Origin of the sequence: Lysinibacillus sp. RC46 (assembly GCF_041262385.1) — a bacterium.
GTDB lineage: Bacteria > Bacillota > Bacilli > Bacillales_A > Planococcaceae > Lysinibacillus.
The window spans coordinates 1-57671 of the sequence record NZ_JBGCCF010000013.1 but is presented as its reverse complement, the minus strand read 5'-3'; the positions used below and the strand labels follow the sequence as shown (position 1 = coordinate 57671).

The following is a 57671-nucleotide window of genomic DNA, read 5'->3' as shown; positions in this document are numbered from 1 at the left end:
TAAATACCATCTCAGGTAATTTAAATAAAGTCGCTCAAAATTCCGAGTCTATCAACGTCTCTGTTGATGAAATGGCTTCTATTTCTCAAGAGTCTGCGGCTGGTGTAGAACAAACAACAGCAACTGTAGAGGAAACTGCCGCTACTATGGAGGAAATTTCAAGGAGTGCAAATCAACTCGCTGGTATGGCTGAAGAGCTAAATATCCAATTACAGCAGTTTAAAATTTAAAGTTCGGTTCGGATTCTTAATTTGGAGAACGTGGCGTGTTGGGTCTCTAACGGAGATTTCTTTGGTACCCCGAGTACTTTGGAGCGGTACCTGATTACTTCTTTGGCTCACCCGAGCACTTTGGAGTGTTACCTGACCACTGCTCTGGCTCACCAGAGCAGTTCGGAGTGATACCAGATTACTTCTTTCGCTCACCCGAGCACTTCGAGACGATACCTGATCACTTCTCACGCTCACCCGATCACTTTAAGATGATACCTGATCATTACTCTAGATTATCCTAAAAGCTAAAAAGCTATCTCGACATTACGTTCGAGATAGCTTTCTTTACTACATATTAGTTTATTGCCACTGTCTAATTGGTACCCTTTCAAGCTCATAACGTTTGATAATAACACTGATCTTCTGAAACCATTCCTCACATAACTCTAACGCTTCTTGATACTCATCCTCTTCTCTTGAAATAGGCTCACCGTTATCTAGAAAAACATATTCTAGAATAGGATCAGATAAGTTATCAGCTACAATCTTCAACGTCAATTGAGTCACAGTGTTATCCTCATGGTCCTCTTCATCAGATTCCTCTTCTTCTATATCCAGATCTTCACCAAGTAATGAACCACTTATTAAACTATTGCTAGTCCTAGCAATAAACATTTCGTCCTCTACTATAGCAACTTCATATATTTTATTGAATGAGATTTCTTTTTTAATCAAATCTTCTTCTAAATCCTCTCTACTTACGAGAAAAAGTGTATTTGTAGGTTCATTTAGTAATAAAGCATTTAAACAATCATTTGAGATGATGCAATGCGTATGAGGGATAGCCATAAGCTCCTCCTCACTTGCCTCTTTCATTTCATTTAATCTATCGTTATAGATATATTGTTCTTTTACATAACGAATAATTCCTGCTATTAATAGCCCTAAACCAATTAAAAAATAGACGTTACTAAAGATAGCCGCTTCGACTAACTTTGCTATTAATAAATAGATCATTCCTAGAATTACAAGAAAAAAGGTTTTCATCCATATCCCACCCTCAAAAAGATAATCGATAGGTTTATTTCATCCATGTTAATAGAAATTTTATTCTAACGATTATCTTTTCATTCTTAATTTCTGTGGGAAATATCTGTGTTTTTAGCGTCTACATCAAACTTTGAAACGGATTTTTCCAGTTCTTCTGCCATTTTGTTCAGTTTTAAAATAGAATGGAGAATATCTTGATTGTAGCTTTCTTGCTCCATCGTACGCTCTACAACACTTTCTGTTGCCTTTGCAGCCTTATTAGCTAGCATCGTTGTTTCCATAACGCCTGCTGTAATCTCCTCAGAAAATGCGGACATTTCTTCTGAGGTTACAGAAACTTGTTTGGTATGAGATACTACACCCTGAATAGATTGGAGAATACTTTCAAATGATTTTCCAGCTTCTTCAACAGCTTGTAAACCATCTTCTACATTTCCTGTTACAACATTCATCGTTTGCACAGTTTAGCTCGTATCCTCATTTATTTTGGAAATCAAATTTGATATACTATTCGCCGATTTTTCTGATTGCTCCGCGAGTTTTCTAACTTCTTCAGCTACTACGGCAAAGCCCTTTCCAGATTCACCAGCTCTAGCTGCTTCAATCGCAGCATTTAATGCAAGTAGATTAGTTTGTGAAGCAATATCACAGAAGTGAGCTTCAGGAAGCCCACTTCTCCAAAGGTGGGAGGAATGAAGTGCTCTTTTCTTTTTAGAACATATGTTTATATTGTATATTGTAAATGTTTCTATTTTTATTTATAAATAATTATTAATTTGAATGTTCCTTTAATTCCTCTTTACTGCCTACATTGTCTAAAGTCTTATCTTTTTCAATTTTATGCATCTCGAGAACATGTTGCGAAGGTGGAATAATCAAACTTACAATAACAATTGTAATACCTGTAATCACAACGCCTGAGAAAACAGGTGCTTGCCACAGTTCATTTAACAAACCTAAAAATCCTTTTGATTGGATTGTAAGACTAGGCACATGTGTTAAAGATGTAATAGTGTAATAAACTAACCCGACAGTTATACTAGCCCAAACTGCAGGTGTACTTACTCGCTTCCAAAACGGCCCTAAAACGATTGGCCAGAAAATTGTCACGAATATAATATCCCATGCCAAATATGCTAAATCAATTACTTTCTGGAAGCTGACCGCTAGAAATAAACCTAGCAAAGCGCTTAAAATAATAATCAGTCTTGAAAATCTTAATAGTTTTTTAGGATCTGGGTTACGATTAATAAAGTCTAAATAAATGTTTTTGGTGATAATTCCTGAAGTCGCAACATAACACGCGGCTACAGTAGACATCCCCATCGCTGCCATTGCTGTTAAAAAGATGGCTGCTAATAACGGTGGGAAATATCCTTGAGCAAAGGCAAGCATCAATGTCTCTGGATTTGTACTACCAGGATAAATCGTTTTGAACGCTTCTCCTAACATACCTGGAATCCAGCTGATCGCGATAATAATAGTTCCAGCTATAATCATACTGCGCTGTGCTACTTTTGGACTTTTAGCCGCGGCTACCCTTTGTCCTAAGTCCACTGCCGGAATATCACCAAGTGCTAACACAAGATATAGCGTCCAAAACTCTGCTCCAGCCTTATTGAAGAGTTCACTAATATTCCACCACTCCGGGTTAAATGTTACATCAGGGTAATAGAATAAGATAAAAATTGTGATCCCTACTATCCCCGCTACTGCAAGTGCTCCCTGAACAATTTCCGTATAGGCTACAGCCCATAAGCCACCAATAACAGAATATAGGGCTGTTAATGATACAAAGAGTAATGCTGCTGGAACGAAATCAATTTGCAACAGCTGCTGAATGATATACGTGCCTCCAACTGTTAACGCCGCTGCATTAAAGACACCGAAGGCAATCGCCATGACGACGCCTGTATAAGCACCTAGCTTTTTGCTACCATATCTTATTCCATAGTAGTCTGCTAATGTCCAGCCTTTTAATCTACGTAAAGGCTTCGTCCAAATGAGTGCTCCAAGAATCATACAAGTCCCTAAACCGCCCATTGTCGCTGAACCTTCAAAGCCGCCACTTGTGTAGCCAGAGCCTACTGCTGCAAAGAAGAATGGGGCTGCTAATAAGGCCGCCACTAGACTTCCTGTAACAACAGATAAAGGCATGCTCCACCCAGCAACAATTAAATCCTCTGCAGTATTAACTCGTTTGTATCCTTTATATCCAATGTAATAAATAAAAATTAAGTATAAGCTAAAGATGATTATATTTAACATTGTATTGCTCCTTAGTTTTTCACATTAACCGTTCATAACGACTCCGCCATTAGGCGTTAACACTTGACCTGTATAGAAATTCGCATTTTCTGAAGCTAAAAATAACACAGTCTTTGCGATTTCCTCTGGTTGAGCTAATCGTTTTAACGGATATTTAGCAGACTCTTCCTCTACATAATTCTCTCCGAATTCCTTTAGGATGTCTGTAAATGTACCACTAGGAGCTACTGCATTGACTAGTATTGAAGGTGCTAACTCTCGTGCCAAAGCCTTCGTAAATGCATTAATGCCACCCTTTGCAGCAGAATAATGCGTAAATTCCTCACAACCTAAACTACCAATATCAGAAGAAATATTAATAATTTTTCCTTTGTTTCGTTCTTTCATTCTTTTTGCTGCTTCTCGGCAATTGTAGAAGCAACCGTATAAATGAACTTTAATCATTTTATCCCATTGCTCATCTGTTAAATCCGTTATGCTTGAAGCCTGTGCAAATCCAGCGTTATTGACAAGAATATCAATAGCGCCTAACTGTTTGTCCATAGATTGATACATAGCTTGAACTTGCTGTGAATTCGATACATCTGCATTAAATTTTATAGCCTGTACACCAAACTTTTCTGCTTGTGCACGAACCTCTTCTGCCTCGTTATCATCACCAATATAATTGATACATACATTGGCTCCTTGCTCGGCAAAGCCTAAAGCAATGGCTTTGCCGATTCCTTTACTTGAACCCGTAATTAGTACATTTTTTCCTTTAAAATTAATTTCCATTATTGACCGTTCTCCAATTTGAATTTTGCTACAAGTACCTGTAATTCTTCTGCTGTTTTTCCTAATGAAGAAGATGCCTCTTTCACCTCTTGCATGGTCGTCAATTGCTCTTGTGTTGCATTTGACACATTCGCTGAGAATTCAGATGACTGCCCCGCAGATTGCTTAATATTATTAACAGATGCTGCTACTTCCTCCGAAGAAGCTGAAATTTGTTGAGATGCAGCTGAAATTTCACGTATCTGACTTGCAACTTCTTCTGATGAAGTGAGAATTTCTTTAAAGATTTCTCCTACTTCGTTTGTAAACTCCATACCAGCCTTTACATCTTCTTTCCCTTTTTCCATAACCGTGATAGAGGCGTTAGAATCAGCTTGAATAGTACTAATTAAATTGTATATTTCCGTTGCAGATTGAGATGATTGTTCCGCTAATCGTCTAACCTCATCAGCGACAACCGCGAAGCCTTTCCCATGCTCTCCAGCTCTAGCAGCTTCGATTGCCGCATTCAATGCTAGTAGATTTGTTTGATCTGCTATGGCTGTAATAAGATTTACGATATCGCTAATTTTTTTCGTATTGATATGTAATCCGTTTATTGTTGTACCGATTTGTTCAACAGAATCATTAATCAACTCCATTTGTGCAATGACTTGCTGAACAACATGATTTCCACGTTCTGAAGCTTGCGAAGCAGAAATAGATGATTCAGCGGCCGTATTAGCAGAGTCAGCAATTTGCTGGATGCCTGTCGCTGTTTCTTCCATAGCAGCAGCTGTTTCCTCAGTCATTACCATTGAAGCCTCAGCGTTTTGCGTGATTTGTCCCATGTCTTGAGCAATAGTTGTTGAGCTGTTATATGTTTCCGCTGCATTAACAGTTAGCTGATTAGCAGCAGAAGAAACGTTGTCAGATGTATTTCTAATATTTAAAATGATATGTTGTAAATTCGAAACCATCGTATTAATAGATTTAGATAAATTTCCGATTTCGTCCTTCGTTATTTCTAAATCTACATTTACTAATTCCCCATTCGCTACTTGATTTGCAGCGTTCACTACTTTCTTAAGTGGTTTTAATAGACGATCAATAATTATGTAGAGTAAAACTAATAGAAGTAAAATTCCAATAACAGCTATAACAATTTGTTTTATGACACTTGTTTTAATGATGGTATTTATGTAGTCCGCGGAATAATCGATACCTAATAACGCAATAAGCTTGCCATTGTCATCTTTAATAGGGGTAAACACAGTTCGCCATGAACCATAAGGATCTTCGAAAATATCAGTTACAGCAGTGCTATTATTTTTAATTGCCAATTTAGCTGTTTTTACATGTTCATCTGCTAAATCAGTAAAGATTTCACCCGCTTCATAGACATCATTCAAATTAGATGTATAGCCGATCGGGTTAACGCCACCTGCGTCCTTCACATCCCAAATATAGCTCCAACTCATAATACCTTGTTCTTCTTGGATCTTATCGAGTTGCTTTTGAATTTTCTTAAATTCAGCATTAGTCTCTCCCTTTTCAGTCAATAAATCTTTAACCTCATTACTATCAAGATTCATAGCTGTCAATAAACCAACACTTTTCAACTCTTGTTCTAAATCAACAGACATTCGATTGTTTAATTCTCTAATACTTTGCGTAGTAATAATAGCAATTAGAAGCAAAACAATAATAGAAACCGTTAGTAAAAGTTTGTTTTTTAATGAAACATTTTTAAACAACTTCATGATTATTACTTCCTCCTTTATCGTATTTTTGGCAAAAAAAAGAACCTATTTCAAAAGAAACAGGCATCAAAGAATATGACTAGCAATATATGTACTTAACTAGTACTCCTTTGCAGCTCAGCCATCCTAGTATTTATTACCTTAGATCTGTAGCTTTGCGTCTCTACCTTTCAGTAGATTTGCCCATCTTTTTCCTCCTCAAATTAACACAATGGGTAAAAGTAGTCAATGTTACCAGTTGAAAAACCACATAATATTTACTATTTTACTATTACAATAAAATGAACAATATTACATAATTTTCTCGGCTCATCCGCAATTCTCTTCAGAGAAATTAAAAACAGCTACAACGCAATATTGTAGCTGCTACTATAATTTTAAATAATCAATTACCCCTAAATGATTATTCAAATTAAAGATATATCTATTTTAGTGTCATGTATAAGACTGACGGTATAAATGATAAAGCAAACATACAGGAATACCACATAGATGTACGGCGTAATGAAAAACGAACTTGTTTCTTTTCTGCATAAAAAATGTCTAACATCACTGAAGCAACAACAAGTGGGATCGTAACACATGCGAAAGCAACTAATAAAATGTTTAAACCAAACATAAAAGCACCCCTCTGTTCGTGAACATTTATTTTTCCTCTTTGTGACAACTTTATGTCAATTTCAGTGTACACAATTTCGTCACAAACTGTCAACTACATTCAACTAAGAAAAACGTGCTTTTTGCAGAATATTTTTATCGTAATAGAGATTTTATGTAAAACCTTTCACAAAAAAAGCAACTGCAAAATTGCGGTTGCTTTTTTAATCATTAATTCATTGATTCTTTATCAAATTTTACACTTGACAATTCACAGGAGACGTTTTTAATCTCTATATTTATCTGTAAGCCCTCTTAAGAAATTTCTCACAAAGCGATCGCCACATTCTTTATAGTTACGATGACTTGGATTTCTTAAAATGGCACCTAATTCACCTTTTGAAACGCTAACGCCCCCATCATATAAAATATCGAGCATCTCCTCACTCGTTAAGGCTAACGCAATCTTCACTTTCTTTAATAGCATATTATTAGGGCTTTCTTTTCCTGAAACAGGTAGTGGGCCTTCTGGTTGACCAGACTTAGACTTTTGCGGACCTCGTTTAAATGTAATAAATCCATTTAAAAAAGCCTCTACCATTTTATTATTACATTTAATGTATTCTTCTGGTGCTTCTTCCTCATCATAAACTTTAATAAGCATGTTCAATACTTCTTCCTTCGTATAGTCCATGCCACCTAGCTGAAAAATTTTAACCATATCTGTATTTTTGATATCTAATGCATATCTTAAACGGATTAAAATATCATTGTTCGTCATTTTTAAAAAACCTCCATTTTAACTGTAAAAGCGCTTCTAATAATCCTATCCAAATTGAAGCATTACTTTATTATAGCAGAGACATTCACAATTTTAGTTAGCTTTCCAAAAGTTACTTTACTATAGTATTTAGAATGTGCATTTTATTTTTTAACATGTATGATTAGCTAACTCTCGACCATTCTAATCACAAGGAGGTGAGATAAATGGCTAATCGTAGTTCAAATAAGCTTCTAGTTCCCGGTGTACATGAAGCCGTTAATCAATTGAAATATGAAATCGCACAAGAATTTAATGTACAATTAGGGCCAGAAGCCTCTTCTCGTGCAAACGGTTCAGTCGGAGGAGAAATAACAAAACGCCTCGTAGAAATGGCTGAAAAACGTTCAAAAGGTTTATTATAATAATAATTCAAAAAGAACGAATCCCTTTTTTAAAATTGGAATTCGTTCTTTCAATTTTAATTATTAAATTTCAACCGATTGTAAAGCCTCTCTTGCCCCTTTTTTAAGAGTTAGCATCACGATAAAGGAAATGCAATATAAGGCTGCTAAATAGATCATTACGACCGTCATATCATAACTTTGAAGAATATAGCCGACAAAGATCGGTGAAAATCCTCCAATTGCTCTACCGAAGTTAAAAATCGTGTTTGTTGCTGTACTTCGAATTTGCACCGGATAGAAGCTACTAATTAAAGCTCCATACCCTGCGAACATGCCGTTTGAGAAAAAGCCAACAATTGCACCACCGATTAAAATTGCGACACTTCCTGTGGCATAGGAGTATAAAAACACAGCACATGCTGAAGCAAGTAAAAAGAAACCAAAAGCACGCTTTGCTCCAAATCGGTCCATAAATCGTCCGAATGTTAGCATCCCGATAATCATGCCAACTGCTGTACTAATTGTCCAAAGTGCCGAGCTTGAAACGGATAGACCTTGAGATTTTTGCAACATAGATGGCAACCAAATCATTAAGCCATTGTAACCAGCAATTTGAACAGTTGCCATAACGATTAATGAGATTGTCGTCATCGAAGTTCGAGGCGTTTCAAATAGCTGCACCAACTTACCTTTTTCATGTTGCTTATCGATTTTTTTATTTCTCTGAGCAGCTACCCACTCTGGTGATTCCTCAAGATTTTTTCGCACAATGAATGCGAAGATGACAGGTAACACACCAACAAAGAATAAAGCTCTCCATCCTAAAGTCGGAAGTATAACGGCACTTAGTAACGCTGCTAAAATAACTCCGTATTGAGCGCCTACACTAACATATGAAGAAGCTCTTCCTTGCTTATTCTTCGGCCAAGCCTCGGCAACAAGCGCTATACCAATGCCGTATTCACCCCCTGCACCAAGACCAGCAATAAATCTATACATATAAATTTGTTCAATATTTGTTGCTAATCCAGTTAAAGCTGTACCAAGCGCAAACAACAAGACGGTATAAGTAAACACTTTTACTCGCCCATACTTATCAGCTAAAACTCCAAAAATAATGCCGCCTAACAGCATGCCAATATTCGTTACGGAAGAAATCAGTCCACCCGTTGCAAAATCAATGTTAAATTCCGAAATAATCATTGTCATCGCAAAGGAAATAAACATAATGTCCATCCCTTCCAACGTTAAACCAGCTACTGACGCTACCACTGTTTTCTTACGATAATCCATTCTTACAATCCTCCAGTTTTTTAAAATCTCTTTTAGCCTATTTGAGGGAATGGATTACACAATTCTTGTCCATTCTCTTTTGAAGCCTCACGGGACTTCCTTTAAAAGAGGTATAATTGGCAAAATAAAAAGCCCTTCTGTCACAGAGGACAAAAAGGGCATGCGAAAACAAAGATATTGTTAGCTTAAAAAATATCATGTAGCCCTTTTCAGCCTCTCTGGACCGTATTAAAGGAAATTTATTTCGTTCATTTATATCGTTCTACATTCTATAAGATTATTATCGAAAAAGCAATGTTTTATAGTAGAAAAAATCACCTTATCCCTTAGAAAGTAGCGATAAAATGATTTTTTTATGCTTCATTTTCCCTGTGATAGATGAGAAAACATCTTCCTCCTTGTATATAGATAAAATCCTATTTGAATGATAAGGTAAATTCCTGAAATGCTAAAGAACTGCCATAGTATTTCTGGATTCCTTATGACACCGCCAACATCATTTGCCATAGAAATAACATATAGAAAGGCTAAGCCCATGCCTGCTAGTGTTGGGATAAAGAATATGATCTTCATCTCCCTTGATATCATTCGCTTTACTTCTGTTGCAGTAATCCCTATATTATAAAGTTTTTGATACTTTACTTGTTCTTTATCGATCTCTGAAAAAAGATTTAAATACACTAAAATAAAGGACCCAAAAAAGAAGATAATACTCAAAAAAGTCATGACAAAGAATAACATACCATTAGAATGGATATTACGATAATGGCCTCCTATTTTAGAGGCAATTTTGAATGGGTTCTCTTGTGATACATTCTTTCCTCTAACATCTACAATTGATGGGGTCTTTTCATTATTATATCTTTCCTCTAAGCCTTTAACAGCCTTTGTTGTCTCTTTCCAGCTGACAACGTTAATTAAATGGAGATTCGATGCGAAACCATGTACATTCGCTTTAAGAAACTCGAATTCGGAATTACTGACAATGATAAAATCGGAAACACCCAAAAGAGAATTAATATTACTTTCAATAATAGATTTTTTTAGTGAATAAGTGATATTGCCTTTTCTACTTGGGATTGTCCACTCTAGAATATCTTCATTCGCATCCCCTGCATACTCTGGTTCTACATTCAAATAGTGAAGATATTCTCGTCCTTGTAATATTACCTCTCTAGAAGTTAATGCATTAAAATGATCCACTGACATTATGTTATAAAGGTTATACCAACCATCGTACGTTTTATCATAGTAAGAATATAATGGAATCACTATATGCTTTTGAACAGGATTTTCTTTATTATTTAATACTGCATCGAATTCTCCTATAGACAAATTATCTTTCGTTTCCGGTTGGAGAAATGCTATATCAAAAGGATTTTGATTCAACACTTCCTTTTCATTTAACGTATACGTGGTTAATATGATAGTACTGTACAGAATGGTTATCATAATCATCATTGTCACCATCATTAAAATAGAGGTGAACTGCTTAAATTTATAGTCTATACTCGTCAATAACAATAATTGTCGATAAAAAAATTCATTATTTTGTTTCGCTAGCTCTATAAAAAAACTCATAAACTGAGAAAGACAAAGATATAAACCTACAGTTGTTATGGTAAACCAAATATATAGAAATTCACCAGCATGTGGACCAATATACGTGATAAAAAGCCCCAGAACTGATCCAATAATCAATATAAGTCCAAACACTCCAAGCTTCGGACTTTTTAATTTAATTGATTCTGCAACCTTATTGCTTTTTAAGCTTTGTATAAGATTTCGATTCAAAATAAGATAAAGTGATTTACCAATCGCAAAAAAGTAGATGATGATGAAAGTGATAATAGGAAAGTAAAGCATCTTGCTATTTAACTGAAAAGCAATTTCCTCTAAGCCTACACTATTCATAAGAAGTAAAAAGAATAGCCGCGAAAATACGCCCCCTGACAGAAGCCCGATAACTATAGAAAGAAAAGCAATAATGGCATTCTCTAATAGTAATAGTTTGCTAATATCGCGATTGGTCATCCCTAACGTTATGAATAGCCCAAACTCGCTTTTTCTTCTTTTGATAAAAGTACCATGTGCATATGTAATGAAAAATATCATAAAAACGATCAAAGCAATTGCAGGTACATTCAACACATAATCCAGAGATTCTAGCTTTTTAACTTGTTCGATTTGCTTATTGAAATAGAGGGTGGAAAACATAAAGAAAAACATAACGACAAAGCTATTACAGACCAAGTATAAAAGATATTTTTTATAATGTACCTTTGCCATTTTCCATACAACTTGCTTAAATGTCATGGGCTCTTCCCCCTAAGACAGCTAGATTATCAATGATTTGATTGAGAAATTCTTTCTTATTGCCCTTTTTCACAATGTAAGAATGAATAAAGCCATCTTTTATAAAGACTACTTTTTGACAATAACTAGCTGCAAAGACATCATGGGTCACAAGAAGAATGGTTGCCTCAAGCTCTTGGACGATCTTTTCAAAGCATTCCATAATTATTTCTGATGTTTTCGAATCCAAATTTCCTGTTGGTTCATCGGCAAATATAATACTAGGCTCGTTAACTAGTGCTCTACTAACAGCCGTACGCTGCCCCTGTCCACCCGATATGTTATAGGGATATTTATTCAAGATCGTATCAATACCAAAAAGCTTAGATAGGTTTTGTACCTTCTCCTCCATTTCAGCCGCGCCTTTCTTTTCCAGAATCATTGGCAACATAATGTTTTCTTTTACCGTTAAGCTATCTAAAAGGTTAAACTCTTGGAAGACGAATCCTAATTGTTGTCGGCGAAATAAAGCTAATTCATCAGCGCTCATTTCACTTATAGCTTTGCCTTCGATTGTAACTTCACCAGAGGTTGGCTTATCTATCCCACTTAATATGTTAAGTAATGTTGTTTTTCCGCTCCCGGAAGGTCCCATAATGGCAACAAACTCACCTTTCTTCATTGATAAGCTTATTCCTCCCAGTGCTGTCGTGGAACCTTCTTCTAGTGATTCTCCGTATATTTTAACTATATTTCTCGCATCTAAAATAACCATTGTTCTTCCCCCTAGGAAATCGTTATTAAATACCATTCTAAGTCTCAAGTGGACGTACAAAAATTCGATTCACTAAAAAAACCTTACAACTCTGTAAGGTTTGGTTATGCTTGAGACAAATGATTTTCTGCTGCTTGCCATCGAATCGTTACAGTTGTACCTCTCGACACTTCAGATTGTATGGCAATCGTTTGTCCAAGCTTGTCTGCTATTTTTTTACTAATATAAAGTCCTATACCTGTGGAATTGGGCATTTTCCTTCCATTTTCTCCTGTAAAAAATGGTTGAAATACTCTATCCACATCATAAGAAGGCATACCAATCCCTTCATCAATAATGGATAATGTGATGTACTCCCCGAGACGTTCAATCTTGAAAATAAGCTGTTTCTTCCCGCTTTTTAAGCTAGAATATTTAATAGCATTGGAAACAATCTGGTCCAATAAAATTTCGTTCCATTTTACATCAGTAACTACAAAGGCTTCTTCTTCATCAAATTCAATTACCGGAAATATAGAATGGGAAATACATTCCCTTTTTCGCCCATTAATGACTTTTCGCAAAGTAGTAAGTAAATCAACTGCATTTATGTCCAAATCCGTTTCAAAGCTTTCCATTCTCACCATCGTTAACGCTTGCTCTATTGAAGTATGTATTCGTTTGTTTTCTCGCTGAATTTTTTCAAAAAGGACAGTAGCATCCTCTGTTTTTTCTTTACTAATGATCAGTTCTATTATAGAAACAGGCGTTTTTAAAAAGTGCATCCAATGGGATAAAAAATATAGACTTTCATTTTTCTGTTCCTTCATTGTATTGTATTTGCGAGTGTGTTCACTTATATTTTTCTGTAGCAATTGATAAAACGCCTTCTGTTCCTCTGAATGTGGTTGTAATTCAACAAATTGCCCCCTCAACATAAGCTCAATGGCTTTGTTCGTTTGATAGTAGTTAAGCCAATCTATTACTAAATACACAGTTAATAAAAATAATCCTATCGATAATGGATAAAAAATTTCATCATTTGCCGGCTCATTTAGATGAAAAAAGGTCATAACGCAAACCATATTTATTAAATAAAATATGATTAGTCGGAACCTATCTTTTAAAAATTTTATTAAAATATGCTTTAACATTGCGAACCCCTCGTAGAATTAGAATGGTGAAACATATACCCTACTCCTCTTTTGCTCTTGATTACTTCAGCATATCCTAATTCAGATAGTATATGCTTTATTCTCGTCATATTAACAGTTAATGTATTGTCCTCTACGAATGTAATTGAGTCCCACACTTCCTCAATTAGCTCTTCTCTTGAAACAAATGAATTCCTATTATCTATTAATTTTTTCATTAATTTATATTCATTTTTACTAAGGTTAATCTTTTTCTCACGGAAAGTTAAAACAAGTGTATCGGCATTAATACATAGCTGACCAACACACGTAAGTTTTTGTTCTTTTGCTGCATATTCTCCATAAACTCTTCTAGTCGTCGCTTTCACCTTTGATTGCAACATGTCAAACGTAAATGGTTTCGTAATATAGTCATCAGCCCCAAGTTCAATAGCCATAATCTGATCTAGTTCTTGATTACGAGCAGAAATAATTAAGATTGGTACATTCGACTGCTTACGAAAAGCTCTACATAAATAATAGCCATCATAATAAGGTAAATTAATATCTAATAAAACTAAATCAGGATTAATTTTCGTAAACTCATCCTCTATATTCAAAAAGTCTTCAGGCTGTACAACAGTATACCCATAGCGCTCCAAGTTTTCTTGAATAAGCGCACTTAATTCATTATCGTCTTCAATAAGCATAAGTTTGTACATAGTTAATTCTCCTTTTGGGAAGTGGGTAACAGCTATTTTAGAAAGAGTTATTTAAAGAATCATGCTTAGGAGCACTAAACACCATGTTACATATAATACCATTTTATAATATATAATGTATAAATGTATCGATACGGGGAACTCGCATAGCTAACCTTCTAAACTGCAAAATCCCAACTACTGAAAGGGGGGGTTATTTTGAGCCATTCATCAACAGAAAATTTCATACGTAACTTTGAAAATGGAGACATGCCTTTACTTGGCGAGTTGTACCGATCCGTAACAGCAAAAGAAAATGCAACATTTTGGTGGGTCGGGGATGAAGATAATTGGAGTAACGTTTATTGTGCATTTGAAGATGGGGAAATGGTCGCTAAGGGGCAAGTGAGCATCATTAACGTTGTACCTCCTGGTCGTTCAAAAGAGAATAATCACTCCATATACGTTAATCTTAAAACCATTTCTGAAAGAGAACATGACATTGCTCTGCTCGACAAAGTCTATCAATATCTTTTCACAAGAGCAAAGCAATTAAAGGAAACTTTGCCTAAAGAATATGGAACAATACTTTGTGTTGGTAACGATTCGGAAGAAACAGCAAACAATCAGTTTTTTATCCAAAAAGGATACCTCCCTCTGAATAGTTTGTATAGTATGAATCGAGATTTGAATGAACCGATTCCTGAGTTCAAACTTCAGGAGGAGTTTCAATTCTCACACTGGAACATGGAGACATCTAGCGAGGAAAGAGATTACCTTGATATAGAAGCTGAAATTTGGCCTGACGCTCCACTTGGTCTTAATAGGTTACCTGAATACAAGAATAACAAGCTATGGACATCCATGGTCATACGTCAAACAGACACTATTGTTGGCGGACTGATGGCATGGCAAGAAGAAGACTACGGTGTAATAGAGGACGTTTTTGTCCGTGTACCATGGAGGAAGCGCGGCATTGCCCAGTATTTGCTTACACAAGCTTTGAAATATCTTAAGTCACATCAGCTACAAAAAGCTACTCTCATGGTACTAACTACAAATAAATCCGCCTTATCTCTATACGAATCAGTTGGCTTTTATACGGATACAGAAGAGATAAGATACTTTACAAAACTGAATTAGGCAACAAAAAAGAGGGGTTCATTGCCCCTCTTTTGTCTCATACTTTCCTCTGCTCATCTGCGACTTCAATATAAACGCTATAATAATCGCAAGGATGACTCCAATCATGCCGAACCATGTAATTGATGATAAAGACACTTGATTAACTATGATGCCCCCAATTCCTGCACCAGCAGCCATTGACAATTGCATCATTGATTGGTTAAGACTTAACATTATTCCCGAATAATTCGGTTCAATCTGAACTAGATTAAATTGCTGTGTCGGCCCAGTAGACCATGCTGCAAATGACCATAAAATCAGGAAGCATATAATAATTAGCCACGAATCAGTTAAGGAAACGGAAATGGAAAGGGCGATGAGAGCTACAACATGTAAAAACATTCCCCCGGTCAACGTTGGAAAGACCCCCCATTTATCCGTACTAAACCCTCCAAATTTAGATCCGACTAAGCTAGCGATTCCGAACGCCAATAAAGCTACTCTCAACAGCTCCTCATTTAAACCAGCGACATTAAGTAGATAAGGTAAAATATAAGTATAGGCTATCGAGTATCCACCCAGCCAGAAAAAGGTAATAGCGAGCCCTAGCGTTACTTTTCTATTTTTCAAGAAGGCAAGCTGCTTGGACAAAGGAACGGGTTCATCCCCTTTTATTTTAGGTATTGCCGTGTAGAGAATAAACATCGCAAGTAATCCTGTTAGTGCCAGGAAACCAAATACAGACTTCCATCCGAATTCGACTGCTAAAATTCGTCCAAGAGGAACACCAATAATTAAGGAAGCTGTAAATCCCATAATCACGGTGGCAATGGCGCTTGCTTGTTTACCTGGAGCGGCAATTTTGGCAGCAATATCTAGGGCGGTTACAACAACCATTCCCGCGCCTAAAGCCATGATTACACGAGCTAAAACAAAAAGCTCATATCCAGGCAGGACAAAAGATAAACCATTGGCTAAAACGAAGATACCCATTGCTGAAACCAACAATTTTTGCCTTTCAACTTTTGCCGTCAACGCCATCAGCACAGGTGTGCAGATTGCATATACTAAAGAAAAAATCGTAACAAGTTGCCCGGCCGAAGTAACGGAGATGCCCAATGTATCCGAGATTTGATCTAAGATACCCGAAATAACATACTCAGATGTGCCGACTAAAAAACTAACGAGTGCCAATAAGTAAATTTTCCATGTGCCTGTCATTAAGATTTGCTCCTCTTCTTCCATTTCTCATGTTAAAAATTTGATGTTATAAAAATTTCTATACAATTACATATCACAATATATCGATTTGATACTTAAAAAATAAAACTGAAATTGCTGTTTGAACATTCAGTCGCTGACGTATAAAGTTCTTTCCCTTAGCCATGGACCGCTTGAAAGTGACCTTTACGGGTAACGATAAATTTGCATACCGAAACGTACGACCATGCATTTGAGCTCTATGTGTCCAACAGCAAGTGAAACGCGTCGCTTAACTAGCCACGAATTCCACGATGATAACGCCAATGTCCTTCGGGCATTAACGCAGCACGAGTAGTAGTAGACAGCATCTGTTCCAGCATACTTTTGTTTAACGGTACACAATAGACAGGCTTCCGTCGCTCGAAACGCCAGCCCTCTGCGAGTGGACCAGCATCAACCGCATCATAACCTATCTGATCCAAGAGCCTAATTACTATCTCCTTAGCGTCTTTGTCGTCACCCGCGATTGGAAGGGCGCGGCGATCCGGAGCACCGGCAGGTCGTGCATCGGGCACCACTTCCTCCACTAAGATCGAGTTCAGCACTTTGACTATACGCGACTGTGGTAAGTGTCGTGCTAAAAGCTCGGCTGTCGTCAACTCTCCTCTCTCCAACTCTGGAATACGTCCAAAGTGGGGGAAGTAATTTTGCGGGTTAAGCACAACCTTACCAAAGAGAGGCTCCACCGGGATGGCGTGATAAGCCTGAAGCGGGATGGCGGCGAAGACCACTTCGCCGAACGCTGCGGCTTCATCGATGCTACCGACGCTACAACCAAGCGCCTCGCCCAGATCAAAGATGCTCTCTGATCCTCTTGAATTACTCATCATGACTTGATGACCAGCCTTTACGGCCAGCCTTCCTACGGCCTGAGCCATGCGACCCGCACCAATAATTCCAATCTTCATTTTCACTAACTCCTTTCGTAATACACATATATTGATGTGTTATAGGATAAAATTGAATCTGTTACAGGAATCCAGTCTAGATTATGGTTCACAAATAAAATCTCAACTCCCTAGCTGATTTTAGAGAATAATACAAAGTACAATTAAACATATCGCAATATGTAGATGTGATTTAGAAATAAAAACTGAATACGTTTCAGGTATTCAGTCTAAATTATAGTTCACATTTGAAAAAATCTGCAATCTCTTGTATTTTGTCTTCATCTCTTTTGTAATACGTAAATTTTCCTATCCGCTCCATTTTGATCAGACCGGCTCGTTGGAGGATAGACAAATATTGGGAAGCTGTTGACTGTGTCATACTTAGCTTCTCCTGGACTTGACAAACACAAACCCCGATTTTTCTCATATCAATCCCTTCATGGGGCGCAAAATATTTTTCAGGCTCTTTGAACCATTGTAAAATTTGTAACCTCGACTCGTTGGACAACGCCTTAAACACTTCAATTGGATCCATAAACCAAATTATATCGATAATTCTCGATATGTCAATCAGAACATTGTCTAGTCTACATCTCCAAGAGGAAAATTAAGTAATTAGATATACTGAGTGAGAGAAGGATAAGGTGAAACTTTAATCAATGGGTTTTTTTCTTCATCCCTACTGCTAAAGAAAATACAACATTTTGGTGGATCGGAGATGAAGATAATTGGAGTAACGTTTATTGTGCATTTGAAGATAGAAAAAGTACTTTACAAAACTGAATTAGGCAACAAAAAAGAGGGGTTCATTGCCCCTCTTGTCTATTTACCGTCCTTCGTCAATCAACATTGTTTGATTCGAAGTTATCAAGCAATGCACGTACTTCATCTGTTGATTTCGTGTTCATCAATTGATTTCTTAATTCACCAGCTCCACGGAATCCTTTAACATAAATTTTGAAAAAACGATGAAGCCCTGTGATGGAACGTGGTAGTTCTTCCGCATATTGATCTTGAAGATCCAGCTGCAGTCTTAAAAGATCAAGGTACTCTTTACTGCTATGCTCTCTTGGCTCCTTTTCAAAAGCAAAAGGATTTTTAAAAATACCTCGCCCGATCATAACGCCATCAATGCCATATTGTTCAGCAAGCAGTAGCCCAGTTTGACGGTCAGGAATATCACCATTGATTGTTAGCAACGTATTTGGAGCAATACGGTCACGTAATTTTTTGATTTCCGGAATTAACTCCCAATGCGCATCTACTTGGCTCATTTCCTTTCTTGTACGTAAATGAATAGAAAGGTTCGCAATATCCTGTTTTAAAATATGCGTTAGCCATTCTTCCCACTCATTTACATCGTTAAAGCCAAGTCGTGTTTTCACGCTGACAGGGAGTCCGCCCGCTTTTGCTGCTTGAATAAGCTCTGCCGCAACGTCTGGACGCAAAATAAGGCCACTACCCTTCCCTCTCGATGCCACATTCGGTACAGGGCATCCCATATTAATATCAATGCCTTTAAATCCTAGCTCTGCCATGCCAATACTCATTTGCCGGAAATATTCGGGATTATCTCCCCAAATATGTGCCACCATTGGTTGTTCATCTTCTGTAAAAATCAAACGGCCACGCACACTTTTCATGCCCTCTGGATGACAATAGCTATCCGAGTTTGTAAACTCTGTAAAAAATACATCCGGTCGACCTGCTTCACTTACTACGTGACGAAAAACAACATCTGTCACATCTTCCATTGGTGCAAGTACAAAAAATGGTCGTGGTAAATCACGCCAAAAATTATCTATCATTTCAAACTCAATTCCTCTCAATATGGATACAACTTCAAACTCTTGGTCAAAAAAATACGAAGCTAAATGTTCCACTTCGTTTACACTTATATCATGCTTAATAATTGATTATCAAATACAAGTACATTTTGTCATTTATAATTTGTGTAAATCGGCAATGTTTATTTTAACGGAAATCGGTCCTGAATGGTATGTTTATAAACAAAAAGTAGATGGCATAGATTTTTGAACTGAACCCCGAATAGTGGACACTTTATTCCAAAAACATAAAAAAGCAATTCAAGATAACGGTTAATTTATCATAAAGCAATCGAATTATAAACCCTTTGATATCAAACCCACGTTCTTGAACTGCCTATTATAATGTTCTGATACCAATTATGAGGTGTATAATTTTCATCACATATATCAAAAGTAACCTCTTCTATTCAAGCATAAGATTCAACCAAAACCTTTCTATGCTTACACAAAAAGGATGGAATATTCACTCCATCCTTTCAGAGTTCTATCATTTACTAATCAATCACCCGAGCAACATCCCTACCACAAGTCTTGCATTTCCCCTTCAATACAGGGGCATATTCTCCCTCTTGTATCGTGTACTTCACAATTGTCGTTACACCACAATTGCCACAAAATACGTTTTTCACGAGCATTTCTCTGATATCTTTCGGGATAGAGAGCCATTTTTTTGCTGCGTCCATTATGATCGCTCCTTTAGAGTTAGTTCCGTAACAACCTCCACATGCGTCGAATGCGGGAACATATCTACAGGTTGAATTTCCTGCGTTTGATAGCCACCATCCACCAAAACTCGAAGGTCACGTGCTAGTGTAGCTGGGTTACAGGACACATAAACAACGCGCTTTGGACGTTGCTCTAAAATTGTCTTTAGAAGTGCCTCATCGCAGCCTTTGCGTGGTGGGTCTACTACTAAAACATCCGCTTCTTTGCCTTCCTTATACCAGCGTGGAATTACTTCCTCTGCTGGACCTGCCTCAAAATACGTATTAGTGAAACCATTTAATTCTGCATTGCGCTTCGCATCTTCAATAGCTTGCGGTACAATTTCAACACCCATAACAGCCTTTGCTTTTTGTGCAAGGAATAATGAAATTGTGCCGATACCACAGTAAGCATCAATTACTCGTTCATCACCCTGCAAGTTAGCGTAATCTAATGCTTGCTTGTATAGGACTTCCGTTTGCTCAGGGTTTACTTGGTAAAATGAACGAGCTGATATTTCAAAGCGAACATCGCCAATTGTATCAATAATAACGTCCTTGCCCCATAGGTTTACGGTTTCATCACCGAAAATAACGTTCGTTTTGTCGCTGTTAACGTTTTGCATAATTGATGTTACATTCGGGACAAGCTTCTGAATTGTCGCAACAGCAGCTTCTTTTTGCGGGAATTTTTTCTTTTTAGTTACAAGAACAACCATAACTTCACCAGTTGCTCGTGCTTTACGAATGACTACATGGCGTAGCATTCCTTCATGTGTTTGCTCGTTGTATGGTCGAATACCGATTGCCGCTAATTCCTTTTTCAAACCTGCAAGAATTGCGTCCGCTTCCCCTGTCTGAATTAAGCAACGCTCCATATCCACAATGCTATGTGACTTCGTTTTATAGAAGCCAGCAATAGCTTGTCCTGCTTCATTTGAGGAGAAAGGTATTTGTGCTTTATTACGGTAATGCCAAGGCTCTTCCATGCCTTTCACAGGTAAAACAGACGCATCAATTTTACCAATGCGCTGCATGACATTACGCACCATATTTTCTTTCCATTTTAACTGCCCTTCATAAGACAGGTGCTGTAATTGGCAGCCGCCACATTGCTTGAAATATTCACAAGGCGCATCTACTCGGTCTGGTGATGGTTTTAGAATTTCTGCCACCTTCGCAAAGCCGTAATTTTTTAACGTTTTTAAAACATGTACTTCCGCCGTTTCATTAGGAAGTGCACCTTGGATAAATAATGGATAGCCATCGACCTTTGCGACGCCATTGCCATCATGTGTTAAATCTTCTATATAAACTGTTAGTCGGTCATTCTTTTTCACGGGTGCTGACATTCGTACATCCTCCATTTCAATCTCTTTATTGTAGCATGTTGTGGCGGATGAAAAAAGAACAAGGCTTAATATTAACCGCTCGGGTGTGTTAAGGAAGTGATCGGGTTAGCCAAAAAGTGATCCGCTCTGCTCCCAAACTGCTCGGCTGGACCCAAATGTGATCCGCTCTCACCCCAAGCTGATCAAAAAAAGTAATCTGCTCTGCTTACCCGAGTACCCTAACAAATACATCTTCCCCTTTATACGAGTAGAAAAAAGAGCCGCTATTCGCGACTCTTTCCCTCTTTCCTCACTGTGTGGTAATCTCTAGGTGCCCACCAGAAAGCAGCAACTAATCCGAGGATGACAACTATAAATGGCGCATAAAAAATTAAAAAACTAGCCATAATTTTATCCCTCCTATACGTGATTGTCTTCTTTTCCAGTCACATAATTTTTGTTGAAGAGGAATAATTTCAACAACAAGAACAGTGATGGAATAAGCAGACACAGTCCTAAAATGAACGCAATGACGAGTGCGATCGCCATTTGTGTACTTGTAAAGCTATCGTAAATTGTTAAATACGGATACAGTAAATATGGATATTGTGCAATACCATATGCGAAGAATGCCACTGCAAATTGAGCAATCAATAATCCAACCGCAAGACCGTAATTTTTTCGCATCCAAATTAACACTACAGTAATAATAAATAATACGGCTGAAATGGCGAACATCCACCATAAATTAACCATATGATCGTAACTTTCAGGATTGATGAATTTCATTTCGTACATAATGCCGAGTGCACTCACCATCAAGGGTATCGCCCAAGCAAGTGCGTATCTTCTCATTAAATTCGTGGCTTCTTTATCTTTTGCTTTGTGAGCGTACCAAGTTAAAAACACGGCTGAAATATAAAGTACAGCTGCAATGCTCAACATGACAATACTCCAAGCAAATGGGCTCGTATACAATGTCCAGTAATTTAAGACTGGTTGCCCGTCAACAATATCAACATAGCCACCAGCAGCAATCGCGAATACAACAGAAAGTGAGGCTGGAATGAGCAAGCCTGCTATCCCATACGTCAGCGTGTAACCGATATGTCCACGTGCACCATATGATTCAAATGCATAGTAAGAGCCTCGTATTGCAAGAAGCACTAGCGAAATACTAACAGGGACAAGTAATATCGTTCCATAATAGAAAGCTGTTTGTGGGAAAAATCCAACAATCCCAACAAAGAAGAATACTAAAAAGACATTGGTTACTTCCCAAACAGGTGATAAATAACGCTTAATAATATTCGTTAAAATATGATTTTTTCCGATGAGTAGGCTATAGGCATTAAAAAAGCCTGCACCAAAATCGATTGAAGCTACAATGACATAGCCAAATAGGAAAATCCATAAAACTGAAATACCTAAAATCTCTAATGTCATAAGATGTCACCGCCTTTTTCAGCATGGCGATCTTCTATTTCTCGCTCAATTGGATTCTTTTTGAACATACGAATTAAAACCACCATACTTCCTACTGCTAATACGGCATACACACCTGTAAACAACAGCATCATTAAATCTACATGGTCACTCGTTGTGGCCCCTTCTGGTGTTCTCATTAATCCATATAAGATCCAAGGCTGTCGTCCAACTTCAGCAAGCCACCATCCTGCTTCAATCGCAATAATAGAAAGTGGTCCACCTGCAACAACAATCCATCTAAACCAACGTGAATGAATAAACTGCCAATCACGTGCTTTCCCGCATACATAAACCAATGAAACCAATGCCATGAACATACCGATAAACACCATGAGATTAAAGAGGTAATGGATATATAGTGGTGGTCGATCTTCTTCAGCAAATTGATCTAAGCCAATTACCTCTGCATTTGGATTATTATGTGCTAAAACGCTCAAAGCATAAGGTACTTTAATAGCATATTTTACTTCTTCCCCATCTAATACACCAAATAGTATAAGAGAAGCTTTGTCTCCCGTTTCAAAATGCCACTCAGCTGCAGCTAGTTTTTCTGGCTGATATTCCGCTAAATACTTTCCTGAAAAGTCTCCAATAATTGCTGAAGCAATGGAGAAAATCAGACCAATCTTCATAAGTAGTAATAAAGATTTTTTATGATATATATGCTTAGAACCTCTAAGCAGACGGTATCCTGCAATTGCTGCTAACACAAATGCGGATGTCATATAGGCTGTAACGAGAACATGTGCTACCTTTGTCGGCATTGCTGGATTAAACATTGCTAAAAATGGTTGAATATTCACAAGTTGGCCGTCCACAATATCAAATCCTTGTGGCGCATTCATAAACGCATTGACAATTGTTATAAACACAGCTGACATCGATGCACCGACTGCAACCGGAATTAACAGTAGCATATGCTTCTTCTGACTATCGAAGCGATCCCAAGTATATAGGTAGATGCCTAGAAAGATGGCTTCAAAGAAAAATGCAAACGTTTCCATGAAAAGTGGTAATGCAATTGTCTGACCGGCAAGCTGCATAAAATTCGGCCATAGTAAAGATAACTGTAAGCCAATAGCTGTCCCTGTGACAACGCCGACTGCAACCGTAATAACAAAACCTCGTGCCCAACGTCTCGCCATTAAAATATAGTGCTCATCATTCTTTTTATACCCAGTCCATTGTGCGATCATGATCATTAACGGTACTCCAACACCAATCGTTGCATAAATAATGTGGAACGATAAAGTTAGTTCCGTTAATGCTCTACTCCAAAAGACTGCTGATTCATTCACCATTTCATTGCCCCCCTAACCTCCAAATATTCTTCCAAGTATGGAAAGTAGCATGATAATTGCAACACCAAAGCTTAGCCAAATGAGCTTTCTTTCCTGTGACTTATACAAAGGCAACACTTCCTTTCCCTTATCTCTACCCCATTTTCCACCATTGCAACGAAAAAAACCTTTATAATGGACCGGAATTTCGGCCTATTATAAAGGTTTCAAATTTTGTTCAAGTAATATACGCACATTTGCCAAACATTTTTCTTAATTCATTCACAATACCAATTATAGGAGGAAATTACCCCTACATATAGGTTTTTTTACCGATTTCACCCATAAAACAAGGCTTCCTCCTAAATTGAGAGCGTCCTGTTCTAATATTTCATTAAATACGGTCTTCTTCACGAATATCTTCTAGTGGAACAAAAATCTCAATATGGCGCTTTAAGTTTTCAAATGTAGCAGGCGCATCCCCACCATACTCACCATCTAAGTTTAAATGTATTTCATCTTCAGTAGATACTTTTACGACACTTGCCTTTTTATAAATGACACGATCATCATTCAAATGCTCGCCTCTTAATGCCATTGCGGCAAGCTGAATAAATTCAGGCAGGCTTACTTTTTTCAATACTAATAAAGTAAAGTAGCCATCATTAATACTCGCGTCAGGTGCAAGCTTTTCAAAGCCACCCACTGAATTTGTTAAGCCGCATAAAAACATCATGGCATCCCCATCAAACACTTCGCCATCATATTCGATACGCATGTGGGAAGCTTTAATTGATGGAATCATTTCTACTGCTTTTAAGTAATAAGCAAGCTGTCCTAGCATTGTTTTCATTTTACTTGGCACTTCATACGTTAACTCTGTAATACGCCCACCAGCGGCAATATTGATGAAATAGCGTTCCCCATTTAATAAACCAACATCGACCGGCAACGATTCACCTTTAATAATAATGTCAACTGCAGCTTCAATATTTCGAGGAATCTGCACAGCACGAGCAAAGTCATTTGTTGTGCCCATCGGAATTAGACCCACTTTCGGTCGGTTCTCAAATGGACTGACACCTGAAACAACTTCATTTAATGTGCCATCTCCACCAACTGCAATGATTATATCAAAGCCACGTTCAACTGCATTTTTTGCTGCAATGGTTGCATCGCCTTCACAAGTTGTTGCGTGACAAGATGTCTCATAGCCTGCTACCTCTAATTTTGCCAATACTTCTGGTAGATGCTTTTTAAACACTTCACGCCCAGATGTAGGATTATAAATGATTCTTGCTCGTTTCATAACATACCTTCTTTGCTTCATAAGATTCTATTTCTTTCAATGAATTATTCGTTTAAATGTTGCATTAAGCTTCCAATAGTCAACAAAAGCAAGGCATGTCCTCATTCTCTGACATGCAGCCTTACGATTTACAATTATTGTAATGCAGCTGTTACTTGCTTTTTAAAATCTTCATAGACAAATGTCCAATATGATTTATTCGTAATATTCTCTTCACGAATTTCAGCATATAGCGCTTTTTGTGCATCTTCAAATGTAGGATCTTCTTTATCTGGTAAAGTAGCTCGTTTACTCACTACTAATTCCTGTAATTCTGGTGCACGTGGACCCCATTTTCCAACAACCTGACCAGCATCATCTAATAAAATATAAATTGGAATTGCACGGCCACCGTTTGTTAAATAGCGATCAATTAAATCTGTATCAGCATCACGTAGTACTGCGCGCATTTCTAACCCTGCTGCCTCTGCAACTCGACGAATAACTGGATTGTTTAACATTGCGTCCCCGCACCAATCCTCAGTAATTGTTAAAATTTTTGGTTGCTTGTCCTTCAGAAGTTCGATAAAGCCATCGTTTAGTGGCGCATCGAAGCCATCATAAATACGGAAGCTTTCCTCTTTTAACGTCGTCATATTATCCATATATTGTTGAATTGAAATCGCATCATTGAAATATTGTTGTTCAGTTTTCATTGATTGACCTCCTAAATTTTTATTATGTTCTATTCTATATTTTGCTATGAATACTCTTTGAAGACAACTATTAAGTGCTAATTTGGTATTTTTTAGTCATATTACGATAAAATTAGATCATCACTATAACGTACGGTTGATTTCCGTTCCAGCTGGGCGCTTTGTTGCTGTCGCTTCGCTTTCGCACAGATAAAACATTTGTTGCTGTCGCTTCGCTTTCGCACAGATAAAACATTTGTTGCTGTCGCTTCGCTTTCGCGCAGATAAAACATTTGTTGCTGTCGCTTCGCTTTCGCACAGATAAAACATTTGTTGCTGTCGCTTCGCTTTCGCACAGAGCAGAGCTTCCTGGGGGCGTCCGATGAGCCGCTTGGGGCAACAGGATGTTGGTCACGAAGGCGTTATCACAGGACGTGATGACTTTAGCCTTCGTTCCCCTATATGCTCGCTCCAGGGTCTCGGACCAACACGATGTTGGTCACGTAGGCGTTATCACAGGATGTGATGGTTTTAGCCTTCGTTCCTCTATCGCTAATCCCCAAGGAGTCGCCCAGCCTCCACTCCAATCAACTTATTTACATAGTAGACGTTTTAACAAAAGTCATCCACAACTTTTGGTGATGAACCATAAAATTAAGTTCAATGAGCCGTTTTTTAATATAACTCCACTTCGGAAAGGTCAATATGTAACCTTTCTAAACTACTACCTGTTGATACTTTATGGTAATGGGGGCATTTTATCTTGTTATAGATACCCCAAAGAGTCTTTTGTATGTATATTTTTTAAAATAAAAAGCCAAGAAAACGAATTTGCTCTCTTGGCCTTCTATTGTAATTGCAATTAACGTTTTGCAATTTCTTGTTGTAATAATTTATTGACCATTGGTGGGTTCGCTTGACCTTTAGTAGCTTTCATAATTTGACCAACTAAGAAGCCGATAGCGCGATCCTTACCGTTTTTGAAGTCTTCGATTGATTGTGCATTGTTGTCTAGAACTTCTGTAACGATAGCAAGTAATGCACCTTCATCAGAAATTTGAACTAAACCTTTTGCTTTAACGATTTCTCCTGCAGAACCGCCTTTTTCTACTAATTCAGCAAATACTTTTTTACCGATCTTAGAAGAAATTGTACCGTCAGTGATTAATTTCACCATTTCTGCAAGGTTTTCTGGTGTTAATGCAGTATCTTTAAGGTCTTTTTGTTCTGCGTTTAGATAGGCAGAAACATCACCCATAAGCCAGTTTGCTGAAAGCTTTGCATCCGCATCTTTAGCTACCATTGCCTCGAAGAAGTCTGAGATTTCTTTTGAAATAACAAGAACTCCTGCATCATATGGTGTTAAGCCTAATTCTTCAACATAGCGTTTTTTACGAGCATCTGGTAGCTCTGGAATTTCTGATTTTACTCGTTCTAACCATTCATCATCGATTGATAGACGAACTAAGTCTGGCTCTGGGAAGTAACGATAATCATCTGTTCCTTCTTTCACACGCATAAGAATTGTTTTACCTGTTTTTTCATCGAAACGACGAGTTTCTTGATCAATTACCCCACCTGAAAGAAGGACATCAGCTTGGCGTAATTCTTCGTGCTCTAAACCACGGCGAACATAGTTGAAAGAGTTCAGGTTTTTAAGCTCTGTTTTCGTACCGAATTCTTCTTGACCGTATGGGCGGATTGAGATGTTGGCATCACAACGTAAAGATCCCTCTTCCATTTTACAGTCTGAAACATCTGCATATTGGATGATTGATTTTACTTTTTCAAGATACGCATACGCTTCGTTTGGTGTGCGAATATCTGGCTCAGAAACGATTTCTACAAGTGGTGTACCTTGACGGTTAAAGTCAACTAAAGAGTGGTCGCCACTGTGAGACAGTTTACCAGCATCTTCTTCCATATGAAGACGTGTAATACCAATACGTTTTGTATAACCATCTACTTCGATATCAACCCAGCCGTTTTTACCGATTGGCTTATCAAATTGAGAAATTTGATAAGCTTTCGGATTATCTGGATAGAAGTAGTTTTTACGGTCAAATTTTGTTTCTTGTTCGATTTCCATATTTAGTGCAAGTGCTGCACGCATTGCGAAATCTACAACATTTTTATTAAGTACAGGTAGGACACCAGGATAGCCTAGGTCGATAACTGTAGTATTTGTATTTGGTTCAGCACCAAAATGAGCTGGTGCTGGTGAGAAGATTTTTGAGTTCGTTTTTAACTCAACGTGTACTTCTAAACCAATGACTGTTTCAAAGTTCATGTTATTTTCCCTCCCAAATTTGAGGAACTTGTTTATGGAACTCCGTTGCTTGTTCAAAAGCATGAGCTACACGGTAAATTGTTGCTTCATCGAAATATTTACCGATAATTTGTAGGCCTAGTGGTAGACCATTTTCAATACCACATGGGATTGAGATGGCTGGCACACCAGCTAAGTTCATAGGAATCGTTAAAATATCATTTGCATACATCGTCATTGGATCATCGACGTTTTCACCAATTTTGAATGCTGGTGTTGGAGAAGTTGGTCCAATAATTACGTCAAAGTCTTCAAATACTTTGTCGTAGTCTGCTTTGATAAGTGTACGTGCTTGTTGAGCTTTTTTGTAGTAAGCATCATACGTACCTGCACTTAGCGAGTAAGTACCAAGCATGATACGACGTTTTACTTCATCGCCAAAGCCTTGTGCACGTGTTTCTTTATAAAGGTCCATCAAATTATTAACATTTTCTGCACGGAAACCATAACGGATCCCATCAAAACGAGAAAGGTTAGAAGACGCTTCAGAAGAAGAAAGAATATAGTATGCTGCAAGTGCGTATTTCGAATGAGGAAGTGATACTTCTTCTACTGTAGCACCTAAGCCTTTTAATACTTCTAATGCTTCAAGCACTGATTGTCGTGCTGCTTCGCCAACACCTTCACCAAGGAATTCTTTTGGCACAGCGATACGTAAGCCTTTTACGTCACCTGTAAGGGCTGCTGCGTAGTTTGGTACTTCTACGTCTGCAGAAGTTGAATCGTTTGCATCTAATCCTGCGATTGCTTCAAGTAAAAGGGCGTTATCTTCAACATTACGTGTAATTGGTCCGATTTGATCTAAAGAAGATGCAAATGCAACTAGACCAAAGCGAGATACACGACCATATGTAGGCTTCATCCCTACAACACCGCAATATGCTGCTGGTTGACGGATTGAACCACCTGTATCAGAACCAAGTGAGAATGGTACTTCACCTGCTGCTACTGCTGCTGCAGACGCACCTGAAGATCCACCTGGTACATGGTTTAAATTCCATGGATTTTTTGTTGTTTTATAGTACGAGTTTTCATTTGAAGAACCCATTGCAAACTCGTCCATGTTTAATTTACCGATAGTGACCATACCAGCTTCGCGTAGCTTTTTAACTACTGTTGCATCATAAATTGGCATAAAGCCTTCTAGAATTTTAGAAGCACAAGTTGTTTCTAAACCTTCTGTCACGATGTTGTCTTTAACACCGATAGGGAGACCAAAAAGTGGTCCACGCTCTTCAAATGGCACTTTATCCATTTCAGCTGCTTGTGCAGTTGCTTTTTCTTCGTTTGAAGCAAGGAAAGCTTGTACATCGCCGTCAAGCTTTGCCACACGTTCGTATGCTTCTTTTGTTAAATCAGCGATTGTTAGGTTACCCGCTTTAATGTCAGCTTGTAGCTCCTTTGCTGAACGTTCAAATAACGTCATGAGGAATCCTCCTATGTTTTAGTATTACATGATAGCTGGTACTTTTACTTGACCATCTTCTTGTTCTTTTACGTTTAACATCATTACTTCACGGTCTAAGCCTTTTGTTGCCACATCTTCACGCATTACGTTTACTAATGGTAAAACATGAGTTGTTGGTTCAACATTCGTTGTATCTAACTCGTTTAGTTGCTCTGCGAAGTCTGTAATTTTACCAAGCTGTTCAGCAAATTTCTCTGCTTCCTCTTCCGTAATTGCAAGACGTGCTAAATTTGCAACGTGTTTAACTTCTTCTTTTGTTAATTTTGCCATTTTTCACACCTCCGAATACTCACTCAATTCATTGTTTTTATCGATAACAATAGGGTTGAATAAAGTTAACCATGCAAGTAATCATAACATTTTTCATATTAAAAATCACAACTTTCACCAAAAATAAAGAAACTTTCACTACTATGACGAAGTGTTGTCTTTAGGGACTGCTTTTCGAGTCCTTCATATAGACTTCGCTTTTCAGGAGTAGGGCATGGGTTGTGTGCTGCGCTCTTGAGACAGGGAGGCTTTCCGTCGATTCGAAGACTTTATCCGTCGCTCTGACGAATCTTTCCGTCGCTTTCGCTTTTCTATCCGTCTCTTCGGCGGGACTATCCGTCGCTCTTGTTTCTTTCCGTCTTTTCGAAGACTTTATCCGTCGCTCTGACGAATCTTTCCGTCGCTTTCCCTTTTCTATCCGTCTCTTCGGCAGGGCTATCCGTCGCTCTTGTTTCTTTCCGTCGATTCGTAGACTTTATCCGTCGCTCCGGGTATCTATCCGTCGCTTTCACTCTAAAGAGTCTATCCAACACTCTGATTAATTCTTCCAACGAACTCATTTTTCTTCCCATAAAAAATATAGTCAGCGCGAGGCTGACTATATTTTAATAGATATGGACGTATGGTTCCTTTTCGCTGGCATTCTTTACGATCAATGCCTCTGGACCATTTATTGAGGTAATATTTACTTCAACATTGATGTTATCAAATTGATTGATCAAAACACCTGTTAAATATTGAGTAAAGCCTATTATTTCAGACTTGCCGTAGAATTGGATTGGCACTTCAATCGTTAGCTTTTGAATTTTTTTATCTTGATAGAAGCCTGTTCCTATTACACTAGTATAATTAGAAAAGTATTTATCTACATCTTGTTTAAAATTCTTAAAGTTATTGCTAACATCTCTGTATACATCCTGTGATTCACTCGTTGGGAATAATACATATTCTTCGTCGATACCTTTCCAATTAGCTACGTCGTTTTGTCCTGCTTTTGCTACGCCATAGCTAAAATACGTTCCTGGAATAATGTCATTGCGAGCTTTTTGTTTAAACAAGCCTACTACAATCGGTATATCTTTCAATTCATCACGAGTTCTTAGGCGGGATACAATTTCAGCGGCCATTTTCTTTCCTTGCTCAATGAGTTTTGCCTCCGGAATTGGTTGCTCATAGTACTCTCCATATTTTTCTTTTTGATAGTAATAAATAGAGTTTAAGGAAAGTCCTATCGAAATACCGCCTAATTTCACTTTATTATCACTAGTTTTTGTTAAATAATTTTGCTCAACAATATGTGATAAATAGATTGGGGCCTTAGTTGCACGTTCTTCTGCTGGCATTGAGTCCGTCGTTGGAGGATTTAAACCTTCCTTCGTTTGTGAACTACGTGCAAGCCAATCTGTCACTGTGCTTTCCGCTAAATATTGCCCCTCTTGGAAGAAGTAGTTTTCTGTGTCAAACTCATTTTGAGAAAGTCGCATTAAACCTGTTTCTACTTCCTTCATATCATATTTCGTAAAGATATTTGAAACTACTAATCCTCTGCTAGCACTTTGTTTATAAGGTGTTAGCGTTCTATAGTATGAATCATCAATCTGTATGCTTGGAATAATCGTTGTTTCCGCTTTTTCCTGTTGCGTCTCCTGTGTAAGCTCTGTTTCCTTCTTATTAGAAGGCACACAGCCGACTAGCATTGCAGCAGCGACAATTGCTGGAATGAGTCGAAATGACTTCATTATTTTTATACTCCTTTACTGTAAACCAAATTCTGCTCGACGAATTGTTCATACCCTACCTATGGGCAGAAAGAGACATATATATAATGCCTCTATTCTCCACCAAGTGGGTATGACTTCATCATACTTTACTATAATATTTGGCTCATCACCATAACGTGTGGTTGATTTCTGTTCCGACTGGGCGCTTTGTTGCTGACGCTACGCTTTCGCACAGAAAACATTTGTAGCTGCTGCTTTGCTTTCGCTACAGAAAACATTTGTTGTTGCTGACGCTTCGCTTTCGCACAGAAAACATCCGCTAGCGCTGCAGGGTCTCGGGCCAAACACGATGTTGGTCACGAAGGCGTTATCACAGGACGTGATGATTTTAGCCTTCGTTCCTCTATTGCTGATCCCCAAGGAGTCGCCCAGTCTCCACTCCAATCAACTTATATAAAGTATACATTTTAACAAATGTCATCCACAACTTTTGGTGACGAGTCTGATATTTCCCATTATTTTACGAGGTTAAGCTGTTCGATCAGGCTATCTTCATTCCAAACTTCAATACCTAATTGCTCGGCTTTTGCTAGTTTAGAACCCGCATCTGCTCCTGCAATGACAAGATCAGTTTTTTTGCTGACACTGCCTGAAACAATACCACCTAACTCTTCTATTTTCGCCTTTGCTTCGTTACGTGTCAATTGCTCAAGTTTACCAGTTAATACGATTGTTTTGCCCGCAAAAGGATTATCCCCAACAGCTACTTCTATCTTTTTACCTTTATATGTCATATTGACACCTACTTCAGCAAGGCGTCCAATGACTGCACGTGCATCCTCATTTGAAAAATACTCGACAAGCGATGAAGCCATTTTATCGCCAATTTCATGAATCGCCACTAGTTGCTCCTCTGTTGCTGCCATCACTGCTTCCATCGTTTCAAACTCCTCTGAAACAATTTTTGCTGCTTTTTCGCCAACATGTCGTATCCCTAATCCAATTAGTAAACGCTCCATCGAATTTTCTTTGGAAGCCTGAATAGCACTCACTAAATTCGTCGCTGATTTTTCTCCCATACGCTCAAGCCCGACAAGCTGTTCTACAGTTAAGTGATACAGATCAGAAATATCATGAATTAAATCTGCACGTAATAATTGCTCAACGACTTTATCACCAAGACCGTCAATATTCATAGCATTACGCGATACGAAATATTTAATGCTCTCCGCAATTTGTGCAAAACATGCCGGATTTACACAGCGTAATGCCACTTCTCCTTCGATACGAATAAGCTCGCTATCACAAACTGGACAACTTTCAGGCATTACATATGGCACTGAGTCCTCAGGGCGCTGTTCTAGTATTACACCTACAACTTGAGGAATAATATCTCCAGCTTTTCGGATAATGACTGAATCACCTAGTCGAATATCTTTTTCTCGAATTAAATCCTCATTGTGTAATGACGCACGTTGAACTGTCGTACCTGCCACTTGAACAGGCGATAAAATAGCAGTTGGTGTAACAACACCTGTACGACCAACCGTTAAATCAATATCAAGTAATGTTGTCACTACTTCCTCAGCAGGGAATTTGTAAGCAATTGCCCAACGTGGACTCTTTGCTGTATAACCAAGCTCATCCTGTTGCGCATAGCGATCCACCTTAATAACAATACCGTCAATTTCATAGGCTAAATTCGGACGATTTTCAGTCCATTTTTCGATAAAGGCTAGTACATCTTCAATTGTTGAGCAGCGTTGACGCTCTTTGTTTGATGGGAAGCCTAGTCCTTCTAAATAATCGAGCATCTCTGCATGACCGTCAATACCGTATGCCTCGCCATCTCCCCCAATTGCATAAATAAAGGTTGATAGTTGACGACTCGCTGCTATTTTAGGATCTAACTGGCGTAAAGAGCCGGCAGCTGCATTTCGTGGATTAGCGAATAATTCCTCTCCATTTTCAGCACGTAGGGTATTTAATTTTTCAAATGATTTTTTAGGCATATATGCCTCACCACGTACTTCAATTGTAAGTGGTTCCTTCAATCGAAGAGGTATTGCTCGAATCGTTTTTAAATTTGCTGTAATATCTTCCCCTACAACACCGTCTCCTCGCGTTGCTCCTTGTACAAAAACGCCATTTTCGTATTTTAATGAAATGGCAAGACCATCAATTTTCAGCTCGCAAACATAGGAAAAGTTATCACCGATTGCTTGACGTACTTTACGGTCAAATTCACGTAAGTCTTCTTCATTAAAAGCGTTTGATAGACTTAGCATCGGGTAATCGTGAGTCACCTTCTTAAAGCCTTCTACCACTGCCCCGCCTACACGCTGCGTAGGTGAATCTAGGTAAATAAGTGACGGATTCGCTTCCTCTAATGCAATAAGCTCATGTAATAATTGGTCATAAACACTATCTGCTACGACAGGTTTATCCAACACGTAATAGGCATGACCGTATTCGTGTAATAATTTATTTAACTCCACAACGCGCTGTTCAATTTCGTTCATTTAAGTTCCTCCGCTTACCCTTTTTCAATAGGTGCAAATTGTGCTAGTAATCGCTTAATACCAATAGGTTGTGGAAAGGCAATATCTAGCTCTGTACTATCACCCTCACCTTTTACACTAACAACCATACCTGTTCCCCATTTTTTATGGATCGCTTTGTCTCCAGCCTTCCAGCCAAATTGGTCTCCACCGGTTGTTTGTAAACGAGCAGTTGCAGGCTGTGTTTTCTGAACCGCTCCAAGAGTACGTTTTTGATAGCCGCCTGCTGAACGATTACTAGAGGCAAACGGAACTTCAGGCTTCGAACCACCTTTGGAAATTGATTCTGTAATATCTTCCGAAATTTCACTTAAGAAACGCGACACATTGTTGTAACTAGAACGACCAAAAATCGTACGACTTTGCGCACTCGTTAAATATAAGCGTTCCTCTGCACGTGTCACGCCGACATACATTAATCGTCTTTCTTCTTCCATTTCATCCATATCATCAAGTGAACGAGAATGCGGGAAGATATTTTCCTCCATTCCAATGATAAAGACAATAGGGAATTCTAAGCCCTTTGCAGCATGCATTGTCATTAAAATAATGTTGCCCTTCGATGTGTCATCTTTATCAAGTGCATCAATATCTGCAATTAGCGCTAAATCAGTTAAAAAGGCAATTAAGCTTTTATCATCACTACGCTCTTCAAAAGCCTTTGTTACTGATAAAAACTCTTCAATATTTTCTAAGCGGCTTTCCGCTTCAATCGTCTTTTCATTTTGTAGCATTGCTCGATAACCAGATTTGTCAATGACCTGCTCTACAATTTCTGTCACCGATAAATATTCTTGCATCTCTGTAAAGCCTTTAATCATTGCATAAAATTGCTCAGCTGAATTAGCAGCCTTCCCTGAAAGACCCATGAATACAAGATCATTCATGGCATCAAAAATAGAGCGCTCCTGTTCAATCGCATAGCGCGCCATTTTTTCAAAGGAAGTTGCACCGATACTACGCTTTGGCTCATTAATAACACGTGCGAGTGATAAATCATCATCATTATTGGCAATAAGGCGTAAGTAGGCAAGTAAATCCTTAATCTCTTTACGATCATAGAACTTAGTACCACCAACTATTTGATAAGCCATATTGGACTTAACAAGCACTTCCTCCATCACACGGGACTGAGCATTTGTACGATATAGTATCGCAAAGTCATCAAACGTACGATTTTCTTTTTGAATAAGCTGTTGAATTGTTTGTACAACGAATTGCGCTTCCTCTTGCTCGTTATACGATTTGTACAACACGATTTTTTCACCCTCTGCATTTTCTGTACGCAGTTCTTTTGGATAACGTGTTGTATTATTTTGAATGACGTCATTTGCCGCTTGTAGGATGCGTTTTGTTGAACGATAATTTTGCTCAAGCATAATGGCCTTAGCATTTGGATAATCCTTTTCGAATGAAAGAATATTACCAATATCCGCACCACGCCAACGATAAATCGATTGGTCTGAATCACCTACAACACAAATATTTTTAAATTTCTTGGCAAGCAACTGAACGAGTAAATATTGGGATTTATTCGTATCTTGATATTCATCTACATGAATATATTGGAATTTGTTTTGATAGTATTCAAGCACTTCTGGTACACGATTGAATAATGTAATAGTTGTCATAATTAAATCATCAAAATCGAGTGATTGATTGCGACGTAATCTTTTTTCATAACCTTTATAAACACGTGCAATCGTTTTTTCGTAAGGATTATTTTCATTTATTTGACCTGCATAATCGTCCGCATTTTTACATTCGTTTTTTGCTGAACTAATCGCATTTAAAATCGCACGAGGTTCAAAACGCTTAGTATCAATATTTTCATCCTTCATAACATTTTTAATAACTGATAGCTGATCAGTAGAATCTAAAATTGAAAAGTTACGTGATATTCCAAGCTGATCGATATTACGTCGTAAAATACGCACACACATTGAGTGGAATGTCGATACCCACATACTATCGCCAGTTCCGTTACCTAGTATGCCATCTATACGCTCACGCATTTCACGTGCAGCTTTATTTGTAAATGTAATTGCTAAAATCTTTGATGGGTATACTTCTTTTTCAATTACTAAGTATGCTATACGATGTGTCAATACACGTGTCTTCCCTGATCCAGCACCCGCCATAATTAGAAGCGGTCCCTCAGTTGTTTTAACCGCATTTTCCTGCTCAGGATTCATACCTGCTAATAAGTTTTTCGTTAACTGCTCCATTCCGCACCGCCTTACAAACATTTGTTCTTACATTATATATTATTTTTTACAGCCTTAACAGTCGCAAGTGCAGCTTTTAAATCTTCGTAAATAATATTACCAACTACTACTGTATCTGCATATTTTGCCATTTCTGCTGCTTGCTTAGCAGATGTAATACCGCCACCGTAAAACAGTCGCGTATTTTTCAGTTCATTTTTCACAGCACTTACAACCTCAATATCCCCATAAGTACCGCTATACTCTACATAAAATACAGGTAGTCTAAAGAAATTTTCAGCCATACGTGCGTAGGCAACAACATCATCAATAGATAAATCAGTTTTCGCATTCGTTACTTCCGCTACTTTACAATTCGGGTTTAAAATACAATAACCTTCAGCGACTAGTTCATCCCATACCATAATATCTCCATATTCTTTAATGGCTTCATGGTGTAAATTTTTAATCCACTTTGGATCGTCACTATTCAACACAGTTGGAATGAAATAATAGTCATAACCTGGTGTTACTGAATCAATCGCAGAAATTTCAAGCGCTATTGGTACTTCAAAGCGTCTTACACGAACAAGTAAATCTAATACACCATCTAAAGTTACACCGTCTGTTCCGCCAACTATAATAACATCTGTACCTGATTCACAAATTTTTTCTAGTGCCTCATCTGAAATATCTTTAGCTGGGTCTAGCTTGAACACATGTCTCCATTCTAAATAATCCATCTATTTTACCACCTATCATTTTCTATCTATTCGTTTACAAGTATAGCTTATGACTGTCTACAAAAAAATGAAAAAGACTGGGTAAAAACTCTACCCAGCCCCTTTACCTACTATTCTTTTGGTGCTTGAAACGGCTTTTCATCTGGATACAAACGACCTAACATTTCATCATATGTATCATTCCCGTAATCAAAGCAACGACGTACACGCGAAATAGTTGCTGTACTTGCACCTGTTTCCTTTTTAATGGATTCGTAGGTTTTCTTTAAACGTAGTAAATGCGCAACCTCAAAGCGTTGTGCCAGCGATTGAATTTCACTAATCGTACATAAATCATCAAAAAATTTATAGCATTCTTCGATGTCTTTCAGCTCTAACACTGCTTTAAATAATTGATCTGTTTGATGCCCTCGAATTTTTTCGATTTGCATGCAATCTTCCTCCCTTTAAGGCTGCGTTTTCACCATTGCTTGTAACCCTGGTGAAGTTGGTACGAAATGAATCCAAGACTTCCCTGGTACTAACTTCACAAGCTCCCCAGACTCTTCTACAGCCATTGGTATTCCATCAATATTAGCCCATTTGACTTCTCTCATATAGCCATTTTGAAATACATACGCATTTCCACCAGAAGTTAAATCAATATCTTGGCGCCCCTCATTATCAATCGTTCGATGTTTCATTTCAAAAAATAGAACATTTGAAAATGATAATGTATCGCCTGTTAACATATCCTTTGTGTCAACGCCAGCCGATTGTCGTCCATAACGATTACTTTGCTTATCATACAAATACGAATTATGGAAATACTCACTATTTCCGTAGTAAATGTCCACTCGACTTGTTTCATTGCCTATTTTACCACGTTCATCGGGTTCATAAAAAGCCTCATGTACTTTTTCATGGTAACTCATTGAAGCGCCCACTTTTTCCGCTCCATTTACTATATTTTCAGACGTAATATACGAGTTGTGTGGAGCAACACGGTCTTTTGAACGCTTAAAAAGTGTGCCATCATAATCCATACCATTTATATTGTCGACTACATTATTAGTAAGCATCGATTTTGCCTCTGGGCTATAACCATGTGCTACGTAAAATGCACCATAGCTTTTTGCAAGATCAACAAAATAAGATCGAGCACTACGAACAGGCCCTACATTTTCTGGCAGTTCACTTTGATAAACTGCTAATAAACGCGTAACATTGCCTTCTGCCAGCATTTCATAAATGATATCTGCCGCTTCTATTCCTGATTGTGGACGTGCTTTCGGGTGATTATTAACGGTAACAATAATTGGACGTTGTGTAATTTCTTCCTTCACAGCTTCACCTGTTAACGGAGCAACAAACGCTCCTTCTTGAACAGGCTCTTCAATAGCAGTTCCATCGTCAACCTTGCTCGTATCATCTTTCTTCACTTCCGACGAATCTTTTGAACATCCTCCTATCAATAAGGTGCTAAAAGCCATTGCGATAAATAGTTTCTTCGATTTGAACACAAGCATTACTCTCCTTTTATCAATTACATCTACCATAGGGAAACTTCAATTAACGCATCACTGCTGGTAATAATAACTTATTCTTCATAACATCAAAAATCCCTTTTGGCGTTATACGGATATATGGTAAATGTGTCGATTGTAAGAATAGTAAAGAATAAATTGCGTCTCCTAAGTGGTAACCACGTTCTGCTAATGCTTGCTTTAAGAACTTCTCTTTTTCTGCTAGTTCCTTCACATCTCCATCATATAAAAGACCGCCAATTGTTAAAGGAACGGTAGCAATTACTTCACCTTTTTCAACAAGGACAATACCACCACGCATTGCCTTCATTTCCTCAAAGGCTTTGATCATATCGTCTTTATTTTTTCCGATCAGTAAAATATCGCCTGTATTCGAATAAGATGAGGCAAACCCTTGAACACTAGTAGCAAAACCTTTAATCATCGTGTTAACATGCCAATTGCCATCTCTATTCATAAGCATTAAATAACATTCATCATGATCTGCAAGCTGCCCTTCTCTAGTAATTAATGAGTTATATGGTTTCGTAATAACATCATTTACTAACTCAATTCCAAACGGCATCGAGAATTGAAAATCATGAGATGTTAATGAAAAATCTAAGTCAAATGCAGGTAACGCTGAATAATCAATTTCAGCAAGTTTTTGCACTTGTTCTCCATTGCGTTTTAACCAAACACCCTTCGAAAGTACGCTCTCAGGAACTGGATGCCATTCATCTTGTAAAATATTTAGGGAGGCAAATCGACCTGTTGCGATAAAGCCATGTAAGTTGGACATATTATAATAACGTGCCACATTATAGGAAGCCATTTGATAAGCATCTATTGGCGCTACACCTGCATCTAAAGCTACTTGAATACATTTATCCATTACACCATCCTCATGAAAAGAAGGTGGTGAACCATCTGTTGTCATCATTAAATGATCAAAAATAGGTAGTTCTTTTTCAACTATTCCCTTTAATAGATCTGGTAGGTCTGGACGTATTGAAGAATGACGTAGCGTTACAGCATATCCTTGCATAATACGTCGTTCTACTTCTTCCACTGTCATAGCTTCATGATCACCATCTGCACCAAGTAGCTTCATACGTGCTAAAGTTCGTTCAGATGCACCAGGGAAATGCCCTTCTATTTTTTTCCCGTAGCCCTTAGCCATTTGCATGCGATAGAGCATTTGGTCATCACCATGTAACAACCTTGGCCAGCCCGTTAATTCTCCTCCAAGTAAAACATCATCTCGTTCCAACCATTCTAAAATGGACGTATTAGAAAAAATCTCTTCCTCCTGTTCCATTTCAGTTTGCGAATCAAAACGAGTCCACCAATAAAATGAAAACGGTAGCTTTTTCAAATCATCCAGTATTGAAAACGCTTTCTTATTTTCTAAAGATAAAACGAAGCTTAAATTATCTGAAATAAAAGCTGTAGTTCCAAGTTGTCCACAAAAATCTGCAAAAGATTGCGGATGGTATAACTGGAACGGATGAACATGCGGCTCAATATATCCTGGTACAATGGTTTTATTCATACAATCGACCACTTCGGTCCCTTCTAATAACGGAGGCATTCTATCACCAGCATAGACAATACGATCTCCTAAAATCCAAATGTTCCCTACTATCCATTGTTTGAGCATGCTATGTAAATAACGTGCATTTTTTAATACAATATCCGGTGCTTTTTTTCCATCAATTACAGCTAATTGTTGACGTAATTCTGTAATTTTCCATACTGGATCCATTCTATTCGCCCCTTCCTAAATTACGTAAAATTTCATTGTGTAAATCCTACGCGAAATCACATACTACTACTGCATAAACGCTTTTTGTCATAAAATTAATGCTTTATGCAATCATCTTGTTTCAATCGTAACACAGCACTTTCATAAAACAAAGTGCACCCCGCTTTATTTTTTCCACAATGACTAAAGGAGGAAATATTATGATGCAAGAATCGAATTTAAGCGAAAAAAATGCCTTTTGTCGCTTTGCCATGGGTGTAAGTTTAACGGCATTTGGTATCGCTAAAGTCTCAAGAAATCCTGAATGTACGAAAGGTCGATTGATGATTGCATTTGGTGCCTTTAAAATGGCTGAGGGTATCTTTAAGTATTGCCCAACGAAAGCTTTACTGTGCTCTACTATGGAGAGCTCTATGAGCAACAGCAACAATAGCACCGGCAACTCTTCTATGCAAAGTATGTTCAGCGGCCAAAATTCTATGTCATCTGAACAAATCGGTAAACTCATGAAGGATTTCTCCTCTGTTATATCTGGAAATACGTCAGGATCAAATGCAACTGCATCAAAGCAATCTGACTCCAGCACTTCAAATCAAAATTCCTCAGAAAGTAAAAATTCTACAAATAAAGCTCAAAATCCTTCTTAGTCAAAGGAGCCGTCTCAACTGTACAGTTGAGACGGCTCTCACCCTTTTTAAATCATACGTTTGAAAACAATAAGAAGTTTCATTGAATGATTAAAATATTTAATTTCAAGTGTGTTGTTTAACCATTCTTATCCGTCCTAATTAATTAGAAGGCTCTGATTTCCGCTACGGGCTACTCGCTTTCCTGCGGGCGAGCGACGAGCCGCTTCCTCCGCTGCGCTCCGTGCAGGGTCTCGTCTGTCTCGCTTTCCCGCGGGAGTCGAGTAGCCCTCCGCTACAATCAGTTAAAATGGGCATACTTTGCAAAATATCAACAAAAAAATCCTTTTATCACTCAATAATAAACCTATATTTCCCTAATCAACACGCTTGATATATTTTACTAATCATTTAGTAGATCGCAACGGAAAAACAGCTTCTTCCAATTAGATTTATACTAAAAGTTTGAGAGGACATTTATTAAAACATATGCTTTGTATATAAGTTGATTGGAGTGGAGACTGGGCGACTCCTTGGGGATCAGCGGATAGAGGAACGAAGGCTAAAACCATCACGTCCTGTGATAACGCCTTCGTGACCAACATCGTGTTGGCCCGAGACCCTGGAGCGAGCATATAGGGGAACGAAGGCTAAAGTCATCACGTCCTGTGATAACGCCTTCGTGACCAACATCCTGTTGCCCCAAGCGGCTCATCGGACGCCCCCAGGAAGCTTTGCTCTGTGCGAAAGCGTAGTGCTAACGTAGCGGCAGCAACAAAGCGCCCAGTCGGAACGGAAATCAACCCCACGCTATAGTGATAAGCTTAAGTAAAATGAAAACAAATTTTATCGGGCAATTATAACTCTATAGTTACACAACTATTATTTAAATGTGCGCCAACCGATATCTTTGCGGTAGAAGAAATTGTTCCATTTTTCAGTTGCAATACCTGCGTATACTTTTTCTTGTGCTTCTTTTAAAGTAGATGCCTTTGCTCCTACTAATAAAACTCGGCCACCGTTACCAACAAAGTTTTCATCTACAGACTTTGTACCCGCATGGAATACCGCGTGTGAAGCTGATAGAGCCTCTAGGTTAGGTAATGCACTTCCTTTTTCAACGTCCCCTGGATAACCTTCAGCAGCAATTACTACGCCTAGCATTGCTTCTTCGGACCATTGCAGATCAAATGGCTTTTCATCCATCAAGGCTGTCATAAATGCACCAAAATCAGATGTCATACGTGGTAAAACTACTTGCGTTTCAGGATCTCCAAAGCGTGCATTAAACTCAATCACTTTTGGACCATTTTTCGTTAAAATCAAACCTGCATATAAAATCCCTGTAAACGATTCACCATCTGCCTCCATACCTTTCACGGTCGGTTCAACAACCGTCTTAAATGCATCATCCACTACTTCTTGCGAGATTTGAGGTACTGGTGAATAGGCTCCCATACCACCTGTATTTGGTCCTTTATCGCCATCATAAGCACGTTTATGGTCTTGAGCAATCACCATTGGATAAATCTGACCTTTATGAACAAATGACATAAAGGAGAATTCTTCCCCATCTAGGAATTCTTCAATGACAACACGAGAAGAGGATTCACCAAAACGTTGGTTCCCAATCATATCTTCTACTGCTTCAATTGCTTCGTCTTCTGTCATTGCGACAACTACACCTTTACCAGCTGCTAACCCATCTGCTTTGATAACGATTGGTGCACCTTGCTCTTTAATATAGGCTATAGCCTTTGCAGCTTCAGTAAACGTTTCATGGGCTGCTGTTGGGATATTATATTTATTCATAATATCTTTCGCGTACGATTTACTGCTTTCGATTTGTGCTGCTGCCTTTGTTGGACCAAATGTTCGTAAGCCACGGGCAGTAAAGAAATCAACGATGCCTTCAGCAAGTGGTTGCTCAGGTCCTACAAAGGTTAAATCTACTGCATTTTCTTTTGCAAATTGTGCAAGACCTGCAAAATCCATAGTATCAATAGCAACGATTTCCGCATCGCCCCTCATGCCATCATTACCAGGTGCTACAAATACTTTATTAACAGATGGTGAAATACTAAATTGTTTGGCGATAGCATGTTCTCGACCGCCGCTTCCAATGACTAATACTTTCATTTTAGGGAATCCTCCTCTTTGTGCGTAAGACCGAGATGTTGCCATCTCGGTCTAGTTTTTGGATATTTTAGTGCTTGAAATGACGTACGCCAGTGAATACCATCGCAATGCCGTATTCATTCGCTTTATCGATTGAATCCTGATCTTTGATAGAGCCACCTGGTTGAATAATGGCTGTAATACCAGCCGCTGCAGCTGCTTCTACAGTATCGCTCATTGGGAAGAATGCATCTGATGCTAATGCTGCACCTTTTGCTTTTTCGCCCGCTTGCTCAAATGCGATTTTAGCTGCTCCAACACGGTTCATTTGACCAGCACCAACGCCAAGTGTCATTTGAGAATCTGTCACAACGATAGCGTTAGATTTAACGTGCTTCACAACTGCCCAGCCAAGTTGTAATGCTTCCCATTCTTGTGCTGTTGGTTCACGGTCTGTAACAACTTTAATATCTGCATTAGAAAAACCGTAGCGATCTGGTTCTTGTACAAGAAGACCACCTTCAACTGATACAACATTGAATTTGTCTTGTTTTGCTTGCTCGAAAGGAATTGTTAATAAGCGAATATTTTTCTTCTTCGTTAAAATATCAAGTGCTTCTTGAGAGAAAGCTGGTGCGATGATAATTTCTAAGAAGATATGGCTTAATTTTTCAGCAGTTGCTGCATCTACTTCCATATTTAAAGCAATAATACCACCGAAAATAGATGTTTGATCTGCTTCATACGCTTTATCAAACGCTTCTTCTAATGTTGCGCCCGTTCCAACACCACAAGGGTTCATGTGCTTTACAGCTACTGCTGCAGGCATTTCAAACTCTTTGACAATTTGCAATGCGGCATTACCGTCTTGAATATTGTTGTATGATAATTCTTTACCATGTAATTGCGTAGCATAAGCTAATGAAAAATCTGAGCCTAGACGTTTTTGATAGAACGCTGCTTTTTGATGAGGATTTTCACCATAGCGTAAGTTTTGTTTTAATTCATATGTCATTGTTAAGCTCTCTGGGAACTCTTCTTCTGTTAAGTAGTTTGATATATATGAATCATAAGCGGCTGTGTGACGGAAAACTTTTGCAGCTAACTTACGACGTGTTTCAATTGTCGTAGCACCATTAGCTTTAAGTTCCTCTAATACATTCGTATAGTCATTGCTATCCACAATTACTGTTACATATTGATGGTTTTTTGCTGCAGAACGTAACATTGTTGGACCACCGATATCAATATTTTCGATAGCGTCATCCCATGTTACATTAGGCTTTGAAATTGTTTCAACAAACGGATAAAGATTAACACATACAATCTCAATTGGCTCAATTCCATGCTCATTCATTTGTGCTTGATGAGAAGCATCGTCAAACTTTCCTAATAGTCCACCGTGAATCATTGGATTTAAAGTTTTTACACGACCATCTAAAATTTCAGGGAATTTAGTTACTTCATCTACTGCTGTTACGGCAACATTATTGTCTTGTAACATTTTTTTCGTACCACCAGTTGATAAAATTTCATAACCTAATGCTACTAGTTCCTTTGCAAATTCTAAAATACCATCTTTATTGGAAACACTGATTAATGCACGTTTAGTCACAACGAAATCCTCCTAATTTTTATCGTGTTTGCCACGAATATGTCATGCTATTATTGGTGGGACAGAGTTAAGTTTTGATTAAGCACTCAGACCTAACTCTCTCATCGATCCATTACTTTAATAATTGCTGTAAAGCTTTTGTATATAGCCCATGCTCTTCCTTATGAATGGCCGTTTCTGTTGCCTCACGGTCACCTTCAACAACTTGAACTGCCGATTGGGCAATAATAGGTCCTGTGTCCATACCTTCATCTACAAAATGGACGGTTACACCTGTTATCTTAACTCCGTGTTCCATTGCTTGACCAATGGCATCTTTACCAGGGAAAGCCGGTAATAGTGAAGGGTGAATATTCACGATGCGCTGTGGGTATGCAGTTAGTAATACTTCACTAATTAAGCGCATATAACCTGCAAGCACGATCCATTCTACATGACTTTCATGGAGAGCCTCGATAATAGCAGTCTCGTAATCTGCTTTTGAAGAAAACTCTTTCGGACTTAAAGCTAGCACTGGAATACTATAGTTCTCAGCACGTGTCACTACAAATGCACTAGGCTTGTCTGTGACAACAAGTTCGATCTTTGCATGTAGTTCACCACGCTCAATGGCCTCTTGAATAGCTTGAAAGTTACTGCCGCTACCTGAAGCAAAAACGGCAATTTTAGTTGGTGCCGTCATTACACTAAACTCCCATCATGTGAGCCATTGAATACAACACCCTCGCCTTTCACAACGCGACCGATTTTGTATGCTTTTTCACCATTTGCTTCTACTGTAGCAAGGACTTTATTTACTTCATCAGCAGGTACAGCTAATACGAAGCCAATACCCATGTTAAAGACATTATATAAATCCTTGTCCTCTAACTGGCCTTTTTCTTTTAAAAACTCGAAAATACGTAAGACAGGCCAAGATCCTAAGTCAATTTCAGTTGCTAAACCTTCTGGCATCATACGTGGTAGGTTTTCATAAAAACCACCGCCAGTTACATGTGCACAGCCATGAACGTCTGCTGCTTTTAAAGCTGCAAGCACAGGTTTCGCATATAATTTTGTTGGCACTAACAAAGCTTCCCCAATAGGACCAAGATCCCCGTAGCCTTCCACAATCGAATCAACTGCGTAATGATTATCTGCAAAGACAATTTTTCGCACTAATGAGTAACCGTTTGAATGCACCCCACTTGAAGCAATACCAACAAGCACGTCACCCTCTACGATGTTCTCGCCTGTTACGATGGCAGATTTTTCACAAGCTCCTACTGCAAAACCAGCTAAATCATACTCATCTTCTTCATAAAGACCTGGCATCTCTGCCGTTTCTCCACCGATTAATGCCGCACCAGATTTCACACAGCCATCTGCAACGCCCTTTACAATTTGCTCAATTTTCGCTGGCTCTGCCTTGCCAAGCGCTACATAATCTAAAAAGTACAATGGCTCAGCACCTTGCGCTACGATATCATTGACGCACATCGCAACACAGTCCACGCCAATCGTGTCGTGCTTGTCCACCATAAACGCTAACTTTAGTTTTGTCCCAACACCATCAGTACCTGAAATAAGAACAGGTTCCTTAAGATTTAGTTCTGACAAGTCAAACATACCACCAAAACCACCGAACGTGCCCATCACACCTAGACGGTTTGTACGTTCAACGTGAGACTTCATTCGTTTTACGGCTTCGTAGCCTGCTTCAATATTTACACCTGCTTGTTCATATGCTTTTGACACGCAGAGTTCCTCCTTATCATCCAAATCGCCTTGGCACATCTGAATCTAGATTCGTCATCATCGCTAGACGTGTTTAGATGTTTTTCTTAACGTAATAGTTCTTTTTCATGCGGTAAGATTGTATCTGGGAAAATTTCTGTTGGATATTTACCTGTAAAGCATGCTAGGCATAATCCACGGTTTTCATCTTCATATGGTCTTGCAATCGTCTCCACCATACCTTCAACGGAAAGGAATGTTAGTGAATCAGCTCCTATAACATCACGTATTTCATCTACATTGTGGCTAGATGCAATCAATTCTTCATGTGTGGAAGTATCGATCCCGTAATAGCAAGGATCCGTCATAGGTGGCGAAGAAATCACAACATGAACTTCTGCCGCCCCTGCATCTTTTAACATTTTTACAATACGTCGTGAAGTTGTACCGCGAACGATTGAATCATCCACCATCACTACTCGTTTACCTTTTACGACTTGAACAACTGGAGAAAGCTTCATTTTCACACCGCGTTCACGTAGTTCCTGTGTCGGCTGGATAAATGTACGACCTACATAACGATTTTTAATAAGACCTAGCTCATACGGAATGCCACTTTCCTCTGCAAAGCCGATTGCTGCTGAAATACTTGAATCAGGCACACCTGTTACAACATCAGCTTCAATATGTGCACATTCACGAGCAAGCTGTTTACCCATACGTTTACGCGCCATGTGGACATTAATACCATCAATATCAGAATCAGGACGTGCTAAATAAACGTACTCCATCGCGCACATTGCACGTTTATCCATATCTACAAAACGATCAGATTTTACACCCTCATCGTTAATAATTAATAACTCACCAGGTTCAACAGATCGAACAAATTCTGCACCTATTAAATCAAATGCACAAGTTTCAGAGGCTACAACCCAACCATCTCCTAGCTTCCCAAGAGATAATGGACGTAAACCATGTGGATCACGTGCAACAAGCATTTCATCTTTAGTCATAATTAAGAACGAATACGCACCTTTTAATAAAGATAGGGCATTTTTCACCTTCGCACGGAATGGTGAATGCGAGCTTTTCTTAATAAGATGCGCTAACACTTCAGTATCGGAGCTAGAATGGAAAATACTGCCTTGACGCTCTAAGTACTGTTTTAAGTGCGTTGCATTGACTAAATTACCGTTATGAGCAATTGAAAGGCTACCAGTTGAGGAGTGGAATAATAACGGCTGTACATTTTCAATACCGCCACCTCCAGCAGTCGTATAACGGACATGGGCAATTGCTGCTTTTCCGTCCACTGCCTTTAATTTCTCTTCGTTGAAAACATCATTAACTAGTCCTTCGCCTTTCACCGCGCGAAGATGCTGACCGTCAGAAACGACGATCCCAGCACCTTCTTGGCCACGATGTTGAAGAGCATGAAGCCCGTAATAACTAAGGTGTGCTGGATTTGAGTTGCCCCAAATACCAAACACCCCACATTCTTCGTTTAAGCCTCTGAGTTCAGCAAGCATGGGATTGCTCCTTTCCAATTAGAACGGAATTCCTCCACTGTACCTTCTACAAGCACACCGTTGTCACCGTTGATTTTAACAAGCGCATCGTTTGTTACGACACCGATTTTCATTGCGTCTTTTACAATTTCTACAAATGCAGCTGCATTTTCTTCTTTCACTGTTACAACGAAGCGAGATTGTGTTTCACTGAATAATGCTGTTGTAGCAGAGCCTGTTAATGTCACATCAAGACCTAAGCCATTTGCGCCAAATGTTGTTTCAGCAAGCGCAACTGCAAGACCACCTTCTGCTACATCATGTGCAGATTGTACGATTCCAGCTTTAATCGCTTTAAGCAATGCTTCTTGACGTGCAGCTTCAATTTGTAGGTCAATAGCTGGTGCTTTCCCTGAAATAACCCCATTATTTAATAATTTTTGAAGCTCCGAACCACCGAACTCAGTTTTTGTATCGCCGATCACAAATACTACATCACCAGCAGCTTTTACTTCTTGAGTTGTCACATGAGCTAAATCTTCAATTAGTCCAACCATACCGATTGTTGGTGTTGGGTAAACCGCTTCGCCAGAACGCTCGTTATAAAGAGATACGTTACCGCCGATTACTGGTGAATTCAATGCTGTACAAGCGGCTGAAATACCATCAGCTGATTTTTCAATTTGCCAGAAGATTTCTGGTTTCTCAGGATTACCGAAGTTTAAGCAGTCAGTAATCGCTAATGGTGTACCACCAGATGCTACGATATTACGAGCCGCCTCTGCTACAGCAATGGCACCGCCAACCTCTGGATCTAGGAAAATATAACGAGAGTTACAGTCAGTAGTCATCGCTAAACCTTTGTTCGTACCGCGGACGCGAATCACTGCTGCATCAGAACCTGGTGCAACGACTGTTGATGTACGTACTTGATAATCATATTGATCGTAAACCCACTCTTTTGAAGCAACTGTTGGTGCTTTTAAAAGTGCATTTAATGTTTCTTTGTAATCTGTTACCACTGGTTCTGTGTTTTCCATCGCTTGGAACTCAGCATAGTAAGCAGGCTCTGCAGATGGTTTATGATAAACTGGCGCATCTTCTGCAAGTGCATCAGCAAGTACTTCAGCTACAACTTCACCATTATGTAATAGGCGTAGCATTTTATCATCCGTCACGCGACCAATTGCCACAGCATCTAAATCATATTTATCGAAAATCGCTTTAATTTCATCTTCGCGACCTTTTTTCACAACAAGTAGCATACGCTCCTGAGATTCAGATAACATCATTTCATATGCTGTCATGCCTGTCTCACGTTGAGGTACTAAGTCTAAGTTCATTTCTACACCAGAGCCAGCTTTAGAAGCCATTTCTGCTGATGAAGAAGTAAGACCAGCAGCACCCATATCTTGAATACCTACTAGCGCGTCAGATTTTACAACTTCTAAACATGCTTCAAGTAAAAGTTTCTCCATAAATGGATCTCCTACTTGTACTGCTGGACGTTGGTTCTCAGATTCTTCTGTTAACTCTTCAGATGCAAATGTTGCACCATGGATACCGTCACGACCTGTTTTAGCTCCCACATACATGACTGTATTCCCTACACCAGCCGCGATTCCACGTTGAATATCTTTGTGGTCGATTAAACCTACACACATTGCATTCACTAGTGGGTTGCCTTCATAACAAGGATCGAATTGAATTTCGCCACCTACTGTAGGAATCCCGATACAGTTACCGTAACCTGCGATACCAGCAACTACTTCTTCAAATAAATATTTACCACGCGCTGATTTTAATTCGCCAAAGCGTAATGAGTTTAGCATCGCAATTGGACGTGCACCCATTGAGAAAACGTCACGGATAATACCACCAACTCCTGTAGCAGCACCTTGATAAGGCTCAATTGCTGATGGGTGGTTATGTGATTCCATTTTAAATACAACTGCTTGTTCGTCACCAATATCTACGATACCAGCACCTTCACCTGGACCTTGTAAAACTTGTGGACCCTTTGTAGGGAATTTACGTAATACTGGTTTAGAATTTTTGTATGAGCAGTGCTCAGACCACATTACTGAGAAAAGACCTGTCTCTGTCCAGTTTGGTAGACGTCCTAAAATACCTTCTACCATTGCAAATTCTTCGTCTGACATCCCCATACCAGCGTATAATTTTTGATCTTTAATTTGCTGTGCTGTTGGCTCAAACTTAGTTGTTGACATGATTTTCCCTCCACTGCTTCACAATTGATTTAAATACTGCTAGACCGTCTGCTCCGCCCACCAGTGCATCAACAGCTCGCTCTGGGTGAGGCATCATACCTAGTACATTGCCGCGCTCGTTTATAATCCCTGCGATATCTTCTAAAGAACCGTTTGGATTTTCGCCTGAGTATGTAAACACGATTTGATTTTTATCTTTTAATTGTTGTAAAGTTTCCTCGTCACAGTAGTAGTTACCTTCACCATGTGCGATTGGAATATTGATTATTTGGCCTTGCTCATATTGATTTGTGAATAATGTATTATTGTTTTCAACTTTAAGCTGGATTGTACGACACATGAATTTCAAATTTTTGTTACGAAGTAATGCACCTGGTAATAAACCTGCTTCAGTTAAGATTTGGAAGCCATTACATACTCCTAATACCGGCTTACCAGCATCCGCTGCCTTCTTAACCTCTGCCATAATATTAGATTGGTTGGCCATCGCACCACAGCGAAGATAATCCCCGTATGAGAAGCCTCCTGGTACTAAAATGCCATCAAAGCCACTTAAATCTGTTGCTGTATGCCATACATATTCTACTTCTTCACCTAGCTCGTCTTTAATCGCATGATACATATCGATATCACAGTTTGACCCAGGGAAAACGAGTACTGCGAATTTCATGATTAGTTAGCCTCCTCGACTTCGTAGCGATAGTCTTCGATTACAACGTTAGTTAAAACCTTTTCACACATTTCTTTTACTAGAGTATCAATATCACGTTCTGTATCTTTAATTGCTAGTTCAAGATATTTACCGATACGTAAATCTTCTACTTCAGCGTAACCCATTTTCACTAAAGAACCTTGTACAGCTGAACCTTGTGGATCAAGAATGCTCTCACGTAATGTCACGTAAATTTTAACTTTTTTCATTGTTATTTGCCTCCGAGTCTAGAAAGTATAATAGTATAAACTTCTGTTAAATTACCAAGGTCTCTACGAAAGACATCTTTGTCTAACTTTTGCTTTGTAGTTGCATCCCAAAGTCTGCATGTATCTGGTGATATTTCATCTGCCAGTAGTACATTTCCATCATCATCGCGTCCGAACTCTAATTTAAAGTCAATTAGTGTAACGTTGACATCTGCAAATAGTGGCTGCAACACTTTGTTCACTACAAGTGCACCATCATAAATGGCTGTCACTTCCTCAGGTGTCGCAAGATCAAGTACGTCAATATGCTCCGTAGTAATGAGCGGATCGCCTAGTTCATCGTCTTTATAATAAAACTCAACGATTGGGCGTTTTAATGGTGTACCTTCCTCAAAGCCAAGACGTTTCGCTAAGCTACCTGCTGCTATATTACGAACTACGACCTCTATTGGAATAATATCTACCTTTTTTACAAGCTGCTGCGTATCAGATAATTGTTTTACGAAATGTGACGCAATTCCGTTTGCTTGTAATTTTTCGAAAATTAGAGAGGTAATGCGATTGTTTAATACGCCTTTACCTTCAATTTCTTCTTTTTTCTCACCATTAAATGCTGTTGCACTATCCTTGTATTCAACGAGTAACACATTTGGCTCCTCTGTTGTATACAATTTTTTTGCTTTACCTTCATACAAAAGTTGACCTGTAGTCATTTCGTTACTCCCCCTGATATTATGAAATACACGCGTATTGTTCAGAATTGAATCGTACGTAACGATTCAATTCTGTAACATCCGCTAGTGACTCTACTTAGTTAAGTCCAAGACGCTCAAAAATCATATCTACATGCTGTAAATGGTAGTTGTAGTCAAAGCAATCATCTAACTCTTCCTTCGTTAAATACGATGTAATTTTTTCACTTGCATCGACTAACGTACGGAACTGAACTTGCTCGTCCCACGCCTGCATCGCTAAAGGTTGTACTGTATCATACGCTTCCTCACGCACTAACCCTTTATCGATAAGTGCTAATAGGATACGTTGAGAGTAAATTAAACCAAAAGTGCGACCCATATTACGTTTCATGTTTTCAGGGAATACTGTTAAGTTTTTCACAATGTTACCGAAGCGATTTAACATATAGTTAAGTGTAATCGTTGCATCCGGTAAAATAACGCGCTCTGCAGATGAATGTGAAATATCACGCTCATGCCATAATGCTACGTTTTCATAAGCCGTTACCATATAGCCACGCATTAAACGTGACATACCAACCATGTTTTCAGACCCGATTGGGTTACGTTTATGAGGCATCGCTGACGAGCCTTTTTGACCTTTTGCAAATGCTTCCTCAACTTCACGCGTTTCAGATTTTTGCAAGCCGCGAATCTCTGTTGCAAATTTCTCAATTGATGTTGCGATTAATGCCAACGCACCTAAATATTGAGCATGTCGATCACGTTGTAATGTTTGAGTTGAAATAGGTGATGCTGTAAGTCCTAATTTATCGCATACATATTGCTCAACTTTAGGATCGATATTGGCATATGTTCCAACTGCTCCAGACATTTTTCCTGTTTCAATTACTTTTGCCGCAGCATCAAAGCGTTCTAGGTTACGCTTCATTTCTTCATACCATAAACCTAGTTTTAAACCGAAAGTTGTTGGCTCAGCATGAACACCATGTGTACGTCCCATCATAACCGTATGCTTATGCTCTTTCGCTTTTGCTACAATAATATCAATGAAATTCACGATGTCTTTGCGTAAAATATCATTCGCTTGTTTAATTATATAAGAAAGAGCTGTATCAACTACGTCCGTAGAAGTTAAACCATAGTGCACCCATTTTCGCTCTTCACCAAGCGTCTCAGAAACGGCACGAGTAAATGCTACAACATCATGACGTGTTTCTTTTTCAATCTCTAAAATACGATTTACATCAAATGAAGCATTTTCACGAATTTTAGCTACATCCTCTTTCGGAATGTCTCCAATTTCTGCCCAAGCCTCACATGCTAAAATTTCAACTTCTAGCCAAGCTTGATATTTATTTTGTTCTGTCCAAATTGCGCCCATTTCGGGTCTTGTGTAACGTTCGATCATTGCGTTTCTCCTTCTATTCTGACCAAATGCCAGAACTCTCGATTTGTTGTAGTGTTTCTTCTAAGTTTTTTGTCATAATCGTTACGTGGCCCATCTTACGGTTCACCTTAGCTTCAGCTTTCCCATAAAGATGTATAGACCATTCAGGATATTTAGCAATTGAGTTACTAAGTGGCACGACATGCTGCCCTAAAACATTTATCATAATAGATGGTGCCCAAAGTTGTGGTTTACATAATGGCCAACCACAAACTGCACGTATATGTTGATGGAACTGTGAAACGTTACATGCTTCTATAGAATAGTGACCTGAATTATGAGGTCTTGGTGCTAATTCATTAATAATGATTCCACCATCTTCTAATACAAACATTTCTACAGCTAATGTCCCTACTAAATTTAGATAATCAGCAATTTTCAAGGCTTCTCGCTCTGCAGTCAGTGATGTTTCCTCTTTTATACGAGCTGGTACGATCGTTTCATGTAAAATATGATGCACATGAATATTTTCTCCAACTGGCTGACAATATGATTCACCATTACCGTTTCTTTGAACAATGACAGACACCTCTTTAACGAAAGGTACAAATCCCTCAACAATACATTGTGAATGAGAGAAAAGCTCTTTTGCTAACGGTAGGTCTTCTGCAGATTTTAAAAGCTGCTGCCCCTTGCCATCATAGCCACCTCTTGCTGTTTTGACTATACAAGGATAACTAATCCTATCGATATTGGCTAGTAATTCTTCATATGTATTTACAACCAAATAAGGGGCTACCGGACAACCTGCGTTCACAATCGCTTCTTTCTCAGTCACACGGTCTTGTGTGATGCGTACTAGCTCTGCTCCTTGTGGGACGTAAGCCATTTGTGTTAAACGTTTTAAGCCTTCATAATCGATATTTTCAAATTCATACGTTATAACGTCACTTACCTCGGCAAGTTCTTCTAAAGCTGCCTCATCATCATATGGGGCTACAATACGTACATCCGCAACCTGTCCACCTGGTGAATCCATTGATGGTTCAAGAACGGCGATTTTAAAGCCTGCTTCTTTAGCAGCAAGCGCCATCATACGGCCAAGCTGACCTCCTCCGATAATACCTATCGTCTGCCCGGGATAAATTATCTTTGTCACACTAAGTCACCTGTGCTTTCCAGTACTTGTTGCTTTGTGGCTTCACGTCTAGCATCTAGTTTATTAGCAAGCTCTACATCTGTTGTCGATAAAATTTGCGCTGCTAGCAAGCCTGCATTCGTCGCTCCCGCTTTGCCAATCGCTACTGTTGCTACAGGTACACCACCAGGCATTTGAACGATTGATAATAAAGAATCAAGACCGTTAAGAGCACGGGATTGCACAGGTACACCGATTACCGGTAACGTTGTTTTAGCCGCTACCATTCCAGGTAAATGCGCAGCTCCACCTGCACCAGCAATAATTACTTGAATACCTCGCTCACGTGCTGATTCTGCATACTCAAACATTAAATCAGGCGTACGATGTGCAGATACAACTTTTTTCTCGTACGGTACCTGTAATTCATCTAAAATATCACATGCATGTTTCATTGTTTCCCAGTCACTTGAACTCCCCATAATGACACCGATTTTCGGATTCATGATTGTCGCTCCTTCTTAACGTTAGAAAAATGATCAAATATTTTATAGCTACATTTTTTACTTTTTATAACAAAGAAAATCCTCAAATAAACTACTCCCTACCATACACGTGAAAGCAGTTTACTTGAGGACTTATTATGAAAAGAATATGCAAATGTACATTTCTGCACATACACCTTCCCGTAACATGCCAAAAGTGCTTTCCCGCATAGTCCAGCATTTACGGTGCCGGGTAGAGACACTAGAGCCAATTCTCTAGCATATATGTGGGATTTATTTGTTTTTCCTTCTCATATTTTAACAAGTCATTCCATTATAGTCAACTAGAAATGCGAACATTTTATTTTAGTCGTTTATAAACGTTCGGATTTAAGTGAAATTTACTCGGAATCTTGCCATAACATCGCTTTAAATTGTATTTTTTGACGTAAATACGTTGGTTCTCCATTGACTAAGTGAAAAACCGGTTCTTCTTTTCTTCCCACTGCCATATAACCATCTCGACGCATTCTTGCCAAACAATCTTCAATTGATTCATTTTCTTCTACTTCATACCAAATTTGTTTTTTTCCCAAATCTTTCTTCCTTTCGATCTTGTATCCAATAATTTTTCCTCTTATGAGTTTCATTATACCTTGAGATCCTTCATTTAGTATGTATGATTTATTAATGAAATGCTCTTCACCCTATCGTAGGGTTGATTTCTGTTTCGACTGGGTGCTTTTCTGGGGGCAGCAGCTTTTTTTTGCTCGAAAGGTAGTGCAACGTAGCGGCATATGGGGTTATCGATGGGGTAGTATATAGCAATTATGGGTTCACTTATGGGGGGACTCTCGGTTAAGCGGATAGATTGTTGCTGTTAATACATAAAGACCAAGTTAATCCTGCACATTTTGTAGATTAACTTGATCTTTATATTTTGATTTTTCGTAAATCCTTCTTCAACTAAAACAACCGCTAGTTGAGGAAGGAATTTATTTTATTAATTGATTGAACTATAATATCAGGTCTATCAATATGTATTGAATGACTGGCTCCTTGTGCGATTATATATTTACTATTTGAAGTAAGATTAACTTGATTCATAATAAGTTCTTGCCACTTTTCTTCAAATAACCTTAACTCCCACTCTGATAAACCTTCCATAGTACCTAACTTAATGTTATGCTCTTTATCTCGGCTAATAACAATTAAAGGTATATCAGGGTATACCACCAAATTCTTTATAATATCTCCGTCCCTCTTCCAGTTGCTAATTTCAGAATACATTGCTTTATATAGAGTAGGGTTTATCCGGAAATTTATTAAGCGTTTTTGAATATCATTCGGGAGTAGCTTTTGTTCTTTTGTTAGAGTAGGGTTAATAACTTCTCTTAATTCTTCCCTTTTCATTTGAGAATAAGAACGACATTTTTCCATCCAAAATTCATCGGTTGCTCCTTCATTCAGAACAGGTAAATTCAAGTCATCTAAAACCTTTAAATCAACAGAAGTTGAATCTACTAATACTATTCCAGCAACCTTTTCAGGATGCTTTTTCACAAAATGTTGTACACATAACCCACCATAGGAATGACCAACTAATACTACGGGTTCAGATAATTTAAGTAAATGTATCATCTCTTTTACTTCGTTTACGACTGTTTGTGTATTACGGACTTCGTTATGAATTTCACTTTCGCCTAGCCCTGGTCTATGGAACATTATAACTCTATTTGTTTTACTTAATGACTCTGTCACTTCATACCATTCATCGAATGAACAACCCATTCCTGTAAGGATAATTATTGGTGTACCATTTTGCCCTTTTTGATGTATCTCAATCTTATTTTGATTTATTATTAAAAATTGACTAATTTTACTCACCTCTTTGTTTAAATATCAATTAATTATATTGTTTTACTATCCTGTGCCGTTAGTTGAAAAAAGAGCTGCCTATGCAACTCAATGATCTTCAAGTAAAGCACCCGTTAGCCATCCATGTAGGGCAAAAACCAGCGATACACCACAGAGAATGAAAGATTATTTCGTTCTTTCATGGGAGTTCAACAAGGAATTATAATGACCTTATACACACATTCCTAAATTCTGTAATATTTTTTGTAAAAATTCAGAACTTTTTCTACATTAAAATCCTCAAAATCTTCTTTACATTTCTGTAAATAGCTTAGTTCTTTCTTTGCCTCTAAAGTATCAATTTTATTGAGATAACCCAGTGTCTTTTCCAATCCTGCACCACATAATAGTTGAACATCAATATTACAATGTGTATCAAAGTCCTTTTCCTTTGCTCTCCAAATTAACAGAGTATCGTCAACACATCCTAAAGCAAATAATTGAATACATAGTGTTTTTAAGTATTCATTATCTTCCGATGATTCATTCTCTATTTCTTCTTTTAATAAATTTCTGATTCTATCCACAAAATCTATCTTAGGTACTAAATCGAAAATTTTTAAAAGTTCTTCAGTTTTATCCATAAATCACAGTTCCCCCATGTTTCCATTTGAATAAATATTCTCTCCTAAAATCATTGTACTCCTTCTTGAACTAAACTGCACCGTTAGTTGAATAGCAAAAATCTTTTCGAAAAGAGCCTTTTTTTATTATGTTATAAAACAAAAAAAGCCGAGGAATAAATCCTCGACTTTTTAAGTGCCTAGCGACGTCCTACTCTCACAGGGGGAAGCCCCCAACTACCATCGGCGCTAAAGAGCTTAACTTCCGTGTTCGGTATGGGAACGGGTGTG

The 57671-nt window shown here is 38.4% G+C and carries 53 protein-coding genes, 1 rRNA gene, 1 pseudogene and 2 riboswitches (1 of these 57 running past the window's edge); of the genes and pseudogenes, 5 read left to right on the top strand and 50 right to left on the bottom strand.

Translation table 11 applies throughout. From position 1 onward, the window contains the following. On the top strand, nt 1-230 hold the 3' portion of the coding sequence (locus ABH966_RS13570) for a methyl-accepting chemotaxis protein (RefSeq protein WP_370079238.1). Its footprint begins 1465 nt before the window's first position; the window shows 230 of its 1695 coding nt (coding positions 1466-1695); the start codon falls outside the window, past its left edge; its stop codon occupies nt 228-230. A gap of 342 nt (nt 231-572) precedes the next feature. Here the strand turns inward: ABH966_RS13570 and ABH966_RS13565 are convergent, their stop codons facing one another. The 8 genes and pseudogenes from ABH966_RS13565 to ABH966_RS13530 all read right to left on the bottom strand — a co-directional run bounded on the left by ABH966_RS13565 (nt 573) and on the right by ABH966_RS13530 (nt 7427). After that, nucleotides 573-1259: a hypothetical protein gene (locus ABH966_RS13565; RefSeq protein WP_370079236.1), complete on the bottom strand. Its 687-nt coding sequence runs from the start codon at nt 1257-1259 to the stop codon at nt 573-575. Nucleotides 1260-1345: 86 nt separating this feature from the next. Continuing rightward, nucleotides 1346-1723 carry a hypothetical protein gene (locus tag ABH966_RS13560; RefSeq protein ID WP_370079234.1) on the bottom strand — a complete coding sequence of 126 codons (378 nt, stop codon included), beginning with the start codon at nt 1721-1723 and terminating at the stop codon, nt 1346-1348. A 20-nt stretch (nt 1724-1743) separates the two neighbouring features. Then, nucleotides 1744-1909: pseudogene (locus ABH966_RS13555) on the bottom strand (methyl-accepting chemotaxis protein); the annotation flags it as partial. A 124-nt stretch (nt 1910-2033) separates the two neighbouring features. Next, a complete protein-coding gene (locus ABH966_RS13550) occupies nt 2034-3530 on the bottom strand; it encodes a sodium:solute symporter family protein (RefSeq protein WP_370079232.1) in 1497 nt (498 codons plus the stop codon). Nucleotides 3531-3554: 24 nt separating this feature from the next. Continuing rightward, entirely contained in the window at nt 3555-4307 is a 753-nt protein-coding gene (locus ABH966_RS13545; RefSeq protein WP_370079230.1) for an SDR family NAD(P)-dependent oxidoreductase, read from the bottom strand. Continuing rightward, on the bottom strand, nt 4307-6049 hold the full coding sequence (locus ABH966_RS13540; RefSeq protein ID WP_370079228.1) for a methyl-accepting chemotaxis protein: 1743 nt from the start codon (nt 6047-6049) through the stop codon (nt 4307-4309). Before ABH966_RS13540 ends, ABH966_RS13545 begins: the two co-directional genes overlap by 1 nt. A gap of 108 nt (nt 6050-6157) precedes the next feature. Then, nucleotides 6158-6243: riboswitch (cyclic di-GMP riboswitch) on the bottom strand. Between the two features lie 230 nt (nt 6244-6473). Beyond that, on the bottom strand, nt 6474-6668 hold the full coding sequence (locus ABH966_RS13535) for a hypothetical protein (RefSeq protein ID WP_142510112.1): 195 nt from the start codon (nt 6666-6668) through the stop codon (nt 6474-6476). A 264-nt stretch (nt 6669-6932) separates the two neighbouring features. Then, nucleotides 6933-7427, bottom strand: coding sequence for a YehS family protein (locus ABH966_RS13530; protein ID WP_370079226.1), 495 nt, complete (start codon nt 7425-7427; stop codon nt 6933-6935). 206 nt (nt 7428-7633) lie between these two features. On the opposite strand from ABH966_RS13530, the gene ABH966_RS13525 reads away from it, so the two are divergent. Further along, nucleotides 7634-7831, top strand: a complete 198-nt coding sequence (locus ABH966_RS13525) for an alpha/beta-type small acid-soluble spore protein (RefSeq protein ID WP_053483023.1) — start codon at nt 7634-7636, stop codon at nt 7829-7831. A gap of 63 nt (nt 7832-7894) precedes the next feature. Here the strand turns inward: ABH966_RS13525 and ABH966_RS13520 are convergent, their stop codons facing one another. The 5 genes from ABH966_RS13520 to ABH966_RS13500 all read right to left on the bottom strand — a co-directional run bounded on the left by ABH966_RS13520 (nt 7895) and on the right by ABH966_RS13500 (nt 14010). Further along, complete coding sequence (locus tag ABH966_RS13520) at nt 7895-9106, bottom strand: MFS transporter (RefSeq protein ID WP_370079223.1); 1212 nt, start codon at nt 9104-9106, stop codon at nt 7895-7897. Between the two features lie 360 nt (nt 9107-9466). Then, a complete protein-coding gene (locus ABH966_RS13515) occupies nt 9467-11422 on the bottom strand; it encodes an FtsX-like permease family protein (protein ID WP_370079221.1) in 1956 nt (651 codons plus the stop codon). Further along, a complete protein-coding gene (locus tag ABH966_RS13510) occupies nt 11412-12176 on the bottom strand; it encodes an ABC transporter ATP-binding protein (protein ID WP_370079219.1) in 765 nt (254 codons plus the stop codon). Before ABH966_RS13510 ends, ABH966_RS13515 begins: the two co-directional genes overlap by 11 nt. Nucleotides 12177-12280: 104 nt before the next feature. Then, nucleotides 12281-13228 (bottom strand): sensor histidine kinase, encoded by a 948-nt coding sequence (locus tag ABH966_RS13505; protein ID WP_370079217.1) that lies wholly within the window; start codon nt 13226-13228, stop codon nt 12281-12283. 74 nt (nt 13229-13302) lie between these two features. Next, nucleotides 13303-14010 carry a response regulator transcription factor gene (locus ABH966_RS13500; RefSeq protein ID WP_370079215.1) on the bottom strand — a complete coding sequence of 236 codons (708 nt, stop codon included), beginning with the start codon at nt 14008-14010 and terminating at the stop codon, nt 13303-13305. Between the two features lie 249 nt (nt 14011-14259). On the opposite strand from ABH966_RS13500, the gene ABH966_RS13495 reads away from it, so the two are divergent. Then, nucleotides 14260-15132, top strand: coding sequence for a GNAT family N-acetyltransferase (locus tag ABH966_RS13495; protein WP_370079367.1), 873 nt, complete (start codon nt 14260-14262; stop codon nt 15130-15132). Between the two features lie 18 nt (nt 15133-15150). Here ABH966_RS13495 and ABH966_RS13490 read toward each other — a convergent pair whose 3' ends face one another. The 14 genes from ABH966_RS13490 to gatC form a co-directional block, all read right to left on the bottom strand. Continuing rightward, nucleotides 15151-16335, bottom strand: coding sequence for an MFS transporter (locus ABH966_RS13490; RefSeq protein WP_370079213.1), 1185 nt, complete (start codon nt 16333-16335; stop codon nt 15151-15153). Between the two features lie 275 nt (nt 16336-16610). Further along, nucleotides 16611-17285, bottom strand: coding sequence for an NADPH-dependent F420 reductase (locus ABH966_RS13485; protein ID WP_370079211.1), 675 nt, complete (start codon nt 17283-17285; stop codon nt 16611-16613). Between the two features lie 214 nt (nt 17286-17499). Beyond that, nucleotides 17500-17802 carry an ArsR/SmtB family transcription factor gene (locus ABH966_RS13480; RefSeq protein ID WP_370079209.1) on the bottom strand — a complete coding sequence of 101 codons (303 nt, stop codon included), beginning with the start codon at nt 17800-17802 and terminating at the stop codon, nt 17500-17502. Nucleotides 17803-18106: 304 nt separating this feature from the next. After that, nucleotides 18107-19075, bottom strand: a complete 969-nt coding sequence (locus tag ABH966_RS13475) for a tRNA dihydrouridine synthase (RefSeq protein ID WP_370079365.1) — start codon at nt 19073-19075, stop codon at nt 18107-18109. A 515-nt stretch (nt 19076-19590) separates the two neighbouring features. Further along, entirely contained in the window at nt 19591-19779 is a 189-nt protein-coding gene (locus ABH966_RS13470; RefSeq protein WP_132363450.1) for a hypothetical protein, read from the bottom strand. Beyond that, nucleotides 19779-21152, bottom strand: coding sequence for a 23S rRNA (uracil(1939)-C(5))-methyltransferase RlmD (gene rlmD, locus ABH966_RS13465; protein ID WP_370079207.1), 1374 nt, complete (start codon nt 21150-21152; stop codon nt 19779-19781). The genes ABH966_RS13470 and rlmD overlap by 1 nt, the downstream gene beginning before the upstream one ends. A 263-nt stretch (nt 21153-21415) precedes the next feature. Further along, complete coding sequence (gene cydS / locus ABH966_RS13460) at nt 21416-21538, bottom strand: cytochrome bd oxidase small subunit CydS family protein (RefSeq protein WP_370079205.1); 123 nt, start codon at nt 21536-21538, stop codon at nt 21416-21418. 13 nt (nt 21539-21551) lie between these two features. Next, nucleotides 21552-22577: a cytochrome d ubiquinol oxidase subunit II gene (locus ABH966_RS13455; protein WP_370079203.1), complete on the bottom strand. Its 1026-nt coding sequence runs from the start codon at nt 22575-22577 to the stop codon at nt 21552-21554. Next, nucleotides 22574-23920: a cytochrome ubiquinol oxidase subunit I gene (locus ABH966_RS13450; protein WP_370079201.1), complete on the bottom strand. Its 1347-nt coding sequence runs from the start codon at nt 23918-23920 to the stop codon at nt 22574-22576. Before ABH966_RS13450 ends, ABH966_RS13455 begins: the two co-directional genes overlap by 4 nt. 373 nt (nt 23921-24293) lie before the next feature. After that, entirely contained in the window at nt 24294-25208 is a 915-nt protein-coding gene (locus tag ABH966_RS13445) for a diacylglycerol kinase (RefSeq protein WP_370079199.1), read from the bottom strand. Between the two features lie 134 nt (nt 25209-25342). Next, the gene (locus tag ABH966_RS13440) at nt 25343-25903 is read right to left on the bottom strand and encodes a thioredoxin family protein (protein ID WP_370079197.1); all 561 of its coding nucleotides are present in this window, start codon (nt 25901-25903) and stop codon (nt 25343-25345) included. An 841-nt stretch (nt 25904-26744) separates the two neighbouring features. Beyond that, complete coding sequence (gatB, locus tag ABH966_RS13435; protein ID WP_370079195.1) at nt 26745-28172, bottom strand: Asp-tRNA(Asn)/Glu-tRNA(Gln) amidotransferase subunit GatB; 1428 nt, start codon at nt 28170-28172, stop codon at nt 26745-26747. A 1-nt stretch (nt 28173) separates the two neighbouring features. Further along, nucleotides 28174-29637, bottom strand: coding sequence for an Asp-tRNA(Asn)/Glu-tRNA(Gln) amidotransferase subunit GatA (gene gatA, locus ABH966_RS13430; RefSeq protein ID WP_370079193.1), 1464 nt, complete (start codon nt 29635-29637; stop codon nt 28174-28176). Between the two features lie 24 nt (nt 29638-29661). Next, complete coding sequence (gene gatC / locus ABH966_RS13425; protein ID WP_010857153.1) at nt 29662-29949, bottom strand: Asp-tRNA(Asn)/Glu-tRNA(Gln) amidotransferase subunit GatC; 288 nt, start codon at nt 29947-29949, stop codon at nt 29662-29664. 221 nt (nt 29950-30170) lie between these two features. Here gatC and ABH966_RS13420 point away from each other — a divergent pair, with 221 nt between their 5' ends. Beyond that, the gene (locus tag ABH966_RS13420; RefSeq protein WP_370079191.1) at nt 30171-30491 is read left to right on the top strand and encodes a hypothetical protein; all 321 of its coding nucleotides are present in this window, start codon (nt 30171-30173) and stop codon (nt 30489-30491) included. A gap of 63 nt (nt 30492-30554) precedes the next feature. Here ABH966_RS13420 and ABH966_RS13415 read toward each other — a convergent pair whose 3' ends face one another. From ABH966_RS13415 to ABH966_RS13385, 7 genes are all read right to left on the bottom strand, one after another. Beyond that, nucleotides 30555-31688, bottom strand: a complete 1134-nt coding sequence (locus ABH966_RS13415) for a CamS family sex pheromone protein (protein ID WP_370079189.1) — start codon at nt 31686-31688, stop codon at nt 30555-30557. A gap of 497 nt (nt 31689-32185) precedes the next feature. Continuing rightward, nucleotides 32186-34192 (bottom strand): NAD-dependent DNA ligase LigA, encoded by a 2007-nt coding sequence (gene ligA, locus ABH966_RS13410; protein WP_370079187.1) that lies wholly within the window; start codon nt 34190-34192, stop codon nt 32186-32188. A 14-nt stretch (nt 34193-34206) separates the two neighbouring features. Next, nucleotides 34207-36459 carry a DNA helicase PcrA gene (gene pcrA / locus ABH966_RS13405; protein ID WP_370079185.1) on the bottom strand — a complete coding sequence of 751 codons (2253 nt, stop codon included), beginning with the start codon at nt 36457-36459 and terminating at the stop codon, nt 34207-34209. Between the two features lie 32 nt (nt 36460-36491). After that, entirely contained in the window at nt 36492-37181 is a 690-nt protein-coding gene (gene pcrB / locus ABH966_RS13400) for a heptaprenylglyceryl phosphate synthase (protein WP_370079183.1), read from the bottom strand. 110 nt (nt 37182-37291) lie between these two features. Beyond that, nucleotides 37292-37612, bottom strand: a complete 321-nt coding sequence (locus ABH966_RS13395) for a YerC/YecD family TrpR-related protein (protein WP_004225717.1) — start codon at nt 37610-37612, stop codon at nt 37292-37294. Nucleotides 37613-37627: 15 nt separating this feature from the next. Then, nucleotides 37628-38683 (bottom strand): DUF3048 domain-containing protein, encoded by a 1056-nt coding sequence (locus ABH966_RS13390; protein WP_370079181.1) that lies wholly within the window; start codon nt 38681-38683, stop codon nt 37628-37630. Between the two features lie 49 nt (nt 38684-38732). Then, nucleotides 38733-40454, bottom strand: coding sequence for an adenine deaminase C-terminal domain-containing protein (locus ABH966_RS13385; RefSeq protein WP_370079179.1), 1722 nt, complete (start codon nt 40452-40454; stop codon nt 38733-38735). A gap of 200 nt (nt 40455-40654) precedes the next feature. Here ABH966_RS13385 and ABH966_RS13380 point away from each other — a divergent pair, with 200 nt between their 5' ends. Further along, on the top strand, nt 40655-41101 hold the full coding sequence (locus ABH966_RS13380; protein WP_370079177.1) for a hypothetical protein: 447 nt from the start codon (nt 40655-40657) through the stop codon (nt 41099-41101). Between the two features lie 861 nt (nt 41102-41962). Here ABH966_RS13380 and purD read toward each other — a convergent pair. From purD to rrf, 16 genes are all read right to left on the bottom strand, one after another. After that, the gene (gene purD / locus ABH966_RS13375) at nt 41963-43219 is read right to left on the bottom strand and encodes a phosphoribosylamine--glycine ligase (protein WP_370079175.1); all 1257 of its coding nucleotides are present in this window, start codon (nt 43217-43219) and stop codon (nt 41963-41965) included. 67 nt (nt 43220-43286) lie between these two features. After that, the gene (gene purH / locus ABH966_RS13370) at nt 43287-44813 is read right to left on the bottom strand and encodes a bifunctional phosphoribosylaminoimidazolecarboxamide formyltransferase/IMP cyclohydrolase (RefSeq protein ID WP_370079173.1); all 1527 of its coding nucleotides are present in this window, start codon (nt 44811-44813) and stop codon (nt 43287-43289) included. 112 nt (nt 44814-44925) lie between these two features. Next, entirely contained in the window at nt 44926-45495 is a 570-nt protein-coding gene (gene purN / locus ABH966_RS13365) for a phosphoribosylglycinamide formyltransferase (RefSeq protein ID WP_370079171.1), read from the bottom strand. After that, the gene (purM, locus tag ABH966_RS13360; protein ID WP_370079169.1) at nt 45495-46550 is read right to left on the bottom strand and encodes a phosphoribosylformylglycinamidine cyclo-ligase; all 1056 of its coding nucleotides are present in this window, start codon (nt 46548-46550) and stop codon (nt 45495-45497) included. The genes purN and purM overlap by 1 nt, the downstream gene beginning before the upstream one ends. A gap of 86 nt (nt 46551-46636) precedes the next feature. Beyond that, nucleotides 46637-48061, bottom strand: a complete 1425-nt coding sequence (gene purF / locus ABH966_RS13355; protein ID WP_370079167.1) for an amidophosphoribosyltransferase — start codon at nt 48059-48061, stop codon at nt 46637-46639. Further along, the gene (gene purL / locus ABH966_RS13350) at nt 48037-50271 is read right to left on the bottom strand and encodes a phosphoribosylformylglycinamidine synthase subunit PurL (protein ID WP_370079165.1); all 2235 of its coding nucleotides are present in this window, start codon (nt 50269-50271) and stop codon (nt 48037-48039) included. The genes purF and purL overlap by 25 nt, the downstream gene beginning before the upstream one ends. Further along, nucleotides 50258-50941 (bottom strand): phosphoribosylformylglycinamidine synthase subunit PurQ, encoded by a 684-nt coding sequence (gene purQ, locus ABH966_RS13345; protein WP_370079163.1) that lies wholly within the window; start codon nt 50939-50941, stop codon nt 50258-50260. Before purQ ends, purL begins: the two co-directional genes overlap by 14 nt. A gap of 2 nt (nt 50942-50943) precedes the next feature. Beyond that, nucleotides 50944-51192: a phosphoribosylformylglycinamidine synthase subunit PurS gene (gene purS / locus ABH966_RS13340; protein ID WP_079562648.1), complete on the bottom strand. Its 249-nt coding sequence runs from the start codon at nt 51190-51192 to the stop codon at nt 50944-50946. Nucleotides 51193-51194: 2 nt separating this feature from the next. After that, a complete protein-coding gene (gene purC / locus ABH966_RS13335; RefSeq protein WP_370079161.1) occupies nt 51195-51905 on the bottom strand; it encodes a phosphoribosylaminoimidazolesuccinocarboxamide synthase in 711 nt (236 codons plus the stop codon). A gap of 97 nt (nt 51906-52002) precedes the next feature. Next, nucleotides 52003-53298: an adenylosuccinate lyase gene (gene purB, locus ABH966_RS13330; RefSeq protein WP_370079159.1), complete on the bottom strand. Its 1296-nt coding sequence runs from the start codon at nt 53296-53298 to the stop codon at nt 52003-52005. Between the two features lie 13 nt (nt 53299-53311). After that, on the bottom strand, nt 53312-54436 hold the full coding sequence (gene purK / locus ABH966_RS13325) for a 5-(carboxyamino)imidazole ribonucleotide synthase (RefSeq protein ID WP_370079157.1): 1125 nt from the start codon (nt 54434-54436) through the stop codon (nt 53312-53314). Then, complete coding sequence (gene purE / locus ABH966_RS13320; protein ID WP_370079155.1) at nt 54433-54921, bottom strand: 5-(carboxyamino)imidazole ribonucleotide mutase; 489 nt, start codon at nt 54919-54921, stop codon at nt 54433-54435. The genes purK and purE overlap by 4 nt, the downstream gene beginning before the upstream one ends. Nucleotides 54922-55110: 189 nt before the next feature. Beyond that, nucleotides 55111-55209, bottom strand: a riboswitch (purine riboswitch). Nucleotides 55210-55301: 92 nt separating this feature from the next. Continuing rightward, nucleotides 55302-55496: an NETI motif-containing protein gene (locus tag ABH966_RS13315; RefSeq protein ID WP_370079153.1), complete on the bottom strand. Its 195-nt coding sequence runs from the start codon at nt 55494-55496 to the stop codon at nt 55302-55304. Between the two features lie 382 nt (nt 55497-55878). Further along, entirely contained in the window at nt 55879-56787 is a 909-nt protein-coding gene (locus tag ABH966_RS13310) for an alpha/beta fold hydrolase (RefSeq protein ID WP_370079151.1), read from the bottom strand. Nucleotides 56788-57002: 215 nt separating this feature from the next. Further along, entirely contained in the window at nt 57003-57401 is a 399-nt protein-coding gene (locus ABH966_RS13305) for a hypothetical protein (RefSeq protein WP_370079149.1), read from the bottom strand. A gap of 177 nt (nt 57402-57578) precedes the next feature. Continuing rightward, nucleotides 57579-57671: ribosomal RNA gene (gene rrf, locus ABH966_RS13300) — 5S ribosomal RNA — on the bottom strand; the annotation flags it as partial.

Excerpts from the sequence above, each read along its gene's own strand:
- ABH966_RS13565 (WP_370079236.1), bottom strand. The coding sequence starts at position 1,259 with ATGAAAACCTTTTTTCTTGTAATTCTAGGAATGATCTATTTATTAATA.
- ABH966_RS13550 (WP_370079232.1), bottom strand. The coding sequence starts at position 3,530 with ATGTTAAATATAATCATCTTTAGCTTATACTTAATTTTTATTTATTAC.
- ABH966_RS13545 (WP_370079230.1), bottom strand. The coding sequence starts at position 4,307 with ATGGAAATTAATTTTAAAGGAAAAAATGTACTAATTACGGGTTCAAGT.
- ABH966_RS13540 (WP_370079228.1), bottom strand. The coding sequence starts at position 6,049 with ATGAAGTTGTTTAAAAATGTTTCATTAAAAAACAAACTTTTACTAACG.
- ABH966_RS13535 (WP_142510112.1), bottom strand. The coding sequence starts at position 6,668 with ATGTTTGGTTTAAACATTTTATTAGTTGCTTTCGCATGTGTTACGATC.
- ABH966_RS13530 (WP_370079226.1), bottom strand. The coding sequence starts at position 7,427 with ATGACGAACAATGATATTTTAATCCGTTTAAGATATGCATTAGATATC.
- ABH966_RS13525 (WP_053483023.1), top strand. The coding sequence starts at position 7,634 with ATGGCTAATCGTAGTTCAAATAAGCTTCTAGTTCCCGGTGTACATGAA.
- ABH966_RS13520 (WP_370079223.1), bottom strand. The coding sequence starts at position 9,106 with ATGGATTATCGTAAGAAAACAGTGGTAGCGTCAGTAGCTGGTTTAACG.
- ABH966_RS13515 (WP_370079221.1), bottom strand. The coding sequence starts at position 11,422 with ATGACATTTAAGCAAGTTGTATGGAAAATGGCAAAGGTACATTATAAA.
- ABH966_RS13510 (WP_370079219.1), bottom strand. The coding sequence starts at position 12,176 with ATGGTTATTTTAGATGCGAGAAATATAGTTAAAATATACGGAGAATCA.
- ABH966_RS13505 (WP_370079217.1), bottom strand. The coding sequence starts at position 13,228 with ATGACCTTTTTTCATCTAAATGAGCCGGCAAATGATGAAATTTTTTAT.
- ABH966_RS13500 (WP_370079215.1), bottom strand. The coding sequence starts at position 14,010 with ATGTACAAACTTATGCTTATTGAAGACGATAATGAATTAAGTGCGCTT.
- ABH966_RS13495 (WP_370079367.1), top strand. The coding sequence starts at position 14,260 with ATGCCTTTACTTGGCGAGTTGTACCGATCCGTAACAGCAAAAGAAAAT.
- ABH966_RS13490 (WP_370079213.1), bottom strand. The coding sequence starts at position 16,335 with ATGACAGGCACATGGAAAATTTACTTATTGGCACTCGTTAGTTTTTTA.
- ABH966_RS13485 (WP_370079211.1), bottom strand. The coding sequence starts at position 17,285 with ATGAAGATTGGAATTATTGGTGCGGGTCGCATGGCTCAGGCCGTAGGA.
- ABH966_RS13480 (WP_370079209.1), bottom strand. The coding sequence starts at position 17,802 with ATGGATCCAATTGAAGTGTTTAAGGCGTTGTCCAACGAGTCGAGGTTA.
- ABH966_RS13475 (WP_370079365.1), bottom strand. The coding sequence starts at position 19,075 with ATGATAGATAATTTTTGGCGTGATTTACCACGACCATTTTTTGTACTT.
- ABH966_RS13470 (WP_132363450.1), bottom strand. The coding sequence starts at position 19,779 with ATGGACGCAGCAAAAAAATGGCTCTCTATCCCGAAAGATATCAGAGAA.
- rlmD (WP_370079207.1), bottom strand. The coding sequence starts at position 21,152 with ATGTCAGCACCCGTGAAAAAGAATGACCGACTAACAGTTTATATAGAA.
- cydS (WP_370079205.1), bottom strand. The coding sequence starts at position 21,538 with ATGGCTAGTTTTTTAATTTTTTATGCGCCATTTATAGTTGTCATCCTC.
- ABH966_RS13455 (WP_370079203.1), bottom strand. The coding sequence starts at position 22,577 with ATGACATTAGAGATTTTAGGTATTTCAGTTTTATGGATTTTCCTATTT.
- ABH966_RS13450 (WP_370079201.1), bottom strand. The coding sequence starts at position 23,920 with ATGGTGAATGAATCAGCAGTCTTTTGGAGTAGAGCATTAACGGAACTA.
- ABH966_RS13445 (WP_370079199.1), bottom strand. The coding sequence starts at position 25,208 with ATGAAACGAGCAAGAATCATTTATAATCCTACATCTGGGCGTGAAGTG.
- ABH966_RS13440 (WP_370079197.1), bottom strand. The coding sequence starts at position 25,903 with ATGAAAACTGAACAACAATATTTCAATGATGCGATTTCAATTCAACAA.
- gatB (WP_370079195.1), bottom strand. The coding sequence starts at position 28,172 with ATGAACTTTGAAACAGTCATTGGTTTAGAAGTACACGTTGAGTTAAAA.
- gatA (WP_370079193.1), bottom strand. The coding sequence starts at position 29,637 with ATGACGTTATTTGAACGTTCAGCAAAGGAGCTACAAGCTGACATTAAA.
- gatC (WP_010857153.1), bottom strand. The coding sequence starts at position 29,949 with ATGGCAAAATTAACAAAAGAAGAAGTTAAACACGTTGCAAATTTAGCA.
- ABH966_RS13415 (WP_370079189.1), bottom strand. The coding sequence starts at position 31,688 with ATGAAGTCATTTCGACTCATTCCAGCAATTGTCGCTGCTGCAATGCTA.
- ligA (WP_370079187.1), bottom strand. The coding sequence starts at position 34,192 with ATGAACGAAATTGAACAGCGCGTTGTGGAGTTAAATAAATTATTACAC.
- pcrA (WP_370079185.1), bottom strand. The coding sequence starts at position 36,459 with ATGGAGCAGTTAACGAAAAACTTATTAGCAGGTATGAATCCTGAGCAG.
- pcrB (WP_370079183.1), bottom strand. The coding sequence starts at position 37,181 with ATGGATTATTTAGAATGGAGACATGTGTTCAAGCTAGACCCAGCTAAA.
- ABH966_RS13395 (WP_004225717.1), bottom strand. The coding sequence starts at position 37,612 with ATGCAAATCGAAAAAATTCGAGGGCATCAAACAGATCAATTATTTAAA.
- ABH966_RS13385 (WP_370079179.1), bottom strand. The coding sequence starts at position 40,454 with ATGGATCCAGTATGGAAAATTACAGAATTACGTCAACAATTAGCTGTA.
- ABH966_RS13380 (WP_370079177.1), top strand. The coding sequence starts at position 40,655 with ATGATGCAAGAATCGAATTTAAGCGAAAAAAATGCCTTTTGTCGCTTT.
- purD (WP_370079175.1), bottom strand. The coding sequence starts at position 43,219 with ATGAAAGTATTAGTCATTGGAAGCGGCGGTCGAGAACATGCTATCGCC.
- purN (WP_370079171.1), bottom strand. The coding sequence starts at position 45,495 with ATGACGGCACCAACTAAAATTGCCGTTTTTGCTTCAGGTAGCGGCAGT.
- purF (WP_370079167.1), bottom strand. The coding sequence starts at position 48,061 with ATGCTTGCTGAACTCAGAGGCTTAAACGAAGAATGTGGGGTGTTTGGT.
- purL (WP_370079165.1), bottom strand. The coding sequence starts at position 50,271 with ATGTCAACAACTAAGTTTGAGCCAACAGCACAGCAAATTAAAGATCAA.
- purQ (WP_370079163.1), bottom strand. The coding sequence starts at position 50,941 with ATGAAATTCGCAGTACTCGTTTTCCCTGGGTCAAACTGTGATATCGAT.
- purS (WP_079562648.1), bottom strand. The coding sequence starts at position 51,192 with ATGAAAAAAGTTAAAATTTACGTGACATTACGTGAGAGCATTCTTGAT.
- purC (WP_370079161.1), bottom strand. The coding sequence starts at position 51,905 with ATGACTACAGGTCAACTTTTGTATGAAGGTAAAGCAAAAAAATTGTAT.
- purB (WP_370079159.1), bottom strand. The coding sequence starts at position 53,298 with ATGATCGAACGTTACACAAGACCCGAAATGGGCGCAATTTGGACAGAA.
- purE (WP_370079155.1), bottom strand. The coding sequence starts at position 54,921 with ATGAATCCGAAAATCGGTGTCATTATGGGGAGTTCAAGTGACTGGGAA.
- ABH966_RS13305 (WP_370079149.1), bottom strand. The coding sequence starts at position 57,401 with ATGGATAAAACTGAAGAACTTTTAAAAATTTTCGATTTAGTACCTAAG.